Annotated in this window: 47 protein-coding genes, 2 tRNA genes and 1 pseudogene (1 of these 50 running past the window's edge); 48 read left to right on the top strand and 2 right to left on the bottom strand. The window is 69.6% G+C overall.

Annotated features, from left to right (window positions below; translation table 11 throughout):
• The first annotated feature begins 160 nt into the window (after positions 1-160).
• From Q5923_RS00005 to Q5923_RS00100, 21 genes and pseudogenes are all read left to right on the top strand, one after another.
• A complete protein-coding gene (locus tag Q5923_RS00005) occupies positions 161-298 on the top strand; it encodes an LPXTG cell wall anchor domain-containing protein (protein ID WP_303131257.1) in 138 nt (45 codons plus the stop codon).
• Positions 299-505: 207 nt separating this feature from the next.
• On the top strand, positions 506-3,079 hold the full coding sequence (gene leuS, locus Q5923_RS00010) for a leucine--tRNA ligase (protein WP_303131260.1): 2,574 nt from the start codon (positions 506-508) through the stop codon (positions 3,077-3,079).
• 113 nt (positions 3,080-3,192) lie between these two features.
• Positions 3,193-4,341, top strand: coding sequence for an acyltransferase family protein (locus Q5923_RS00015; protein ID WP_303131261.1), 1,149 nt, complete (start codon positions 3,193-3,195; stop codon positions 4,339-4,341).
• A 458-nt stretch (positions 4,342-4,799) separates the two neighbouring features.
• Entirely contained in the window at positions 4,800-5,048 is a 249-nt protein-coding gene (locus tag Q5923_RS00020) for an acyl carrier protein (RefSeq protein ID WP_303131263.1), read from the top strand.
• A gap of 62 nt (positions 5,049-5,110) precedes the next feature.
• Positions 5,111-7,057 (top strand): CocE/NonD family hydrolase, encoded by a 1,947-nt coding sequence (locus tag Q5923_RS00025; protein WP_303131266.1) that lies wholly within the window; start codon positions 5,111-5,113, stop codon positions 7,055-7,057.
• Between the two features lie 85 nt (positions 7,058-7,142).
• Positions 7,143-7,478: pseudogene (locus Q5923_RS09520) on the top strand (MBL fold metallo-hydrolase); the annotation flags it as partial.
• 43 nt (positions 7,479-7,521) lie between these two features.
• Entirely contained in the window at positions 7,522-8,583 is a 1,062-nt protein-coding gene (locus tag Q5923_RS00030; RefSeq protein WP_303131269.1) for a DDE-type integrase/transposase/recombinase, read from the top strand.
• Between the two features lie 286 nt (positions 8,584-8,869).
• Positions 8,870-8,964: transfer RNA gene (locus Q5923_RS00035), tRNA-Sec, on the top strand.
• A gap of 62 nt (positions 8,965-9,026) precedes the next feature.
• Positions 9,027-10,430: an L-seryl-tRNA(Sec) selenium transferase gene (selA, locus tag Q5923_RS00040; protein WP_303131272.1), complete on the top strand. Its 1,404-nt coding sequence runs from the start codon at positions 9,027-9,029 to the stop codon at positions 10,428-10,430.
• A complete protein-coding gene (gene selB, locus Q5923_RS00045; RefSeq protein WP_303131275.1) occupies positions 10,427-12,343 on the top strand; it encodes a selenocysteine-specific translation elongation factor in 1,917 nt (638 codons plus the stop codon). Before selA ends, selB begins: the two co-directional genes overlap by 4 nt.
• A 154-nt stretch (positions 12,344-12,497) precedes the next feature.
• Entirely contained in the window at positions 12,498-13,400 is a 903-nt protein-coding gene (locus tag Q5923_RS00050) for a selenium metabolism-associated LysR family transcriptional regulator (protein ID WP_303131278.1), read from the top strand.
• A 251-nt stretch (positions 13,401-13,651) separates the two neighbouring features.
• Positions 13,652-14,131, top strand: a complete 480-nt coding sequence (rimP, locus tag Q5923_RS00055) for a ribosome maturation factor RimP (RefSeq protein ID WP_303131281.1) — start codon at positions 13,652-13,654, stop codon at positions 14,129-14,131.
• Positions 14,132-14,156: 25 nt separating this feature from the next.
• Positions 14,157-15,407, top strand: a complete 1,251-nt coding sequence (gene nusA / locus Q5923_RS00060; RefSeq protein ID WP_303131284.1) for a transcription termination factor NusA — start codon at positions 14,157-14,159, stop codon at positions 15,405-15,407.
• Positions 15,408-15,455: 48 nt separating this feature from the next.
• The gene (gene infB / locus Q5923_RS00065) at positions 15,456-18,077 is read left to right on the top strand and encodes a translation initiation factor IF-2 (protein WP_303131287.1); all 2,622 of its coding nucleotides are present in this window, start codon (positions 15,456-15,458) and stop codon (positions 18,075-18,077) included.
• Positions 18,078-18,080: 3 nt separating this feature from the next.
• Entirely contained in the window at positions 18,081-18,503 is a 423-nt protein-coding gene (gene rbfA, locus Q5923_RS00070) for a 30S ribosome-binding factor RbfA (protein WP_009279377.1), read from the top strand.
• A gap of 7 nt (positions 18,504-18,510) precedes the next feature.
• A complete protein-coding gene (locus Q5923_RS00075; RefSeq protein WP_303131295.1) occupies positions 18,511-19,545 on the top strand; it encodes a bifunctional oligoribonuclease/PAP phosphatase NrnA in 1,035 nt (344 codons plus the stop codon).
• Positions 19,542-20,471, top strand: coding sequence for a tRNA pseudouridine(55) synthase TruB (gene truB / locus Q5923_RS00080; protein WP_009279375.1), 930 nt, complete (start codon positions 19,542-19,544; stop codon positions 20,469-20,471). Before Q5923_RS00075 ends, truB begins: the two co-directional genes overlap by 4 nt.
• On the top strand, positions 20,468-21,568 hold the full coding sequence (locus tag Q5923_RS00085; protein ID WP_303131301.1) for a riboflavin kinase: 1,101 nt from the start codon (positions 20,468-20,470) through the stop codon (positions 21,566-21,568). The genes truB and Q5923_RS00085 overlap by 4 nt, the downstream gene beginning before the upstream one ends.
• A complete protein-coding gene (dnaG, locus tag Q5923_RS00090) occupies positions 21,565-23,469 on the top strand; it encodes a DNA primase (RefSeq protein WP_303131303.1) in 1,905 nt (634 codons plus the stop codon). The genes Q5923_RS00085 and dnaG overlap by 4 nt, the downstream gene beginning before the upstream one ends.
• 42 nt (positions 23,470-23,511) lie before the next feature.
• Positions 23,512-24,894 carry an RNA polymerase sigma factor RpoD gene (gene rpoD / locus Q5923_RS00095; protein ID WP_303131304.1) on the top strand — a complete coding sequence of 461 codons (1,383 nt, stop codon included), beginning with the start codon at positions 23,512-23,514 and terminating at the stop codon, positions 24,892-24,894.
• Between the two features lie 424 nt (positions 24,895-25,318).
• A complete protein-coding gene (locus Q5923_RS00100) occupies positions 25,319-26,173 on the top strand; it encodes a zinc-binding dehydrogenase (RefSeq protein ID WP_303131306.1) in 855 nt (284 codons plus the stop codon).
• Between the two features lie 202 nt (positions 26,174-26,375).
• Here Q5923_RS00100 and Q5923_RS00105 read toward each other — a convergent pair.
• Positions 26,376-26,451, bottom strand: a tRNA-Ala gene (locus tag Q5923_RS00105).
• A gap of 328 nt (positions 26,452-26,779) precedes the next feature.
• Here Q5923_RS00105 and Q5923_RS00110 point away from each other — a divergent pair.
• The 6 genes from Q5923_RS00110 (at position 26,780) to Q5923_RS00135 (ending at position 32,546) form a co-directional block, all read left to right on the top strand.
• Complete coding sequence (locus tag Q5923_RS00110) at positions 26,780-28,522, top strand: phospho-sugar mutase (RefSeq protein WP_303131308.1); 1,743 nt, start codon at positions 26,780-26,782, stop codon at positions 28,520-28,522.
• Positions 28,523-28,607: 85 nt separating this feature from the next.
• Positions 28,608-29,333, top strand: a complete 726-nt coding sequence (locus tag Q5923_RS00115; RefSeq protein ID WP_303131310.1) for a nucleoside phosphorylase — start codon at positions 28,608-28,610, stop codon at positions 29,331-29,333.
• Between the two features lie 82 nt (positions 29,334-29,415).
• A complete protein-coding gene (locus Q5923_RS00120; RefSeq protein ID WP_009279368.1) occupies positions 29,416-30,015 on the top strand; it encodes an ECF transporter S component in 600 nt (199 codons plus the stop codon).
• A 79-nt stretch (positions 30,016-30,094) separates the two neighbouring features.
• Positions 30,095-30,889, top strand: coding sequence for an energy-coupling factor transporter transmembrane protein EcfT (locus Q5923_RS00125; RefSeq protein ID WP_009279367.1), 795 nt, complete (start codon positions 30,095-30,097; stop codon positions 30,887-30,889).
• Positions 30,877-31,734, top strand: a complete 858-nt coding sequence (locus tag Q5923_RS00130; RefSeq protein WP_009279366.1) for an energy-coupling factor ABC transporter ATP-binding protein — start codon at positions 30,877-30,879, stop codon at positions 31,732-31,734. Before Q5923_RS00125 ends, Q5923_RS00130 begins: the two co-directional genes overlap by 13 nt.
• Complete coding sequence (locus tag Q5923_RS00135) at positions 31,731-32,546, top strand: energy-coupling factor ABC transporter ATP-binding protein (protein WP_009279365.1); 816 nt, start codon at positions 31,731-31,733, stop codon at positions 32,544-32,546. Before Q5923_RS00130 ends, Q5923_RS00135 begins: the two co-directional genes overlap by 4 nt.
• A 168-nt stretch (positions 32,547-32,714) precedes the next feature.
• Here Q5923_RS00135 and Q5923_RS00140 read toward each other — a convergent pair whose 3' ends face one another.
• Entirely contained in the window at positions 32,715-33,680 is a 966-nt protein-coding gene (locus Q5923_RS00140) for a MarR family winged helix-turn-helix transcriptional regulator (RefSeq protein ID WP_303131314.1), read from the bottom strand.
• A 435-nt stretch (positions 33,681-34,115) separates the two neighbouring features.
• On the opposite strand from Q5923_RS00140, the gene Q5923_RS00145 reads away from it, so the two are divergent.
• The 21 genes from Q5923_RS00145 to Q5923_RS00245 all read left to right on the top strand — a co-directional run.
• Positions 34,116-34,541, top strand: a complete 426-nt coding sequence (locus Q5923_RS00145; protein WP_303131316.1) for a VOC family protein — start codon at positions 34,116-34,118, stop codon at positions 34,539-34,541.
• 449 nt (positions 34,542-34,990) lie between these two features.
• Positions 34,991-36,982, top strand: coding sequence for a ribosomal protection-like ABC-F family protein (abc-f, locus tag Q5923_RS00150; RefSeq protein ID WP_303131318.1), 1,992 nt, complete (start codon positions 34,991-34,993; stop codon positions 36,980-36,982).
• The gene (locus Q5923_RS00155) at positions 36,975-37,613 is read left to right on the top strand and encodes a hypothetical protein (protein ID WP_303131320.1); all 639 of its coding nucleotides are present in this window, start codon (positions 36,975-36,977) and stop codon (positions 37,611-37,613) included. Before abc-f ends, Q5923_RS00155 begins: the two co-directional genes overlap by 8 nt.
• A gap of 9 nt (positions 37,614-37,622) precedes the next feature.
• On the top strand, positions 37,623-38,291 hold the full coding sequence (locus Q5923_RS00160) for a site-2 protease family protein (protein ID WP_303131322.1): 669 nt from the start codon (positions 37,623-37,625) through the stop codon (positions 38,289-38,291).
• 1 nt (position 38,292) lies between these two features.
• On the top strand, positions 38,293-39,108 hold the full coding sequence (locus Q5923_RS00165) for a ScpA family protein (RefSeq protein ID WP_062530297.1): 816 nt from the start codon (positions 38,293-38,295) through the stop codon (positions 39,106-39,108).
• The gene (gene scpB, locus Q5923_RS00170; protein ID WP_009279357.1) at positions 39,105-39,911 is read left to right on the top strand and encodes an SMC-Scp complex subunit ScpB; all 807 of its coding nucleotides are present in this window, start codon (positions 39,105-39,107) and stop codon (positions 39,909-39,911) included. Before Q5923_RS00165 ends, scpB begins: the two co-directional genes overlap by 4 nt.
• A gap of 55 nt (positions 39,912-39,966) precedes the next feature.
• Entirely contained in the window at positions 39,967-40,749 is a 783-nt protein-coding gene (locus Q5923_RS00175) for a pseudouridine synthase (RefSeq protein ID WP_303131753.1), read from the top strand.
• Positions 40,736-41,419 carry a histidine phosphatase family protein gene (locus tag Q5923_RS00180; protein WP_303131325.1) on the top strand — a complete coding sequence of 228 codons (684 nt, stop codon included), beginning with the start codon at positions 40,736-40,738 and terminating at the stop codon, positions 41,417-41,419. The genes Q5923_RS00175 and Q5923_RS00180 overlap by 14 nt, the downstream gene beginning before the upstream one ends.
• The gene (gene cmk, locus Q5923_RS00185; RefSeq protein WP_303131326.1) at positions 41,416-43,002 is read left to right on the top strand and encodes a (d)CMP kinase; all 1,587 of its coding nucleotides are present in this window, start codon (positions 41,416-41,418) and stop codon (positions 43,000-43,002) included. The genes Q5923_RS00180 and cmk overlap by 4 nt, the downstream gene beginning before the upstream one ends.
• 10 nt (positions 43,003-43,012) lie before the next feature.
• Positions 43,013-43,858, top strand: coding sequence for a 4-hydroxy-3-methylbut-2-enyl diphosphate reductase (gene ispH, locus Q5923_RS00190; protein ID WP_062530307.1), 846 nt, complete (start codon positions 43,013-43,015; stop codon positions 43,856-43,858).
• Positions 43,858-45,249: a DUF512 domain-containing protein gene (locus Q5923_RS00195; RefSeq protein ID WP_009279351.1), complete on the top strand. Its 1,392-nt coding sequence runs from the start codon at positions 43,858-43,860 to the stop codon at positions 45,247-45,249. The genes ispH and Q5923_RS00195 overlap by 1 nt, the downstream gene beginning before the upstream one ends.
• A 159-nt stretch (positions 45,250-45,408) precedes the next feature.
• Complete coding sequence (gene der / locus Q5923_RS00200) at positions 45,409-46,737, top strand: ribosome biogenesis GTPase Der (RefSeq protein ID WP_062530311.1); 1,329 nt, start codon at positions 45,409-45,411, stop codon at positions 46,735-46,737.
• Positions 46,734-47,429 (top strand): glycerol-3-phosphate acyltransferase, encoded by a 696-nt coding sequence (locus Q5923_RS00205; protein WP_303131330.1) that lies wholly within the window; start codon positions 46,734-46,736, stop codon positions 47,427-47,429. Before der ends, Q5923_RS00205 begins: the two co-directional genes overlap by 4 nt.
• Positions 47,426-48,445: an NAD(P)H-dependent glycerol-3-phosphate dehydrogenase gene (locus tag Q5923_RS00210; protein WP_303131332.1), complete on the top strand. Its 1,020-nt coding sequence runs from the start codon at positions 47,426-47,428 to the stop codon at positions 48,443-48,445. The genes Q5923_RS00205 and Q5923_RS00210 overlap by 4 nt, the downstream gene beginning before the upstream one ends.
• An 11-nt stretch (positions 48,446-48,456) precedes the next feature.
• The gene (gene rpe / locus Q5923_RS00215) at positions 48,457-49,137 is read left to right on the top strand and encodes a ribulose-phosphate 3-epimerase (RefSeq protein ID WP_303131334.1); all 681 of its coding nucleotides are present in this window, start codon (positions 48,457-48,459) and stop codon (positions 49,135-49,137) included.
• Positions 49,137-50,312 carry a cysteine desulfurase family protein gene (locus Q5923_RS00220; protein ID WP_303131336.1) on the top strand — a complete coding sequence of 392 codons (1,176 nt, stop codon included), beginning with the start codon at positions 49,137-49,139 and terminating at the stop codon, positions 50,310-50,312. The genes rpe and Q5923_RS00220 overlap by 1 nt, the downstream gene beginning before the upstream one ends.
• Positions 50,313-50,390: 78 nt before the next feature.
• A complete protein-coding gene (locus Q5923_RS00225) occupies positions 50,391-51,122 on the top strand; it encodes a zinc ribbon domain-containing protein (protein WP_009279345.1) in 732 nt (243 codons plus the stop codon).
• A complete protein-coding gene (coaBC, locus tag Q5923_RS00230; protein WP_303131339.1) occupies positions 51,109-52,314 on the top strand; it encodes a bifunctional phosphopantothenoylcysteine decarboxylase/phosphopantothenate--cysteine ligase CoaBC in 1,206 nt (401 codons plus the stop codon). The genes Q5923_RS00225 and coaBC overlap by 14 nt, the downstream gene beginning before the upstream one ends.
• A gap of 9 nt (positions 52,315-52,323) precedes the next feature.
• Positions 52,324-54,144: an ABC-F family ATP-binding cassette domain-containing protein gene (locus Q5923_RS00235; RefSeq protein ID WP_303131340.1), complete on the top strand. Its 1,821-nt coding sequence runs from the start codon at positions 52,324-52,326 to the stop codon at positions 54,142-54,144.
• A 24-nt stretch (positions 54,145-54,168) separates the two neighbouring features.
• A complete protein-coding gene (locus Q5923_RS00240) occupies positions 54,169-55,905 on the top strand; it encodes an ABC transporter ATP-binding protein (protein WP_303131341.1) in 1,737 nt (578 codons plus the stop codon).
• Positions 55,905-57,671: the 5' portion of an ABC transporter ATP-binding protein gene (locus Q5923_RS00245; RefSeq protein WP_072499951.1), read on the top strand. 78 nt of this gene lie beyond the right edge of the window; 1,767 of the gene's 1,845 nt are visible here — the first part of the coding sequence; its start codon is at positions 55,905-55,907; its stop codon lies beyond the right edge, outside the window. Before Q5923_RS00240 ends, Q5923_RS00245 begins: the two co-directional genes overlap by 1 nt.

Raw genomic sequence — 57,671 nt, forward strand, 5'->3', positions numbered from 1 at the left:
GGCTCCCATGGCGAAAGGGAATGCGGCATAGTCGTGTGCGCCCCCCCACCCCAACCCCAACCCCAAGCCCGATCCGACGCCAGATCCGACCCCCAACCCGACGCCGGACCCGGCTCCGCAGCCCGGACCGGTGCCCGCGCTCCCAGGGCATGTGGGGCACGTGGTCCGCAAGGTCCTCTCCAGGCTCCCCAAGACCGGGGACGACCTCTCTCCCGTCGCGTACGTGGCGGTCACAGGCCTTGCCGCCGCCTCGCTGCTCGTCGCGTTCCGCCTCCGTCGCAGGGACGACAAGGCCTAGGCGCCCCGTCAGGCCTCCTTGCAAGGTGCCGAGTCCGAGGGGTCAGGCTGAGCCTGGCCCCTCTTCCTTGTCGGCTCGCCTGGCAGGCGCCACGGACGTGTGGCAGCGCAGTGACCGCACGTCCGCATCAGCGCCCTGCGCGAGACCGCGACGCGTTTCTCGCTATACTCCCCCATGTATGTCTTTTTGTGCCAAGGAAAGGAACTCATGGCTGAGAACAGCGATGTCAGGCGCGAGACGGGCGACGTTCCCGCCTATGACGCCCAGAGGATAGAGACCAAGTGGCAGGCGCGCTGGGAGGAGGAGTCGCTCTACAAGACCGACGAGAACCCCTCCAAGCCCAAGAGGTATGTGCTCGAGATGTTCCCGTACCCCTCGGGCGACCTGCACATGGGCCACGCGCGCAACTACACCATCGGTGACGCCATGGCGCGCCAGGCCCGCATGCGCGGCTTCGATGTGCTGCACCCCATGGGCTTCGACGCCTTCGGCCTGCCCGCCGAGAACGCCGCCATCAAGCACAACACCCAGGCGAGCGAGTGGACCCACCAGAACATCGCCCAGGCAGTCAAGACCATGAAGCGCATGGGCTTCTCGTATGACTACGACCGCATGTTCAACACCTGCGACCCCGAGTACTACCGCTGGGGCCAGTGGATGTTCATCAAGATGTGGGAGAAGGGCCTGGCGTACCGCGCCACCTCGCCCGTCAACTGGTGTCCCCACTGCAAGACCGTGCTCGCCAACGAGCAGGTCGTGGACGGTCGCTGCTGGAGGTGCGGCTCGATTCCCGAGAAGCGCGAGCTCTCACAGTGGTACCTCAAGATCACCGACTACGCCCAGGAGCTCCTGGACGACCTCGACAAGCTGGAGGGCTGGCCCGAGAACGTCAAGGCCCAGCAGCGCAACTGGATCGGCCGCTCCGAGGGAGCCGAGATCGACTTCGTCCTGGCGGCCGAGGACGGCGTGACCCCCACCGACCGCAAGGTCACCGTCTTCACCACCCGCGCCGACACCCTCTTCGGCGTGAGCTTCTTCCTGCTGCCCCCGGAGTCGCCGCTGGCGGCCGAGCTCGTCGCCGGCAGCGAGCACGAGGCCGAGTTCCTGGAGCTCAAGGCCGCGACCGAGAAGGTCTCGAGCGTTGACCGTCAGGGCTCCGGCAGGGAGAAGCACGGCGTCTTCACCGGGCGCTACGTCATCAACCCCATCAACGGCCGCCCCGCGCCCATCTGGGTCGCCGACTACGTCCTCATGGACTATGGCACCGGCGCCGTCATGGGCGTCCCCTGCGGCGACCAGCGCGACTTCGACTTCGCCAAGAAGTACGGCCTCGAGATAGCCCCGATCATCTGCAAGAAGGACGACCCACTCTACGAGGAGCTCAAGGACGAGCGCGAGCTGCGCGTGCGCAGCGTGGACTGGGAGCACGCCATGGACGCCGAGGGCTACCTGGTGCAGTCCGGCCAGTTCACCGGCCTCAAGGGCGGCAAGCACTCCGAGGCCGTCGACGCCATCATCAAGTGGCTGGGCGAGAGGGGCGTGGGCCGCGAGAAGGTCCAGTTCCGCCTGCGCGACTGGCTCATCAGCCGTCAGCGCTACTGGGGCAACCCTATCCCCATGATCCACTGTGACGACTGCGGCGACGTTCCCGTGCCCGAGGAGGACCTGCCCGTCCTCCTGCCCGACAACCTCGACCTCGGTGCCGGCGAGACCTTGGCCGAGTACGCCCCCTTCTACGAGACGACCTGCCCGCGCTGCGGCAGGCCTGCCCGTCGCATCACCGACACGATGGACACCTTCACCTGCTCGAGCTGGTACTACCTGCGCTACTGCGACCCGCACAACGACCAGGCCCCCTTCTCGAAGGGGTCCGTTGACCGCTGGATGCCCGTCGACAACTACGTGGGCGGCATCGAGCACGCCATCCTGCACCTGCTCTACTCGCGCTTCTGGACCAAGGTCCTGCGCGACCTGGGCATGATAGACGTGGACGAGCCCTTCACCAACCTGCTCTGCCAGGGCATGGTCAAGGACGCCAACGGCGAGACCATGAGCAAGTCCAAGGGCAACGTCGTGCCGCCCTCCAGCGTGATCGAGCCCTACGGTGCCGACACCATGCGCCTGGCCATCCTCTTCGTGGCTCCCCCCGAGAAGGACTTCGACTGGGACGAGGAGGCCGTCGCCGGCGCGAACCGCTTCATCAAGCGCGCCTGGCGCGTGGTGTGGGGCCTCTCCCAGACCGCGGACGCTAGGGCAGGGCTCGACCTTGCGACGACTGACGCCGCCTCGAGGGAGCTCAACCGCTGCCTCAACGAGATGGGCCTGCGCTGCACCTCCGACTTCGACCGCGGGCAGTTCAACACCGCCATCTCGGCCTGCATGGAGCTTGTCAACGCGGCGAGCAAGTACCTGAACGAGACCGAGCCCGCCGGACGCGACGCCGCGGTCTGCTATCGAGCGGCCCATGCCATCGTGACCATGCTGGCTCCCATCTGCCCGCACTGGGCGGAGGAGCTCTTTCACGAGGCACTGGGCAGGGAGGGCTCCGTCTACGACGAGCCCTGGACCGAGTTCGACCCCGACCAGGCGAAGAGCGACAGCGTCGAGATTGTGGTGCAGGTCAAGGGCAAGATCCGCGCCCGCATCATGGTTCCCGCCGCCGCGGGCAAGGACGAGCTCGAGGCAGCGGCGCGCGAGGCGGTCGCCGAGCAGATCGCCGGCAAGGACGTCAAAAAGGTCATCGTCGTCCCCGGCAAGCTCGTGAACATCGTCGCGATCTAGTCGCGCGGCATCGGAAAGGCATGCGAAGTCGTCTGGGCGGGGCTCCGGCCTCGCCCAGACCCGTAAGCGTGGCAGCCCGCCGGGAAGCCACCAGAAGCTACCAAGGAGCTGACATGGAGGGGGAGACGACCGCCAGGAGCGACGCCGCGGGCACCAAGCTGCCCTGGGTGGACGTCGCCAAGGGGCTGGGCATCCTCCTCGTCGCCCTGGGCCACCTCACCAACGGCGACGGCCAGAGCGTCTGGCTGCCGGCCCTGGCCGAGCTCCACTACGACCTCTACCTCTTCCACATGCCGCTCTTCTTCTTCCTGGGCGGGGTGGTCCTGCGTCCCAGGGGACGGGGGTTTGCGGGCTTCGCCCAAAGGCGCGCCCGGGGTCTTCTCGTCCCGTACTACGTCTTCTCGCTCTACTACCTCCTCAAGCCCGTCGCCCTCGCCCTGGCGCCCGCCCTCGGGGATTCGTTCGCGATCGAGGGCACCCAGGACCTCGCGACCTCGGCGTTCGACGTCCTGGTCATGGGAGAGGGCCTCTGGTTCCTCTGGGCGTACTTCTGGGGGCAGCTCCTCGCCTTCCTGGTGCTCCGCGCCCTCGCCGGCCCGGACGACGATGGGGCGGGCGAGGGGGGGCACGTCCCCGCCTGCGCCCTCGTCGGGGTCCTGCTCGTTCTCGCGTCCCAGCTCTGGTGGACCGTGGGACCGGAGGTCAAGCTGCCCCTCTGCCTCCTCAGGGGCGTGGAGGCGGCGGGCTACATCCTCCTGGGCGTCGCGCTCAGGGGGGCGCTGGCCCGCGTGCCGCGCGGTGCGCTCGTGCCCCTTGCCCTGGCACTCGCGGTCGTGCTGGCCCTCGTCGCCCACCGCGTCATGCCCGACCTCTACGTGACCCAGGAGTACGTGGCGCTCTTCCCCGGGGGGGAGAGCCCCTCCCTCGCCCTGGCCGTTCCGCAGGCGGCGCTCATGCTGCTCCTGGCGCTGGCGGGGACCCTTGCCGTGGCGTTCCTCTCGCTTGCCTTGGGAGAGTGCGGCCCCCTGCGGGAGCTGGGCCGCAGGAGCCTCGTGCTCTATGCGCTCTCGGCCCCGTCGATGAACCTCTGCAAGCTGCTGCTCTTCTCGCTTGCCGGCGTCGACCTCCACGACGCGCCGTTCGCAGCGCAGCTCGGTGTGGGTGCCCTCCTCGCCCTGGCCTCCGTTCTCGTCCTCGTTCCCGTGGAGCGGCTGATCCGGCGGCACCTGCCCTTCCTCCTGGGACGACGTCGCGAGCGTTAGGCTGCGCGGACGAACGCCGTAGCGGGCGAATGCCGCCGCGGGCAAACGCCGTCGCTCGAGCTAGCTGCCACGCCGCGCATATGAGCTGCTGCGTGGCCCAGACGCTCCGCAGCCGGTGCGACGTGCGCATTCTAGATTTGAAATGTACACTTCCCTCCGCTGAGCTGGGGTTTTGTGGAGAGGTGCGCATTTCAGATTTAAAATGCGCACCTCGAGTGGGTTCACTCTGCTCGCACCCTGCTTCTACGCGGTCCCACCCCACCCCCTCCCCGTGGCATCGGATGCGCAAACGCTGCACTCAAGCACAAATTGCTACCTTGCCTGCGCCCGTCCATTTGAGTCGGCCCACATTGCCCGTCCCGTGACGCGCGCGGATACTGAGCCTCGAACCAGAAGGCAGGCCCGCGGACGCTCGCGGGCGGGGGCGTGGACGCGTCCCCTCGACGAAGGGAGCAGCAATGGACGAGGATCGCCAGGAGGTCTGGGACGCGCTCACCACCCGTGCCGGCCAGCTCTTTGGCAAGGACCCCTCCGAGTTCACCGAGGACACCAGGTTCGAGGACCTTGGCATCAAGTCCGTGCAGGTGTCGCAGATCACCACATACATCGAGGACGAGCTCGACATCGAGGTGCCCTACATGAAGTTCCGCCGCTGCGCGACCTTTGGCGAGGCCACGGATTTCGTGTGCGAGCTGCTTGACGAGTAGCGCCAGCCGTTTTCCGTGCCGCGCAGCACGGACATTTCGTTCACGTTGAGAAAGAAGTGCCGATGCTTGACTACAAGATTCCCGAGCACTGGAAGGCCGTGACCGACAAGAAGGTCTCCGACCTCGTTCAGGGCAGCGGCGAGGAGTACTCCGACGAGTGGCCCGTCTACTTTGACACGGACCGCGAGCGCTACCTCTACCTGAGGCCCGAGACCTTCAAGGGCGTCGAGATGATGACCGCCTACCTCGTGGCCCGCCAGCCCAACGACAACCAGGCCGAGGTCGACCTCTCCGCCTCCGACGACCCCATGGCGCGCATGGGCCAGGGCTTCTGCCCTCCCTTCAACCAGCGCGTATACCAGGTCGCCCCTGGCGTCATCTGCATGCAGGACCAGGAAGTGGTCATGCGCGACGGCTGCAGGATCTATACGGACATCTTCCGTCCCGGCGATCTGGACGAGGACGGCAACGTGATCGAGGGCGCCAGGGTCCCGGCCATCGTCTCCTGGTCCTGGTTCGGCAAGCGCCCCGGTGACGGCATGAGCGAGTGGCAGATCATGGGCGTGCCTCCCATGACCGTCTCCAAGACCGCAAAGTTCGAGTCGCCCGACCCCCTCTACTGGTGCTACCAGGGCTACGCCGTGGCCAACGTCGACGTGCGCGGTGCCGGCCACTCAGAGGGCTCGGTCCACATGTTCACCCACCAGGACCGCGAGGACGGCTACGACTTCGTCGAGTGGCTTGGCGCCCAGCCCTGGTGCAACGGCAACGTGGGCATGTCCGGCAACTCCGGTGTGGCCATGCACCAGTGGGGCATCGCTGCCGAGTGCCCTCCGCACCTCAAGTGCATCGCTCCCTGGGAGTGCACCACCGACCTCTATCGCGAGAGCTTCTACGAGGGCGGCGTGCCCGCGCTTTCGTTCAACAAGTTCATCGCAGCCCAGGTGACCGGCCCCAACGGCGTCGACGACCAGGTCTCCATGGCGCAGATGTATCCCACCATGAACGAGTACTGGGAGGACAAGCGCGCCGACTTCAAGAAGATCAAGATCCCCGTGTACCAGACCGCCGGCTGGTCCCACTTCCACCTGCCGGGCTCCGTCAACGCCTGGCGCCGCTGCCGCAGCCACCTCAAGTGGCTCCGCGCCCACCGCGACTTCGAGTGGCCTGACACCTACGACCCCGACAACCTCGAGGATCTCAAGCGCTTCTATGATCGCTACCTGAAGGGCATCCACAACGGCTGGGAGATGACCCCGCGCGTGCGTCTGGACGTCATGGACGCCTATGACGTGGACTACCAGGAGAAGCGACCCGAGAAGGCCTGGCCCATCAAGCGCACCGAGTACAGGAACCTCTACCTCGACGCCAGCACGCACGTCGACTCCGCCGACGTCAGCCAGGACGGCGGCACCAAGGAGACCTTCGCCGCCGGCTTTGACAAGCCCGAGGCCGAGGCCGTCGCCACGTACGACGCCAACAGGGGAGAGCTCAACTTCGACTACGTCCTCCCCGAGGACATCGAGGTCACCGGCTACATGGACCTCCACCTGTTCGTGTCCTGCGAGGGCCATGACGACATGGACCTCTTCGTCAACGTGCAGAAGGCTGCCGCCGACGGCACGTGGGTGCCCTGGACGACGCTCGACGAGCCGCACCCCGGCGCCTGGGGCAAGTGCCGCGTCTCCCGTGCCATCGTGGACACCAAGCTCTCCAAGAAGCACAACCCCGTGTACACGATGAGGGACGAGCCGGCCAAGCTTGCCGAGGGCGAGGTCCGCGAGGTCGAGATCGCCATCGTCCCCACCGCCCGCGTCTATCACAAGGGCGAGCGCTTCCGCATCCAGGTCTCTGGCCGCTACATCCGCGAGGGCTGGTTCGAGCCCCTGGCCTGGGACCAGGAGAACCATGGCACGCACTGCGTCCACACCGGTGGCCAGCATGCCTCCTACCTGGAGCTTCCGGTCGTTCCCCCGAGGTACCAGGCGGGCGAGTACATCCATCGCTAGGTCCGGCTGGATGTTGTCACAGGTAGTCTGAACGTGGGGTGCCCGGCCTTTGGGCCGGGCACCCTCCCCTATGAGTGGAGGAATCATGCCGCAGAGGGCGGAGTGGAATGTGGCGCAGGTCAGGCCCTGCGTGTGGAGGCTCACCGACGTGGGAGACAACCGTGCGTTCCTGGTGGTGGGCGACGAGACGACGCTCCTCGTGGACACCGGCGAGGGCTTGGGCGACCTCAGGGCGACCGTCGAGGGCATCTCGCGACTGCCACTCTCCGTCGCCCTCACGCACCACCACCACGACCACGTGGGCTGCGCCTACCAGTTCCCCGAGGTGTGGATTTCCGCGGCCGAGCGCCGTGCGGGGGTGGGCCCACGGCCACCTCCCGCACAGCGTCCTGGGCGGGCCGGGCGGGCGGCGCGGCGCTACGATCGTCGGCGACGCGGGGGCGACGAGGCAGAGGGGGCGCGAGGTGAGGGGCTTCTACGACCCGCCCGACTCCGGGCCGCTGTCCGGGCTCACGCCCGACCAGACAGGGGACCTGCTGCTCAGGGCGGTGTTGGCCGACCCAAAGGCGGGAGGGTGGGACCCGGCTTCGATCTCGGGCAGGAGCAAGCGCGAGCTCGGCGAGAGATCGGGGCGGGAGACAGGCCTGCCCCTCCGCTCGACCACCGGTTTCTCGGGGATATCGAAGAGCCCCTATGAGTGCTGGCGGGGGCTCCTCCTGCGGGGCGACCCCAGGGACCGCAGGGCCGAGGTCGCGGGGCGGGTCGAGGAGGCCTTCCGCGAGGGGGGCCGCTGCGCCCGCGGCTACCGCTTCGTCCGCCGCGAGCTCGCGCCCGGGCTCGGCCGCCCGGTCTCGGAGAAGGTGGTGCGCGGCGTGATGCGCGAGCGGGGCCTCAGGCCCCTCTGCCTGGGGCGCCGGCGCCGGCACGGCTCCTGCGCCGGCGAGGTCGACGAGGCGCCCGCCAACCTCCCGCTGCGGCCCGACGGCACCCACGACTTCTCCGCCTCGCGGCCCAACGAGCCCTGGGTCTCGGACATCACCGAGTTCCGCCTCCCGGGCGACCCCCGCAAGGCGTGCCTCTCGCCCGCCGTCGGCCTCTTCGACTCCAGGCCCGTGGCCTGGTCGGTGGGCACCAGCCCGAGCGCGTGGCTCGCCGAGTCGTCGCCGCGCGCCGCCCGCGCGACCCTCTCCCCGGGGGAGGCGCCGGTGGTCCACACGGACCGGGGCTGCCACTACCGGTGGCCGGGCCGGAAGTCCGCCTGCGCCGAGCACGGGCCGGCCCGCTCGATGTCCCGCAAGGGGAGGAGCCCCGGCAACGCCCCCGCCGAGGGCTTCTTCGGCCTGTCGAGGGACGGGTTCTTCCGCGGCAGGGACTGGGGCGGGGTCACGGCGGAGGAGCCCGTGGGGAGGCCCGACGGCTGGCTGCGACACTATCGGGAGGGGCGGGCGAGGCGCTGCCGCGAGGGCGGGCGCTGGGTCTGGGAGACGCCGGACGAGCGTCGGAGGCGTCTGGGGCTGACAGTCTAGGCGGTCCAGGAAATCGTCCGCACACCCGTTTTGCCACAAGGTGCGCATTTCAAATCTGAAATGCGCACCTTCCTCCGTTGACCTGCGATTTTGCGGCGAGACGCGCATTTCAGATTTAGAATGCGCGCCCCGCCGTAATAGAATGCGTGCCCTGCCGTGCGAAATGCGCACTCCGCGGCGCGACCGGCACCCCGCTTCTGCGCTAAGGTTCTGGAGGCGGCCTTCCGCTGCGGCGGGAGCCCCTTTCGCCGGCCGTGCCGCCGACTCGGCCCATCTCGGGCCAGAGGGGAGCAGATGGGCGACTGGTGCGCCCTCTGGTCTTCAAAACCAGTTCGGGCAGGCAACTGCTCGGGTGGGTTCGATTCCCACCTGCTCCCGCCAAGCCAACCCCGGCGCCGGGCCCGCGCCCGGCGCCCCACACGACCCCCACGAGGGAGGGCCCCATGGCCGACAAGAGCCTCTTGCGCAGCATCCCGCGGGTGGACGCAATCCTGGGAAGCCCCCGCATGGCGGCGCTCAGGGGCCAGGTCCCGGCAGGCCAGCTCACGGACTTCGTCCGCGCCTCGCTCGCACGCCTCAGGGAGGAGGTGCTCTCGGGCGAGCGGGACCACGTCGCGGGAGAGGACGAGCTTGCCCGCGACATCGCCGACGACTACCTCGCCCGCGGGCCCCACCAGCTGAGGCGCACCATCAACGCCACGGGCGTCGTCCTCCACACCAACCTGGGGCGCGCTCCCCTGGGCCCCGAGGTCGCGGCCCACGTCGCCGAGGTGGCGCAGGGCTACTCCAACCTCGAGTACGAGCTCGGGGATGGCGCGCGGGGAGGGCGCGGCTCCTGCGTCGAGGGGCTGCTCCGCGAGCTCTGCGGCGCGGAGGACGCCCTCGTCGTGAACAACAACGCGGCGGCAGCCCTCCTCATGCTCGACACGATCTGCCGCGGGAGGGACGTCGCCATCTCGCGCGGGGAGCTGGTGGAGATAGGCGGCTCCTTCCGCGTGCCGGACATCCTCGCGCGCGGCGGTGCGCGCCTCGTGGAGGTCGGGACCACCAACAAGACGCACCCGGCCGACTACGAGCGCGCCGTGGCCGAGGGGGCCGGCGCCATCCTCAAGGTGCACCGGAGCAACTTCTACATGGGCGGCTTCACCGAGGAGGTGGGCCTGCCCGGGCTCTCCGCGATCGCCCGCCAGGCGGGGATCCCCCTCCTCTTCGACCTGGGTGCGGGCCTCCTGATGCCCGGAGAGGCCCTGGGGCTGCCCGGGGTGCCCTCCCCCCGCGCGGCCATAAGGGACGGTGCGGACCTCGTCTGCTTCTCGGGAGACAAGCTGGTCGGCTCGGCCCAGGCGGGCATCGTCGTGGGCAGGGCCGAGCTCGTGGCCCGGCTCAGGCAAAACCCCCTGGCCCGCGCCCTGCGCATAGACAAGCTCTCGCTCGTTGCCCTCGAGGCCACGCTCAGGCTCAGCCGCAGCCAGACCGACGCGCTGGGTCACGTCCCCACGCTGCGCATGCTGTCCCTCGGGCGAGAGGAGCTCCTCGCCAGGGCCGAGGCGCTGGCGGCACGGGTCGCGGGCGAGCTGCCCGCCTTCGCCTGCAGGGTGGTGGAGCTCGAGGACGAGGCCGGGGGCGGCTCTCTGCCGAGCACGCTCCTCCCGGGGGCGGGGGTGGAGCTCGAGCTCGCGGGAACGCCCTCCGCACGCCTCGAGGCACTCCTCAGGGCGGCCCCCGTCCCCGTCGTCTGCCTCTTGAGGGACGACCGCGTCGTGCTCTCCGTGCGTACCCTCCAGGAGGGCGACGAAGACGAGGTGGTGCGCGCCCTCGGGCGCATCGCGGGCGGAGGCGCCCGATGAGCGAGCTGGTCATAGGCACGGCCGGCCACGTCGACCACGGCAAGACCTGGCTGACGCGCGCCCTCACGGGGATCGACACCGACCGGCTCAAGGAGGAGCGCGAACGGGGCATCACCGTGGACCTCGGCTTCGCGCGCCTCGAGCTGCCCGACGGGCAGGTGGCGAGCGTCGTCGACGTCCCCGGCCACGAGCGCCTGGTGCGCAACATGATCGCCGGGGCCACGGGCATGGACCTGGTGCTCATGGTGGTCGCCGCGGACGAGGGCTTCATGCCCCAGACCCAGGAGCACCTCCAGATCCTGCAGCTCCTGGGCGTGAGGCGGGGTGTCCTCGTGCTCAGCAAGTGCGACGCCGTGGACGCGGGTTGGGCGGACGCCGTCGAGGCCGACCTCCGCGAGCGCGTGAGGGGGAGCTTCCTGGAGGGGGCTCCCTGCGTGCGCTGCTCGGCCGTCACGGGGGAGGGCCTGGACGAGCTGAGGGACGTCATCTCAAGGCTCGCGGAGGGTCCGGGGTCCCGCGGTTCGATTCGCCGCGACCCGGACCGTGCCTGCAGGCTCCCCATAGACCGGTCCTTCACGAAGGCGGGGTTCGGCACCGTGGTCACGGGGAGCCTGGTGGACGGGCGCATCCGCGTGGGAGAGGAGCTCGAGCTGTATCCCGGCCATGCGCGGGTGCGCGTGCGGGGCCTCCAGAGCAACGGCGCGGCGGTGGGCGAGGCCGTGGCCGGCATGCGGGTCGCGGCCAACCTGGCGGGCGTCGAGCGCTCCGAGGTCGGGCGCGGCGACGTCCTGGCGCTTCCGGGCACGGTCGAGCTGGCGGACCGCGTCACGGTGGAGCTCGAGGTCACGGGCGACGCGCGCTTCTCGCTCAGGAACTCCTCCTCGCTCCACCTCTTCTGCGGCACCCAGGAGCTGGTGGGCAGGCTCCGCCTCCTCGATGCCGACGAGCTCCTCCCCGGCGAGCGTGGCTTCGCGCAGCTGAGCCTCCAGGGGACGCTCGCGGCCAGGGCGAATGACCGCTTCGTCGTGCGTTTCTTCTCTCCCATGGTGACGGTGGGCGGCGGGCGCATCCTCGAGCTCGGCTCGAGGCGCCTGAAGCGCCACCGTCCCGAGGTCCTCGCGCGCCTCGCCCGCCTCGCCGACACGCCCGAGGAGGCCCTGGCCCAGCGCGTCGACGACGCGGGGCTCGCGCTCCCGGGGGAGGGCCGGCTCGCCGTGGCGCAGAACCTCTCGCCCCGGGAGGCGGGGCGGATCGCCGGCCGGCTGGTGGATTCCGGCGCCTGCGTCCGCATGGGGGGCGGGCTCGCCTCTGCCGCCCGCGCCCGTGCGCTCGCCGACGAGGTCAGGGAACTGCTGGGGGAGCACCAGGACGGCCATCCCCTGGAGCGCGGCATGGGGCTGGGGGAGCTGCGCGAGCGCGTCCTTGCCTCCTGTTCCTCCGTCGCGGACGCCTGGCTCTGCTGGCTCGCGGGCGAGGGCGTCCTCGAGCTGGGGGAGGGCCGTGCCTGGCTTCCCGGCTTCGAGCCCCATCTGGATGGCCGCCAGCTTGCGCTTCGGGGGCGCCTGCTCGAGGTCCTGGGCGAGAGGGGCCTCAGGGCGACGTCGCGCGACAAGCTCGCCGAGGAGACCGGCGCTCCCGAGCCGGAGCTCGCGGCCCTTCTCGCCCACATGGAGGGGGAGGGTGCGCTGGTCGAGCTGCCCGGCGGCTGGCTGGTCCTGGCCAGCGCGTACGAGGAGGCCCGCGCCGCTCTCGGGGAGCTCTTCGCCTCTGGCGCCCCCGTGACGCTGGCGCAGTTCCGGGACCGCCTGGGCATCTCGCGTAGGTACGCGCAGATGCTGCTCGAGGCCTTCGACCACGCGGGGGTGTCCCGCCTGGCGGGCGAGGCGCACGTGCCGGTCGGGGGACGGGGCTAGATGCCCCCTCGTCGCGGCGGGCGGCTCGCGGCGCGTCGCTGCGGCCGGGACGCCCCGGCGATGCTAGAATCTTGCCCCGATGGGCATCGACCCTTCCGATGGGGCAGGCGAGGGGCGCCGCCCCGCCGCCCCCGTCACGATTGGTGGACCTGGCATGGACCTGAGGCAGCTGCAGTCCTTCGTGAGCGTCGTGCGCTGCGAGAGCTTCACGAGGGCGGCGGAGGTCCTGGGCGTGTCCCAGCCCACGATCTCGACCCACCTGAGGGCGCTCGAGGAGGAGCTGGGAACCACGCTCGTGCTGAGGGGCGCCCGTCGCGTCGAGCTCACGCCCCAGGGGGCCAGGGTCTTCGAGCAGGCGAGCTCGATGCTCGCCCTGCGCGACCGCCTGCTCGAGGACGCGCGCAGCCGCGAGCGCAATGCCATCTACCTGGGAAGCTCCTCCGTCCCCTCGGCCTACGTCCTGCCCGACGCGCTGTCCGCCTTCACCAGTGCCTGGCCTGGCGCGCGCTTCAGGATTTTCCAGCACGACAGCCGCGAGGTCGTCTCGGGTCTCGCCGAGGGCAGCTTCGACCTGGGACTCACGGGGCTTCCCGCAGACGAGCCCTCGCTCGAGTGCGTGCCTCTCTGTGCCGATGACATGGTGCTCGTCACCCCCGCCGAGGACCGCTTCCGCGCGCTCGCGGGGGCTGGGGCCGAGGCCGTGCGCGAGCTGCTGCTGCGCGAGCGGACCGTCCTGAGGGGCGAGGGCAGCGGGAGCCGCTCCACCATGGACAGGATCCTGGAGGAGCTGGGGCTTGCGGGCGAGGGGCTCGACGTCGTCGCGCGCACCAACGACCAGGAGACCATCCGCCAGCTCGTCGAGGCGGGCCTCGGCGTGACGGTGATGTCGTCCCGCGCGGCCAGGGCGGGGGTGGAGGCGGGCAGGCTCCTGCAGTTCGAGCTGCCCTGCCAGGCCTCGCGACGCTCCCTCTACGTCGCCTGGCGCAGGAACTCCGCGCTCGACGAGCCAACCCGGGCGTTCAGGGACTTCCTGCGGCAGCGCCTCGCGGGGGAATGACGCGCCCGTGCCCCCCGGCGGGCTCCCGGTGGTCCTCGGGCGGTCATTGGGCGTCCGGCTGACTTCGCAAATCAACCTCGGGCGCTCACCAAAGTGCAGCAAACGTGTGGGTCCGCCTCGTCGCTCCCGTCCCGTCGCCGGCGTGCTATAGTGTGCAGAGCTTAATCGTGAACGTTCGAGGAAGTGGGGCAGCGTCTTTGCCCCGCTTCCTTTTGGTATGCAGGGACGCCGCAGGGCGGGAAGGAGACAGGGTGGCATCGACTGACCTTGAGAAGCGGCTGGTCGCCGCGTTGGAGGAGGCCGCGGCCCCCCATGGCATCGACGTCGTGGACGTGGAGGTCGTGGGGTCCGCCAAGGCTCCCACGGTCCGCGTGCGCATCGACCATGCGGACGAGGGGCTCCCCACGATCTCGCTCGACGAAGTGGCGGCCCAGAGCGGCTGGATCAACGAGGCCCTCGACGCCTTCGACCCCATCGAGGGCTCCTACACCCTCGAGGTCTCGTCCCCCGGCCTCTCGCGCCCCCTGCGCCGCGCGCGCGACTTCGAGCGCTTCGCGGGCCAGGACGTCTCGCTGACCACCACGGCCACGGAGGGGAGGCGCCGCTTCGCCGGGCGCCTCCTGGGCATCGAGGGCCAGCTCGTTCGCATCGAGTGCGAGGGAGAGGAGCTCGCCTTCGAGCTCGGCCAGATCAAGTCCTGCAAGATCAAGCCAAACTTCGACCGGGCGTAGCACCGGGGCAAGGAGAGGAAGCAGCATGGCATCCGAGATGATGGAAGCGCTGATGGCGCTCTGCCAGGAGAAGCACATCGACGAGCTCTACCTGATCGACCGCCTCGAGCAGTCGCTGGCCAAGAGCTACACCGAGGTCCTGCACCTCGACTGGGGCGCGCGCGTCACCATCGACCGCGCGACCGGCAAGGTCTACGTCTACAAGCTCATCCCCCGCGACGACTCCATGGACGAGGAGACGGGCGAGTACACCGAGTTCGACGAGGAGGACGTGACCCCCAAGGACGCCTCCCGCATCGCCGCCCAGCACGCCAAGAGCGAGATCATGGACATCGTGCGCAACTCCGCGCGCCAGCAGATCTTCGAGGAGTTCTCGCACCGTATCGGCGACATCATCACCGGCACGGTGCTGCAGACCACGCCCGACTTCGCCTTCATCAAGATTCGCGAGGGCGTCGAGGCGGAGCTGCCCTACTTCGACCAGCGCCGCTTCCCCGACGAGCGCAACGAGCGCCCGCAGGGGGAGCGCTACAGCCACAACCAGCGCATCCGCGCCATCATCGTGGACGTGCGCGACCCCAACAGCTCGCAGCCCCCGATCCGCTCCGAGCGCCAGCGCCCCTCCATCGTGGTCTCGCGCACGCACCCGGACCTCCTGCGCCGCCTCTTCGAGCTCGAGGTGCCCGAGGTCTATGACGGCATCGTCGAGGTGCGCTCCGTCGCGCGCGAGCCGGGCGTGAGGTCCAAGGTGGCCGTCTCGTCCATGGACGACCGCCTCGACCCCGTCGGTGCCTGCGTCGGCCCCAAGGGCAGTCGCGTGCGCACCGTGGTCTCGGAGCTGCGCGGCGAGCGCGTGGACGTCGTTCTCTGGAGCGACGACCCCGCCAAGTGCGTCGCCAATGCCCTCTCGCCCGCCCGCGTCTCGCGCGTGATCGTGGACGACGACAACAACTACGCCACCGTCATCGTGCCCGACGACCAGCTCTCGCTTGCGATCGGCAAGGAGGGCCAGAACGCCCGCCTGGCCGCCCGCCTCACCGGCATGCACATCGACATCAAGAACGAGTCGCTTGCCGCCGACGTCATGCGCGAGCTGCCCCACGACGACGTCGACATCCTGGCGGAGGAGGGGAGCCACCGCTGCGAGTACGTGGGACCCACGGGCATCCAGTGCCGCAACATGGCCCGTCCCGGCTCCCGCTTCTGCGGCATCCACGAGAAGCTCCAGGAGCTCTCGGACGTCTCGGTCTCTGACGACCCGGACTCCCTGATCTAAGAGGTCACCCACCCCGTCCGCCCAAACGTACGTAAGAAGGTTGGTTACATGGCAAAGACCCGCGTGCATGACCTGGCAAAGGAATACGGCATGTCGAGCAAGGAGATGCTCGGTCACCTCCAGGACATGAAGATCCCCGCAAAGTCCCCCTCGTCGACGCTCGAGGACGCCTACGTCTCGATCGTCCGCAAGAAGCTCAAGCCCATCCTCGAGGCCCGCGCCGCCGAGATCGAGGCGCAGCGCAAGGCCGAGGAGGAGGCCAAGGCGGAGCAGGAGCGCATCGAGGCCGAGAAGGCCGAGAGGGAGCGCCTGGAGGCGGAGGCCCGTCGCGAGCGCGAGCGCGCCGAGGAGGAGCGCAAGCGCGCCGCCGCCGAGGCAGCCCGCAAGAAGGCCGAGGAGGAGCGTGCCGAGGAGGAGCGCAGGAAGGCCGAGGAGGCCGAGCGCAACCGCGTGAAGGACACCGCGCCCAAGATGGCGCCCTCCTTCACCAGCCTCCTTGACCAGATCGCCCAGCAGGAGCAGGTGCTCAAGCAGCAGGCCGAGGAGGCCGCCAAGAAGAAGGAGGAGTCGCGCGGGCAGAGGCGCGAGTCCGCTGCCCGCCCGGGTCGCCGTGGCCCCGCCCCGCAGCGAGACGGGGCGCCGGCCACTGCCGCCGACTCCGCCGACTCCCGCGGTCGTGGCAAGGGCCGCAAGGGCGGGCGCAGGGGCCAGGAGGAGGACCGCTACAGCCGCATGGCCCGCGAGGCCGAGGAGTTCACGCGCTCGAGCCACGTCATCGTCGAGGCCCGCGAGGCCATCGAGGAGGCCCGCCAGTCCACCGGCAGGCGCAAGAAGCGCAAGGAGCGCAGGAAGCAGCAGCAGCAGGCCGCGGCCGAGGAGCAGCGCATACAGGAGGCCATCGAGAACGACCAGGACCTCTCGCAGCTCGACACGGTCAAGGTGCCCCAGGGCTCCACGGTGGCCGAGCTCGCCGAGCTCCTGGGCATCGCCGCCAACGACATCATCAAGAGGCTCTTCCTCCTGGGCACCCCCCTCACCGTCACCGAGTCCATGTCGGACGAGCTCATCGAGCTGGTCGCCGACGACCTGGGCCGCGACGTCAAGGTCATGAGCAAGGAGGAGGAGAACTCCTTCACCTTCTACGACGACCCGTCCACCCTCAAGGGCAGGCCGCCCGTGGTAACCGTCATGGGCCACGTCGACCACGGCAAGACGTCGCTGCTCGACGCGATCCGCCACACCGGCGTCGCCGAGGGCGAGGCGGGTGGCATCACCCAGGCCATCGGCGCGTCGCAGGTCAGGATCAACGACCGCGTGATCACCTTCATCGACACCCCCGGCCACGAGACCTTCACGGCAATGCGCGCCCGCGGCGCCAAGGTGACGGACATCGTCATCCTGATCGTCGCCGCCGATGACGGCGTCATGCCCCAGACCATCGAGTCGATCAACCACGCCAAGGCCGCCAACGTGCCCATCATCGTGGCCGTCAACAAGATCGACAAGCCGGGCGCCGACCCCACCCGCGTGCGCCAGGAGCTCACCGAGTACGGCGTCATTCCCGAGGAGTGGGGCGGGCAGAACATGTTCGTCGACATCTCGGCCAAGAAGAAGCAGGGCATAGACACCCTCCTGGAGTCCGTCCTGCTCGAGGCCGACGTGCTCGAGCTCAAGGCCAACCCCGACACCTTCGCCTCGGGCAACGTCCTCGAGGCCAAGCTGGACCGCGGTCGCGGCTCGGTCGCCACGCTGCTCATCAGCCGCGGCACCCTCCACGTGGGCGACGCCATCGTCGCGGGCATGTCCTTCGGCAAGATTCGCGCCATGGTCGACCCTCGCGGCAACAGCGTCACCGAGGCCCGTCCCTCCGACCCCGTCGAGGTGCTCGGCCTCCAGAGCGTGCCCATGGCGGGCGACGAGTTCCGCGTCTTCCAGGACGAGCGCGACGCGCGGGCCCTGGCCGACGAGCGCTCGCTGAAGGCCCGCATCGAGGAGCAGAACAAGGTCAAGCACGTGACGCTCGAGAACCTCTTCTCCACCATGGAGGACTCCGAGGTCAAGGAGCTCAACCTCATCATCAAGGCCGACGTCCAGGGCTCCATCGAAGCGCTCGTCGACTCGCTGGGCAAGATGGACCAGAGCGAGGTTCGTATCAACGTGATCCACTCTGCCGTCGGTGCCATCACCGAGACCGACGTCACCCTGGCAGACGCCTCCAACGCCATCATCATCGGCTTCGGCGTTCGTCCCGAGGCGAAGGCCAGGGTTGCCGCCGAGCAGCAGGGCGTCGAGATCCGCACCTACAGCGTCATCTACAAGGCCATCGAAGAGATCGACGCCGCGCGCATCGGCATGCTCAAGCCCACCGAGCATGAGGTCCAGACCGCCTCGATCGAGGTCCGCAACACCTTCAAGGTCCCCAAGGTCGGCATCGCCGCCGGCTGCATGGTCCAGGAGGGCGAGGTCTCGCGCGACGACAAGTGCCGCCTCGTCCGCGACGGCATCGTGGTCTACGAGGGCAAGCTCGCGTCCCTGCGCCGCTACAAGGACGACGTCAAGTCGGTCAAGGCCGGCTTCGAGTGCGGCGTGGGCCTCGAGAACTTCCAGGACATCCACGTCGGCGACATCATCGAGACCTACCGCATCGAAGAAGTCGCCCGTACGGAGTAGAAGATGAAGCAGAACCAGAATTCGCGTCGCGTCAACAAGATCGCGCGCGAGAAGCTCGCGAGCATCCTCCTCTTCGAGGTCTCCGACCCCGATCTCGCGCTGGTGACCCTCACCAGCGTGGAGGTCTCGGTCGACAAGTCGGTGCTCAAGGCCTACGTGAGCTGCGACAAGGAGAGCTACGACAAGGTGCTCGCCGCGCTCGGGCGGGCCAGGGGCCGCGTTCGCAGCCTCCTGGGCCATGCCCTGGGCTGGCGCGTCACCCCCGAGCTCATCTTCCAGATCGACACGACCGCCGACGAGGCCGAGCTCATCGCACGCGCCCTCGAGAACGTGCCCAGCACGCTCTCGGTGGAGAAGGACGAGGAGGGCTATCCCGTGGGGTCTTCCGCGGGCGACGCGCCCTCCGGGGACGGCGAGGGGGAGTAGCCAGCCCGTGGACATCAGACCCAATCCCGAACAAGAGGAGAGGTTCGCCTCCATCGCCGAGGCGATGGAGGCGGCTGGCTCCATCGCCATCTGTGCGCACACCAACCCGGACGGCGACGCCCTGGGCTCAGGCCTGGCGCTTGCCGCGGCCCTGAGGGCGAAGTGGCCCGAGAAGGAGGTCGTCTCCCTCCTGGCGGACCCCGAGCCCATTCCCAGGCTCTATGACTTCCTGCCCTTCGTGGACACGCTCGTCCATGCGGCGGACTACGACGGGGTGCCTGACCTCTTCGTGAGCGTGGACCTCTCTGACGTCGCGCGCCTGCACGACGGCGAGGCGGTCATGAGGCGGGCCCGCCGGAGCGCGATAATGGACCACCATCCCTGCGAGGAGCCGTACACCGACCTCGCCCTGATTCGCCCCGACGCTGCCGCGGCGGGCGTCATCGTCGCCGAGTTCGCCCTCCACCTGGGGGTCCGGATCACACCGCAGATGGCCCAGTGCCTCTTCTGCGCCCTCTCCACCGACACCGGTCGCTTCCAATACCAGAACGCTGACGCCGAGGCATTCTCGGTGGCGTCGCTCCTGGTGGACGCAGGGGCCTCCCCCTCGGAGGTCTCCCTCAACGTGTACCAGAACTACAGCCTGCCCTTCCTACACCTCAAGTCCGCGGTGATGGGGCGCATTACCACCTTTGCCGAGGGCAAGGTGGCCTACAGCTACGCCACCGCGGCCGACCTCGAGCGCACGGGGGCCAGCCCGGACGAGTGCGACGGCCTCATCGACGTCGTCCGCAGCGTCGCGGGGTCCGAGGTGGCGCTCTTCCTCAAGGAGCTCCCCGACGGCAGGGTGAGGGGCAACCTTCGCAGCAAGTCCGACCTCGACATCTCGGGCATCGCCCGCGAGCTGGGCGGCGGGGGGCATCGCGCGGCCGCGGGCTTCACCATCGAGTCGGACCTCGACGAGGTCCTCTCTGCCGCTCTTCCCCGCCTGGTCGCCCTCTTCTCGCCTGTCGCGAGCGAAGGCGGGCGTGGGGTCCAGTGAGGCGCGGCCAGAGCGGGATCAACTGCCTCGTGGCCGTCGACAAGCCCCAGGGGCTCTCGAGCCATGACGTGGTGGGCAGGGTGCGTCGCGCGGTGGGCGAGAGGCGCGTGGGCCATGCCGGCACGTTGGACCCCGCGGCGACGGGCGTCCTCGTCGTGGGCATCGGGCAGGCGACGCGCCTCCTCGGCCTCCTCTCGGCCGACTCCAAGTCATACGAGGCATGGGTCGAGTTTGGCAGCCAGACCGACACCGACGACGCCGAGGGCCGGGTCGTGCGCGTGGCGGAGGTCCCCGACCGGCTGCGCGACCCCGATGGGGCGGCGCGTGCCCTCGCGTCCCTGGTGGGGGAGCACGACCAGCTCCCCCCGGCCTTCTCCGCCATCTCGGTGGGGGGCAGGCGCGCCTACGAGGCGGCCCGGGCCGGGAGCCCCCTCGAGCTCGAGGCGCGCCACGTCCGCATCATGCGCGCCGAGCTCCTTGGCATCGGCTCCGAGGGTCCGCTCACCTGGCACTGCCTCTTCGAGGTGTCCAAGGGCACCTACATCAGGAGCATCGCGCGCGACCTCGGCGCCGCGCTCGGGAGCGCCGCGCACCTCTCGGGCCTGCGCCGCACGAGCGCGGGCAACGTGGGCCTCGTCGATTGCGCGGGCCTGGAGCTCCTCGAGGAGCTTGGCTCTGCCGGCCTCGCCGACCTGCGGCTCGACCCCTGCCGCGCGCTGGGCCTGCCCGTGCGCGAGCTTGCCGCGGACGAGCTCGACGTCGTCGTCTGCGGCCGCCGCCTCCGTGCCTCCGGCGGCGACGTGGCTGACGGCCAGTCCTGCTGCCTCGTGCACGACGGCAGGCTCCTGGGAGTCTGGGAGCGGTCGGGCGGATGGCTCCGCTGCGGGAGCAACTTCCCCCAGGGCATAGACGGGGTGGCACGATGAGCGCCCCAAGCCTGCTCGGGTATCCGCTGCCCCTCGCCGGGGACGACGCCGCGACGCTCGTCAGGGACTCCCTCCTCCTGGACGGACGTCCTGCCCCGACCGTGCGCGCGGTCCCGGGCGGCAGGCTCTTCCTACGCGCCGGGATGGACGTCGGGACCCCCCTCCCCTGCGTGGCCTGCATCGGCGCCTTCGACGGCGTCCACCGAGGTCACCGGGAGCTCCTCTCGCATGCCTGCCGCGAGGCCGACGAGCTCGGGCTCGCCTGCGTGGCCGTCGCATTCGACCCCGACCCGGCCGAGCTCCTTGCGGGGCCTCGCCCCTCGTCTCGGCTCCTGGAACCCATGGACCGCGTGCGTGGCCTGCTCCTCGTGGGGGCGGACGCCGTGCTCCTGCTCGACTTCACCCCCAGGCTCGCCGCGACGCCGTACGACGCGTTCCTCTCCGCCGCGCTCGAAGGACCCCTGCGTTCCGTCTCCATGCACGTGGGGAGCAACTTCCGCTTTGGCAGGGGGGCCAAGGGCGGCCCTGCGGAGCTCGCCGCCGTCGCCGCCCCGCTCGGCATGCGCGCCCACTGCCACGAGCTCGCCCGCTCGGGTGGCGAGCACATCTCGGCCACGCGCGTGCGCGGGCTCGTCCGAGGGGGTCGCGTCGAGGACGCCGCAGGGCTCCTGGGCCGGCTGCACTTCGTGTCCGGCGTGGTGGTCCACGGGAGGGGAGAGGGGACCGCTTTCGGCTTCCCCACGGCAAACGTCAGCTTCCCCCTGGAGGCCTGCGCGCCCGACCAGGGCGTCTATGCGGGCTTCGTGAGCGCGCGGGGACGCTCGTGGCCCGCCGCGATCAACGTGGGGGCGCCTCCGAGCTTCTCCGAGGCGGACCGTCCCTTCCTGGAGGCGAACCTCCTGGGCTTCTCCGGCGACCTCTATGGCCGGAGGGTCCACGTCTCGTTCGGCCGCTGGCTCAGGGACTCCCGCCCCTTCGACTCCCTCGAGGAGCTCGAGCGGGTCGTCATGGGCAACATAGCTTGGGTGCGCGCCAACTTTGGCGATCGCGCCGTGACGCTGGGAGGGGCCGCCGACCTCGAGGGGGTGGGGGCGTGATCACCGACGAGGACAAGGAGCGCGTGCGCCAGGCGACCGACATCCTGCAGCTGGTGGGAGAGACGGTGGAGCTCCGCCGCCGCGGCGCCGACTTCTGGGGCTGCTGCCCCTTCCATCACGAGAAGAGCCCGTCCTTCCACGTGAACCCCTCCACGGGCCTCTGGAAGTGCTTCGGCTGCGGCGAGGGCGGCGACCTCTTCGCCTACGTGATGAAGCGCGAGAGCCTGGACTTCCCGGACTCCATCCGCTACCTTGCCGACCGCGCCGGCATCGAGCTCAGCGAGGAGAGGACCGCCGGTCCCAGTGGCCCCAAGCGCAACCGGCTCATCGACTGCCTCGCCGCCGCCGAGGGCTTCTACTCGACCCTGCTCATGAGGGGCAGGGGAGAGGGGCCGGCCGCCGGTCGCGCCTACCTCGCGGGGCGCGGCTTCGGATCGGCCGTCTGCCGGCGCTGGGGGCTGGGGTACGCCCCCGGGCACGGCCAGCTCGTCTCCCATCTGCGCTCCAAGGGCTTCTCCCCCCAGGAGATGCTCGCCTGCGACCTCGCGCTGGACGGGAGGGGCGGCCCGCGCGACCGCTTCTTCGACCGCGTGATGTTTCCCATCCACGACGAGCAGGGGCGCACCATCGGATTCGGCGGCCGGGTGCTCACGGACGCCAAGCCCAAGTACCTCAACACCAAGGAGACCCGCGTCTTCCACAAGGGCAAGCACCTCTTCGCCTTCCACCGCGCCAAGGAGGCCATGGTGGCGAGCGGCGAGGCGATCGTCTGCGAGGGCTACACCGACGTCATCGCCATGCACGAGGCGGGGATCACCAACGCCGTCGCCGCCCTGGGCACCGCCCTCACCCTCGACCACGTGCGCATGATCGAGCGCTTTGCCAAGTCCCGGGTCGTCTGCATGTTCGACGGCGACGAGGCCGGGCAGCGCGCGGCCGAGAGGGCGATCCAGTACATCGACAAGACGTCGGTGGAGCTGAGGTGCGTGGTGCTTCCCGGCGGGCAGGACCCTGCGGAGTACCTGGGCGCGCATGGGGCCGACGAGCTTCGCGCGCGCATCGCCGAGTCGCGTCCCCTCATGGACTTCGTGTTCGAGAAGCGCCTCGCCGGCGTGGACCTGAGCGTGCCGGGCCGGCGCGTGGCGGCGCTCGACCAGATGGCGGCGCTTCTCGCCCCGCTGGACGGCTCCATCCTCCTCGACGGCTATGCGACCCAGCTGGCCGACCTCCTGGGGACGAGCGTGGACGAGACGAAGCGCCACGTCCATCGCCAGGCGCAGCGCAAGCGCAACCAGGACGCGGGCGGCGCCGGCACGCGCGTCCCCACGACGGCGGGCGCTGCCCCGTCCCCGGCAGGCGGGTACCTGCCCGCGGAGGCGTACGCCGGCTACGACGGGCCTTCCGAGGTCGGCGCGCCCATCGCGCTCGCGGCGCTCTCGAGCGACGAGCGCATGCAGGCCACGGCCGAACGGGAGCTCCTCTCGCTCATGGCGAAGGACATCGAGGCGATACGGCCCGACGCCGACCGCATCGCCTCCTTCTCGTGGGTCGATGCCCGCCACGAGTCCATGGCCTGGGCCATGCTCGCCACGCCCGAGGGCGCGACGCCCGCCGAGGTGGTGGCGGCCGCGAGCTCCATGGTCGCCGACGCCCCACGGCTCCTGGCGGGAGGCAGGCTCCAGCTGGTGTCTGGCATGAGCGCCTCCGACCAGGCGTCCTTCCTCCTGGACGTGGTCGAGCTCTGGAGCTGCAGGCGGGCCGTCAGGTCCATGAAGGCGCGCCTCAGGAGCGCCTCCTCGCTGCCCGACGAGTCCTCACAGGAGCTCTTCAGGCGGGCGACCGACGTGCAAAAGCGCATCGGCGAGCTAGGAAGGCGCATCTCGTCGTTAGTGAGTTCGTAAATTGGGTACCATTCCCTACGCCCTTGCGTGGAAAGGAAACCAGTGGCAAACAAGAAGAACAGCACCGCTCCCAACCTCACCGACGAGCTCCAGGGGGTCGTCGAGAGGCTCGTCAAGCAGGCCTCTGGCTCCAAGTCGGTGACCGAGGACGACGTCCAGGTGGCCATCGGGGAGCTCGACGTGGACGACGACGACGAGCTCTCGGACCTCTATGACGCGGTGCGCGCCAAGGGCGTCCAAATCACGAGCGACGGCGATGCCGCCAGGCCCAAGGGCGACTCCGACGACGAGGAGGACCTGGACGAGCTCGAGGAGGACGACGAGCTCGAGGAGGACGACGAGCTCGAGGAGGACGAGGAGGAGGACGAGGACAGCGGCATCAAGGAGGCTCGCGCTGAGGCCCGCGCTGCCAACGAGGTCCTGCGCTCCGCCCCCAAGAGCAAGCCCCGCAAGCGCTCGTCCCGCGCCCGCGCCCGCCGCACGGACAGCTCGACAGTCATGCTCACGGGCGACCCCGTGCGCATGTACCTCAAGGAGATCGGCAAGGTCGACCTGCTGACCGCCTCGGAGGAGGTCAACCTCGCCATGAAGATTGAGGCTGGCACCGAGGCCTCGCAGAAGCTCGAGGCTGCGGACAACGGGGAGATAGAGCTCACCCGCGCCGAGATGCGCCGCCTCATGCGCATCGAGCAGGTGGGCCTCGAGGCCAAGCAGGCGCTCATCAGCGCCAACCTGCGCCTGACCGTCTCCATCGCCAAGCGCTACGTGGGTCGCGGCATGCTGTTCCTCGACCTGATCCAGGAAGGCAACCTGGGCCTCATCCGCGCGGTGGAGAAGTTCGACTACACCAAGGGCTTCAAGTTCTCCACCTATGCCACCTGGTGGATTCGCCAGGCCATCACCCGTGCCATCGCCGACCAAGCACGCACCATCCGCATCCCCGTGCACATGGTCGAGACCATCAACAAGCTCGTTCGCGTGCAGAGGCAGCTGCTCCAGGACCTCGGTCGCGACCCGACTCCCGAGGAGATCGGCGAGGAGATGGGCATCACCGCCGACCGCGTGAGGGAGATCCAGAAGATCAGCCAGGAGCCCGTCTCGCTAGAGACGCCCATCGGCGAGGAGGAGGACTCCCAGCTGGGCGACTTCATCGAGGACTCCAGCGCCGTGGCGCCCCCCGAGGCGGCAAGCGACTCGATGCTCCGCGAGCAGCTCGAGCAGGTGCTGGACAGCCTGGCCGACCGCGAGCGCAAGGTCATCAAGTTCCGCTTCGGCCTCGAGGACGGGCATCCCCGCACCCTCGAGGAGGTGGGCCGCGAGTTTGGCGTCACGCGCGAGAGGATCCGCCAGATAGAGAGCAAGACCCTGGCGAAGCTCCGGCATCCCTCCCGTTCGGGCAGGCTCAAGGACTACATGGAGGACTGAGGCTCCTCTCGCCCATGGAGAACGACCTGGCCCCCGCCGAGTGCGGGGGCCTTTTTCTGGCGTCTCCGCTCCCGCGTTCTCTATGCACCCTGCCTCCGCTTCGCCCTCTGCCCTTCTCCCACCCTTCCCCCGCGTTCTCGTTCTCTATGCAACTTGCTGAATCGATAGCCTCGCCAACTGGGCGTTTGCACGGCCGACTTCAGAGAACGGCATAGAGAACGACGGCGGAACGGCATAGAGAACGATGGTGGAATGCCGGCAGGGCGGCGGCGCAACGCCGGCGGGACGCCAGGGGGTCGATGACGGGGGAGAGGGGCGCCAGGGGAGCACGGGGGCTGCGTTCGCTCATAATGGGTGACGGGCACCGCGCGCGGGCGTACGGATGCGCCTGCGGCATCGTGCCGACCCTTAGCCCGGCGACCACGTGGGCATCACCTACGCCTTCGACAACAGCTGCGACGCCTGCAAGCACGGGGAGCCCTACTATTGCGAGAACTTCAACCCCATCAACTTCGGTGGCGTGGCGGCGACCGACGGCACCACCCGCCTGCACCAGGACGGCAGGGACGTGAGCATGTTCTTCGGCCAGTCCTCCTTTGCCACCCACTCTGTGGCCGCTGCTGCGTCGGTGGCCAAGGTGGACGATGACATTGACCTGGGGCTCGTCGCACCCTTGGGGTGTGGCGTCCAGACGGGCGCCGGCGCGGTCATCAACGCCGGGCAGGCCGATCCCAGCTCGCAGGTCGCGGTCTTTGGCTGTGGCGCCGTAGGCATGAGCGCCATCATGGGAGCTGCCGTCGTGGGCTGCAAGACCATCATCGCCGTGGGAGGCAATCCAAAGAGCCTCGAGCTCGCTCGCGAACTGGGAGCCACGCACACCATCAACCGTCGCGAGGTGGAGGACATCGCGGGAGAGATCCGTCGCATCACCGGTCGTGGCGCCGACATCAGCGTGGACACCTCCGGAAACGGCAACATGATGCTCAATGCCATCCGGGGCCTCAAGTTCCATGGCACCTTCCTGCCCGTGGCGGCCGCGGGCTCCCTCGAGCACTTCGAGGTCGGCGCTGACATCATGATGCCCATGCGCACCATGAGGGGTACCTGCGAGGGGGAGTCCAACCCCAAGCAGTTCATCCCCCAGATGGTCAAGTGGTACAAGGAGGGTCGCTTCCCGATCGACCGCATCCTCTCGTTCTACGACTTCAAGGACATAGACCAGGCCCTGCGGGACTCGCACGACGGCAAGATCATCAAGGCGGTGCTCAGAATCTCGTAGTCTTGCCACGAGGTCATGGCTCCAGGCTGTGATGCCGATAACGACGTGGGGCTCGGGACTCGTCCGTTCGGGGGTTCCGGGCCCCTTCCTGTAATAGGGGGGCATGTGCGGCAGGCAGCCTGCGGTGGGGCGGGTCCGCATGCGCGCCTGGGCGCAGAGATAGCAAAAGAGCCAGGACCTGAGTCCTGGCTCCGAGTCTACATGGTGGAGAATAGGGGGTTCGAACCCCTGACCTCGTGACTGCCAGTCACGCGCTCTCCCAACTGAGCTAATTCCCCGTTCGCGTTGGTGCAGTAGCTATATTAGCAAAGGGAAAAGGTCGGTCAAGGACTTTTTTGACAAATTTTGTTGAACCCCGAAAAAGCGTCTGGATGACAATCGCACCGATGGGCGCTCTGATGGCTGACGTGGCGGAGGCCGTGGTGGCGTTCGCCACGTCCCGGTGCCGCTCATGCAGGCCAACGCTACCGTCGACACATTTTTTCCTCGTCACAACACGAGGACACTACTATGTTTCATGAGTTGCCGGATTTTATGCACAGACGCAACAGTATGTCATGGCGATTGCTCGGTTGGTCGCCGTGGGGCAGGGGGATGAGGGGCGACATGCTCAGCGACGAGCTCATGAGACGGGTGCTCGACTGGGAGGCGAGGGAGCGCGACCCAGAGCTGCTGGGGGAACTACGCGCGCTTCTCGCGCCAGGCCATGAGGACGAGCTCTTCGATGCCTTCTATCGATACCTCTCCTTTGGCACCGCAGGTATTCGCGGCGTCATGGGCGTGGGGACCAACCGCATGAACGTGCACGTGGTCGCGCAGGCGATGCAGGGCCTCGCCGACTGGGTCAATGCCAACGCGGAGCCCGGGAAGCGTCCGCGCGTCGCCCTCTGCCGCGACACGCGCAACAACTCGGAGCGATTCGAGCGCGTCGCCGCAGAGGTCTTCGCCGCGAATGGCATCGAGGCACTCATGTACCCCAGGGTCGAGCCCGTGCCCACCCTCTCCTTTGCCATACCGCGCCTGGGCTGCTCCGCCGGAGTGATGGTCACCTCGAGCCATAACCCGCGCCAGTACAACGGCTGCAAGGTATTCGCGTCGGACGGCTGCCAGATCTCCGGCGAGGTCGCAGAGGAGGTCGCCACTGCCATAGGGAGGATTGACGTGCTGGACGGGCCCAGGAGGCTGCCCTTCGAGGACTGCCTTGCCCAGGGGCTCGTCAGCTGGATCGACGACTCGGTCCTCGACGACTTCCTAGCGTGCGTGCATGCGCTCCATGTCCCTGGCTCGATCGACCCGGCTCGTCCGCCGAGGGTCGTCTACACCCCACTCAATGGCACTGGGCTCGAGTTGGTGAGACGCTCGCTCGCGAGTATCGGCGTGAGCGACGTGTCCGTCGTGCCCGAGCAGGCGGAACCCGATGGCGACTTCACGACCTGCCCCTATCCCAACCCGGAGTTCCGCGAGGCCCTGGAGCTCGCGCTCTCCCTTGCGGACGAGCTGCATCCCGACCTCGTCGTGGCGACCGACCCCGATGCGGACCGCCTGGGCAGCGCCGTCCTCCACGATGGCAGGTACGTCCTGCTCACGGGGGACGAGGTGGGCATCCTCCTCATGGACTGGATGGCACGGACGCGTGCGGAGGCGGGAGACGACCTCTCACGCAAGGTGGCCGTCTCGTCCATCGTGTCATCCGACATGTTGGACGACGTCGCGCGCGAGCACGGCTTCCAGCTGCGTCGCACGCTCACCGGCTTCAAGAACATCGGCGGCCAGATTGCCGTCCTCGAGCGGCAGGGCGGAGCCGAGCGCTGGCTCATGGGATACGAGGAGAGCTACGGATACCTGCCGGGCCCCTACGTGCGGGACAAGGACGGCGTCACGGCGCTCACCCTCCTCGTCGAGATGGCGGGCTGGTACGCCAAGAGGGGCCTCGACCTCGTCGAGGCCATGGACGTCCTGTACGAGCGGCACGGCTTCCGCCTGAACCGCACGCTCAACCTCCAGTACCCCGGCGCCGAGGGGGCCACGCTCATGGCGTCCAAGATGCGGGCCCTACGCGAGGGCGCGCCTCGGGACATCGCCGGGCGCGGGGTGACTCGCACCGTCGACTACCTCCACCCCCAACCCCTTCCGCAGCTGGGAGGTCCGGGGGACGACCGATCGCAGACGCTGCCTGCATCCGACGTCCTCGAATGGAGGCTCGACGACGGGTGCAAGGTCATGGTGAGGCCATCTGGGACCGAGCCGAAGCTCAAGTGCTATCTCTTCGGGATCGCTGGCAGCCGGGATGAGTCGACCCGAGCCCTCGACGAGCTCGAGGCGGCGGCGCGCCAGCTCCTTGGCGCCTAGGGAAGGGGACGAGGTCATGGGAGACGAACTGCAGCCACGAGAGGGGCAGTGCCCACAGGGGCAGCCGCAGCCGCACGTGAGGTGCATGAGGAAGGACGCGGCCCGCTACGCGATCCTGCCCGGAGACTGGGCGCGCGTTGACCGCATGCGCGAGTTCCTCGACGACGTGCAGGACATTGCGTTCAACCGGGAGATGAAGAGCATCGTGGGCAGCTATCGGGGCGTACGCGTCATGTGCGTCTCGACTGGTATGGGCGGCGCCTCCACGGGGATAGCCGTCGAGGAGCTCCACAACGTCGGCGTCGAATGCATGATCCGCATCGGATCCTGCGGCGCCCTCCAGCCCGAGGTGGGCATGGGCGACCTCGTCGTGCTGAGCGGCGTGGTGCGCGACGACGGCGCCTCGAGGGCGTACGTGGGCGAGAACTACCCTGCCGTCCCCGACACCGATGTACTCATGGCTGAGGTCCAGACGGCCCGCGAACTCGGCCTCCCGTTCCACGTCGGGCTGGGGAGGAGCCACGACAGCTTCTACACCGACCGCGAGGAGGACATAGACCGCTACTGGCACGACCGTGGCGTGCTCGGAGCCGACATGGAGACCTCGGCGCTCTTCACCATCGGACGCCTGCGCAGGGTTCGGTGCGGCTCCATCCTGAACGTCGTCTCGCTCTACGAGGGCGACCTCGCGAGCGAGATCAACGCCTACACCGGCGCGGAGGACAAGGCGGCCCAAGGCGAGAGGAACGAGATTACGCTCGCGCTCGAGACGGTCGTGCGCCTCGAGCACTACCGCAAGGCGGGGGAGTAGCGGCCGCATCGGGCAATCGGCTCATTCGGAGGGGCGCCTCGCCCCGTCCGACAGAATCTGGCATACGAAAGGAGCAAGTTCCATGTCAAGCAAGAGAGAGGGAAGTCCCTGGTCGCTCAAGCTGAACACCGCGTCGCTCGTGCTCATCCCCGCGGCCATCGGCATCAATTACGTCGGAAAGCTCTTCGCGAGCATGCTCAAGCTGCCGCTGTGGCTCGACTCGATCGGCACCTGCCTTTCGGCCTGCATGGCCGGGCCCGTGGTGGGGGCGCTCTCGGGCTTCCTGACCAACGTGATCTATGGCCTCACCATGGACCCGATCTCTACAGTGTACGGGCTCACCCAGGCGGGTATCGGCATCGCCGTGGGCCTCATGGCCTGGTACGGTCACATGCGCAAGGCGCCCGGCATCCTCGTCGCCGGCCTCGTCGCCGGCCTCGTAGCGGTCTGCATCTCGACGCCGCTCAACATGGCCTTCTGGGGAGGCTCCACGGGCAACGTCTGGGGCGACGCGGCATTCGCAGCCATGGGCTCGCAGGGCTTCCTCGCCTCCGCCGTCGACGAGATCATCGTTGACCTGCCCGACAAGATCGTGGTGCTCTTCATCACCGCCGGCATCTACAAGGTGCTGCCCAAGAGCCTCATCTCGCTCTACCAGGCGAAGGACGAGTCCCTGGACTAACGCCTCCCGTTCCCCGGGAACCCCCGGGGAGCCCCCGTTCCCTTGGTTCCCAGCCGGGACCCCTATCGAAACCGTGACCATGAAAAGCATCAGCCTGTTCGAGGAGAAGCACTCCTTCCTCAATGGACTCTCGCCCGAGACGAAGCTTCTCTACGTGGTCGTCGCCATCGCATTTCCTGCCCTCGTGGGCGGGACGGTGCCACAGCTGGCGATCATGCTCCTGAGCATTGCGCTCCTGGCGGGCTCCAAGATCCTGACGAAGTCAAGGCCCATCATCGCGGTGTCGGGCTTCGTCCTCCTCACTGTCGTGATCGTCCAGACCTTCTTCCGCGGCGGCGCCTACACCGAGCTCTTCCGCATCGGGCCCCTGGTGGCACGCCGGGAGGGATTCGACTACTCCCTGGGAATCGTCCTCAACGTCTTCAACATTATCTTCGCCTTCTGCGTTTTCGTGCTCGCCACGAAACCCTCCGACATGATGCAGTCCATGGTGAGACGGGGCATCTCGCCACGCCTGGGCTACGTCTTCGTCTCGCTCTTCCAGATAATCCCGCAGATGACGGAGCACACGTCGACCATCACGGACGCCCAGCGCAGCCGGGGCATGCAAACCGAGGGAAGCCTGGGGACGAGGGTGAGGGCGTTTCTCCCCCTCATCTCTCCCGTGATCATGAGCTCGTTCACCGACACGCGCGAGCGGTCCATCGCCCTCGAGGTGCGCGGCTTCAACTCGCACGAGCGCAAGACCTTCCTGGACGAGTTCGTACCAAGCTCTGCCGACCGTCCGGTGCGGATCGCCCTCCTGGCCCTCCTCACGCTCGGCGTCGCATTCTTCGTCCTGAGAATCGCGGGGGTGGTCTCGTGGCCCAGATAGAGGTGCGAAACCTGAAGTATCGCTACCCTGACGCGAAGAGACTCGCGCTGGACGATGTGAGCTGCCAGATAGAGCGCGGCGAGTTCGTGGGCGTCATCGGCAGAAACGGCGCGGGAAAGTCGACGTTCACGCAAGCGTTGCTCGGGCTGGTCCCCAACTTCTACCACGGCGCCTACGGAGGCTCCGTGACCATCGACGGCCAGAACGTGCGGGAGTCGAGCGTGGACGAGCTCTGCCGCAAGGTGGGCCTCGTGTTCCAGAACCCCTTCAACCAGGTGACGGGATCGAAGCTCACCGTGTACGAGGAGATCGCCTTCGGGCTCGAGAACTTCGGGGTTCCTCCCAAGGAGATGCGCCGCCGCATCGACGCGGCCATGGAGCTGCTGGACATCGCCCAGTACAAGGACCGTGCTCCCTTCGACCTCTCGGGTGGCCAGATGCAGCGCATGGCCCTTGCGGGGATCATCGTCATGGAACCCGAGGTCATCGTGATGGACGAGCCCACCTCGCAGCTCGACCCCCAGGGATCTGAGGACGTGTTCCGCGCGGTGGACGTCCTGCGCGCCCAGGGCAAGACCATCGTCATGGTCGAGCACAAGATTGAGAAGATTGCGGCGTACAGCGACCGAGTGATGCTCTTGGACGAGGGCAGACTCGTGGCGATGGACACGCCCCGCGCTATCTTCTCGCGCGACGACCTCGCGGAGCACGGCGTCGTCGCGCCGACCTACACCCAGATCTGCCGGCAGCTCGGCGTGCGTTCCGCAGACGGGCTCTACCCGGTCACGCTCGAGGAGACGCGCAGCCTGCTTGGTGCAGGCGGAAGGGGCGGTGAGGTCCGATGAGCAAGATCGACGTCAGGGACCTGCACTTCTCCTATGCCAAGGGTCCCGAGGTCCTGAAGGGCCTCGACTTCTCGCTCGACGGGCGCTCCTGCGCCCTGGTGGGTCAGAACGGCGCCGGGAAGACGACCTTCGTGAAGCTCCTGAAGGGCCTGCTCAGGCCTAGCTCGGGGAGCATACTGCTTGACGGCCGCGACATCGCCGGATCCTCCGTCCCGGAGCTCGCGCGCCACGTCGGCCTTGTCTTCCAGAATCCTAACGACCAGATCTTCAAGAACAACGTGCTGGACGAGGTCATGTTCGGGCCGCTCCAGATCGGCATGGGCGAGGGCGAGGCGCGGGCCTCAGCGCTCGCCGCTCTCGAGCTGGTCGGGCTCTCTGGCCACGAGGCTGTGAACCCCTACGACTTGGGGCTCTCGGATCGCAAGATGGTGTCCATCGCGGCCATCCTCGCCATGGACACCGACGTGGTCATCTTCGACGAGCCGACCATTGCGCAGGACCATGACGGCAAGGAGCGTCTCGCCCGGATCGTGCGAGACCTGTCGTGCCAGGGGAAGGTCGTCATATCGATCCTCCACGACATGGACTTCGCGGCGCAGACCTTCGAGCGCGTCATCGCCATGGCGCACGGCGAGGTCCTCCTCGACGCGGACCCACGCTCCGTGTTCTCGCAGCGGGACGTCCTCGAGCGCGCGCGGCTGGAGCAGCCCACCACGGCGCAGCTCTGCCATGCCCTGGGCTACGAGGAGCTGTTCCTCTCGCCACAGGAATTCGTTGACTTCTACAGATCCCAGCACGGGTCCCACGCCTAGAGGAGACGCGCGACAGGGGAGAGGTTGCTGCGTCTGGGTCATGCGCGCCATGCCCGATGGCGCGCGAACAACAGGAGGCCCCTCCATGGCTTGGTTGCCTTGGAGGGGTCTCGTCTTGCCTGTCCGGACACCAGGGCGTCAGGGACGTTTGACTTGCGGGCTGGGGACCTAGTCGCGGTCGCGTCCCTTGCCGTAGCCGCCGCGGCGGTCGTCCCGGCCCCCGCGGTCGAAGCCCCCGCGCCCTCCGCGCTCGTCGCGGCCGTGGCCGTAGCCGCCCTTGCGGTCGGAGCTCTGATAGCCGTAGCCTCGGCTCGTGTTCTGGGGGCCGAAGCCCTTGGGCCCGCGGCTGGGGCGCTCGTCCCTGCTGCCGCGTTCGTCTCGCCCGCGTCCAAAGCCGCCGCGGCGGTCGTCGTGGCGCTCGCGGTCGAAGCCCCCACGCCCCCCGCGCTCGTCGCGGCCGTGGCCGTAGCCGCCCCGACGCTCGTCGCGCCCTCCGCGCTCGAAGCCGCCACGACCATAGCCGCCGTGCCCTCCGCGCTCGTCTCGCCCGCGCCCAAAGCCGCCGCGGCGGTCGTCGTGGCGCTCGCGCCTGGCGTTGGGGTCGAAGCCCAATGCACGGAGCTTCTCCTCCAAGGAGGCGATCACGGTGTCAACGTGGGCTTCGAACTGGGCGCGCTCCTCGGCGGAGAGGCAGGAGAAGACGTCCTCGTCGGGGTCCATGTCGTCCTCGGCGGGGGCGGCGGACGCGCCCTCCTCAGTCAGGCGCACCATGGTGACGCGCCCGTCCTCCTCGGACTTGGCACGGGTGACGAAGCCCTTCTCCTCCAGCTTGGCGAGCAGCTCCGAGAGCGACTGCTGGCGCATGTCGAGCAGGAACGAGAGCTCCTTCTGGCTGGTCTCGGGCTTGGCCTTGAGCAGCGCGAGCACGCGTCCCTGGCCGCGCAGCGGGTCGCCGAAGCCGCCGTGGGCCTCGGTCTGGAGCTTGGTGTAGCGATAGAGCAGGTTGCCCATGCGTCCGGCCTTGTGGGCGAGCGAGATCTCCTCGTGGGCCTTGGGGCTCGTGGCCTCGGCCTTCTCGCCCGCGACCTCCTCGGTCTGGTCTGCCTGGGTCTGGGTGTCGTTCTCTTCGGTCATGCGAATCCCTCCGTCGGCGCCTGGCGTCCCGCACGGTCCTTCCGTGCGTCTTTCGAATGTCAGGTACCTGTGTAACTGTCTACGACGATAGCAGTGCGGAGTTGGATTGCGACGCTCGACCTCGTTGGGAGGCGCATCTACACCGCTCCTCCACATAAGACAGGTACCTGTGTAATTTGTTCGCTTTCCTGTGGATGCGCCGACCGCCGGAGCCGCGCGCCCCTTGATTCACCACCCTCGTCCCACCTCCCCCTCGCGAGTGCGCAAACTTAAAGCACTCAATTGCGCACTCGACAGCCGCACCACGATGTCTGCGCAGGAAGGAGAGAGAAACCGTCTCACGAGTGCGCAAGTTGAAACCTTCAGCTTGTACACTCGAGCGAAAAGGGGGAAGAGGGGAGAGGGTCCTCCTACGACGAGGAAGGGGAGCTTGTCATGGCAGACGAGGTGAAGGACACGAGCGTGCAGGACACGAGCGTGCAGGACACGAGCGTGCAGGACGATCCGGTGGCACTCTTCGGGCTCAGCATCGCCCACGTGGGCGTGAACGCGGCTACGGACGAGGAGGCGGAGCAGATCGCGGGCCTCTTCCAGACCCTCATGGGGCTGCCGCGCAACGTCCAGGCCCCCATCTCGCTCTTCTCGGGCAGCCTGGTCGAGATAATGCGCCCCCAGGCCCCGCGCGGGGAGAAGGGCCACATCGGCTTCCATGTCGACGACCTGCCTGCGGCGGAGCGCTGGTTCGAGGCGCGCGGGTTCAGGCTTAACCAGGCGTCGCGCGTGCTCAGGCCTGATGGCAGCACCCAGCTGATCTACTTCGAGCGGCAGATCGCGGGCTTCGCCATCCACCTCTGCTCGTAGGCGCGGCACTCGCGGCGTCACCGCGCCTGACATACGTGTTGTTCGCCGTCGAGCTGCGCTGTGCGTGCGGGGCTGCGCATGAGTCGAACGAGCACGTCGAACGCGTGCGTAAAATCCACGAATACGTCGAACGCGTCTGAAGCGTTCGCGTTTGCCCAGTTGCCGACTGCGCCAAAGACGCGTCGGACGCTATCAAGAAGATTACGCGCGTATCGGGCGTTGTCGAGACGAGCCTCCGAGCGCGTCGGACGCTGCGGACGAACCCGGGCGCGCATTGGACGCAGTGGGCGAACCCGGGCGCGCGTCGGATGTAGTGGGCGCGCCTGGCCTGCAGTCGTCGGCGAGCCATTCTGTTCCTGCGATGTGCGCGTCGGCAGGAGACGTCGCCCCTGTCAGGCCATCTCGTATACTGGGAGGTCACGTATAGGCGGGCATCCGGAGGAACGCGCTTGATCGCACTCGCTGACAAGATCTCGAAGTCATTCGGCGGCCGGGTCCTGTACTCGGCCGCTACGCTGCAGCTCAATGCCGGCGAGCGTTGGGGCCTGGTGGGTCCCAACGGCGCCGGGAAGACCACGCTGCTCAAGATAATCATGGGCCAGGAGTCCGCCGACGAGGGCACGGTGAGCTTCGCGCGCGACTGCAGCATCGGCTACTTGGAGCAGGAGACCCATCTGGCGGGCGAGAAGAGCGCCCTCGCCGAGGTCGTCGACTCCGCCCACGAGCTCAAGGAGCTCGAGCGCCGCATATCCCAGATGGAGCACCAGATCTCGTCCATGCCCACCGGGCCCGAGCAGGACGGCCTCCTCGAGCGCTACGGCGCGGCGCAGGACCGCTTCGAGCGGCTGGGCGGCTACGAGCTCGAGGCGCGCGCCCGGCAGATCCTGGGCGGCCTGGGGTTTCCCATCGAGGACTTCGACAAGCCTTCGCGCGACTTCTCGGGCGGCTGGCAGATGCGCATCGCCCTCTCAAAGCTCCTCCTCCGCCATCCCGACCTCCTGCTCCTGGACGAGCCCACCAACCACCTCGACCTCGAGAGCGTCAAGTGGCTTGAGTCCTTCCTGAGCTCCTATGACGGCGCCGTGCTCCTGGTGAGCCACGACCGTGCCTTCATGGACTCCTGCGTGAGCCACGTCGCCGCGCTCGAGAACAAGCGCCTGGTCACCTACGTGGGCAACTACTCCGGCTACCTGCGCCAGCGCGAGGACAACCTGGAGCAGCTCCGCGCCAAGCGCGCCGCCCAGGAGCGCGACATCAACCACATGCAGGTCTTCGTGGACAAGTTCCGCTACAAGCCCACCAAGGCCAAGCAGGTCCAGGAGCGCATCCGGCGCATCGAGCAGATCCAGTCCGAGCTCGTGGTGCTGCCCGAGTCGTCGAAGAAGGTCCGCTTCCGCTTCCCGGAGCCCCCGCGCACGGGCGACATGGTGATCAGCCTCGAGGGCGTGGCGAAGAGCTACGGGGAGAACCACGTCTACGAGGGCATCGACCTCAAGCTCTACCGCGGCGACCATGCGGTCCTCGTGGGCCCCAACGGTGCGGGCAAGTCCACGCTCATGAAGATCGTCAACGGCCACGAGGAGCCCAGTCGTGGCACGGTCGAGCTGGGGCAGAACGTGACCCAGACCTACTACGCCCAGCACCAGCTCGAGACCCTGCACGAGGGCCTGACCGTCATGCAGGAGATGGACGAGGCTGCCCCCGGCTGGACGAGCTCGGAGGAGCGCCGGCTCCTGGGCGCCTTCCTCTTCCATGGCGACGACGTGGACAAGCGCGTCGGCGTGCTCTCGGGCGGGGAGCGGGCGCGCCTCGCGCTGGCCAGGATGCTCGTCTCGCCGGACCCCCTGCTCTGCCTGGACGAGCCCACCAACCACCTGGACATCGACTCGGTGGACGTGCTCGAGCAGGCGCTCGTCGACTTCCCGGGCACCATCATGCTCATCAGCCACGACGAGCACCTCGTGCGCGCCGTGGCGAACAAGGTCATCGAGGTGCGCGACCACAAGGTGACCCTCTATGACGGGGACTACGACTACTACCTCTTCAAGCGCGCCGAGCTCGAGGCCCGGGAGGCCGAGGCGTCCGGACAGCAGGCGCCACAGCCCGCCCGTGCGACGGCGAGCCAGGAGGAGCCCGTGACCCAGGGCCGTAACGTGAAGACCAAGGAGCAGCGCCGCGCGGAGGCGGAGGCGCGCAACGCCGCGAACCGCGCCCTCAAGGGTGAGAGGCGCCGCCTGAGGCAGGTCGAGTCCGCCCTCGAGCCCGCGCGCAAGCGCTATGCGGAGCTGATGGAGCTCATGGCCTCGGAGGAGCTCTATGCCGACGCAGACCGCTTCGACACGTGCATGGCGGAGTACAACGCGCTCTCGAAGAAGATCCCCTCGCTCGAGGAGGAGTGGCTCGAGCTCACGGAGAAGATAGAGGAGGCCCTCAATGCCTAGCGACGTCCCGGGTGGTGGCTGGGAGGGGCGCACGGCAGCCTCTCCCCGGCAGGAGTTTTCACAGGCGGGCGCCCACGTGCCTTCCGACGCCTACGTGGCGGCCGACGAGCCGCGCCCCTGGCAAGCGGCGGAGCCTGCGACCAGGCGCCTTGACCGTTCCGCGCGTCAGGCAGGCGAGAGTCCCGAGCGCACGTTGCTGAGGCCCGTGGCCCAGGTGCCGCGCGCACAGCCGGCCCCGGCGCAGAGGCCCTACGTGCCAGCGCCTCGTGCCGCGGTGCCGAGCCCTCGCCGCGAGGCCTTCTCGCCCGAGCCCGCCCGCCGCCATGGGGGCTTCCTGTCCTCGCTGGGAGGGCTCCTCGCCCGTCTCGCCCTGTGGCTCCTCGCCCTCGCCTGCAGGCTCGCGGCGCTTGGCCTCTCGGCCCTCGTGGTCGCGGACGCCGTGGTCGTGGGATCGCACCGCGTCCAGCTCCTCGAGCTCACGGCACGCGTCTCGCAGCTCCTGCCCCGTGCCCTCTCGGGCGCCCTGCTCTTCGAGACGCCGCTCGGCGGGGTCCTGAGGCTCGACTTCGCCATCGCGGCCCTCGCGCTCTTCGTGCTCGACTGGCTCCTGTCCCGGGCATCCCGGCGCTAGGGGGCGGACGTGGACCTCAGCCTCATGAGCGTCGTCGGGACGCTCGTCAGCGTCGGCGTGGCCGTCCTCTCGCTCGTCCTGCACGAGCTCGCTCACGCCTGGGCCGCACTCATGCTGGGCGACCCCACGGCGAAGGAGCAGGGACGGCTCACCCTCAACCCCGCGGCGCACCTCGACCCCTTCGGGTCGGTCCTCCTGCCCGTCCTCATGGCGCTCGCCCAGGGGCCGGTCTTTGGCTACGCCCGTCCCGTGCCCTTCGACCCGCGCCGCCTGCGCCATCCCGCCCGTGACGAGGCGCTGGTCGCCCTCGCGGGCCCGGTCTGCAACCTCCTCCAGGCGGTCGTGGCCGGCCTCGCCTTCCAGGCCTTTGCGGGCTTCTGGGACGGAGGGTACGGCCTGGCGTACTGGCTGTTGCGCGTCACCTCGTCCTGGTGCTACGTCAACTGCTCCCTTGCCTTCTTCAACCTCATCCCCCTGCCGCCCCTCGACGGCTCCAAGCTCCTCTCGCCCTTCCTCAGGGGAGAGGGACGCCGCATATACCAGCAGGTGCAGGCCTACTCCATGCCCATCCTGCTCGTCGTCCTCTACGTCCTGCCGGGCCTGCTGGGCTTCGACCCCCTGAGCTCCTACCTCAGGGCCACCGCCATCCGCCTGGCCGGCCACCTCCTGGGGGCCTAGCATGTCGTACCGCGTGAGGACCCAGGCCTACTCGGGGCCCTTCGACCTGCTCCTCCAGCTCGTGAGCAGGCAGAAGGTGGCCATCGGCTCCATATCCATCGCCGAGGTGGCCGACCAGTACCTCGAGGAGGTCCGCTCCATGGGGGAGCTGGACCTGGACGTGGCGAGCGACTTCGTTCTCGTGGCGTCGACCCTCCTCGACATGAAGGCCGCGTCTCTGGTGCCCGACCACTCCGTGCCGTCGCGGCGGGACGACGATGCGGACGACGACGAGTTCGCGGACCTCTCGCCCGAGGAGGTGCGCGAGGTCCTCATCGCCCGACTCATCGCCTACAAGCAGTTCAGGAACGCCGGCATGGCCCTGGGGAGCCGCATGGAGGCGGAGGGCCTCATGCTCGCGCGCACGGCCGGCCCCGACCCGGAGTTCATGGGCCTCATGCCCGACTACCTCAAGGGCATCACCCTGCGCTCGCTCGCCGTGATCTGCGCCGACCTCGACAGCAGGCGCGAGGGCTTCCTGCTCGAGGCGGAGCACGTCGCCCCCAAGCGCCTGCCCATCGCCCTCACCGTGGCGTCGGTCGACCGCCTCACCCGCGCCCGTCCGCTCGTGACCTTCTCCGAGCTCGTGGACGGTGACTGGAGGCCCGAGGCGGTCGTCGCGACCTTCCTGGCCATCCTCGAGCTCAGCAAGCGCGGCGCCGTGACGCTCAGCCAGTCGCGGACCTTCGGGGAGATCGACGTGGCACGCGTGGAGGGCGCACCGGCCTTCGAGCTGGACGAGTCCGAACTGACCAGCATTGAGGAGGAACTCCAATGAGCGAGCTCGAACGACTTTCCACCGGCTCCCTCAGGGGCCAGCTCGAGGCGCTGCTCCTGGTCTCGACCGACGCCGTCCCGGCGACCGACCTCGCGAAGGCGCTGGGGGTCGCCCCGGGCGAGGCGGCGTCCGCCCTCGCTGAGCTCGCGGCGGAGTACTCCGACGCCAACCGCGGCTTCCAGCTGCGCGAGGTCGCGGGCGGCTGGAGGCTCTTCACCCACCCCGCCTACCACGAGCAGGTGGAGGGCTACGTGCTCTCGTGGGACATGCGTCGTCTCTCGCAGGCGGCCCTCGAGACCCTCGCCGTGATCGCGTACCACCAGCCCGTCACGCGCGAGGGCGTGAAGGCCGTGCGCGGCGTCAACTCGGACGGCGTCATCGGCTCCCTCAAGGAGAAGGGCCTCGTCCGCGAGGTGGGGCACGAGTCGGGTCGCTCCGGCGCCCTCCTCTACGGCACGACCCGCCGCTTCCTGGAGCAGTTCGGCCTCAGGTCCCTGCGCGACCTGCCGCCGCTCGAGGACTTCGCGCCCGACGAGGAGTCGCGCCAGTTCATCCGTGAGCGCCTGAGCGGCCGGGCCATCTCGTCCACCCTGGAGGAGACCTCGGAGGACATGGAGCAGGAGCGGGAGCTCCTGGGTGACGGCTACGACGGGGACGCCCCGGAGGTCCTCGTTGCCCTCGCGGACGGGGGAGAGGCCCCCCTCGCCCAGGCCGGCGGCGTGGCCGCCGCGACGGTCGTCCCGAGCGGCGAGGCGGAAGCCGCGGGCACAGTGGTCGGGGAGGCGTCCTGTGATGTCGAATAGGGGCGAGGGGGACGCGCGCGCCAAGCGGGCCTTTCCCGAGGGCGCGCCGCACACCATGCGCCTGCAGCGCTTCCTCGCCCGTGCGGGCGTCGCGAGTCGGCGCGGCTCCGAGGACCTCATGTGCGCCGGGCGCGTGAGCGTGAACGGCCAGGTGGTGAGCGAGCTGGGCAGCAAGGTCGACGTCGACGCGGACGAGGTGCGCGTGGACGGCCGCCTCGTGCGCCTGGCCGACGGGCACGCCTACGTTATGCTCTACAAGCCCGCGGGCTACCTCACCACCATGAGGGACCCTCAGGGCCGTCCCTGCGTGGCGAGTCTCGTGCCCACGGACCGCCATCCCGGTCTCTTCCCGGTGGGCCGGCTCGACGGTGACACCACGGGCCTCCTGCTCTTCACCACCAACGGCGACGTGGCGAACGGCATGCTCCACCCCTCCCGCCACGTCTGGAAGCACTACGTTGCCTTGGTCCGAGGCGTCCCGGACAAAGACGCCCTCCGGGCCCTGCGCGAGGGCGTCGAGCTGCGGGGTGGCGCCGCGGCGCCCGCGGAGGCGCGGCTGCTGCGCGCAGGCGACCCGCACACCCTGCCCGTGGCGCCCGAGGGCGTTCCCTATGGGACGAGCGTCGTCTCGCTCAGGATCCACGAGGGTCGCAAGCACCAGGTCAAGCGCATGCTCAAGGCCGTGGGGCACGAGGTGCTGCGCCTGCACCGCGACGAGTTCGGGCCCCTCGCCCTCACGGGCCTCATGCCCGGCCAGTGGAGGCCCCTCGACGCCCGCGAGCGCGCGGCGGTCGAGGCCCTGGCCACGGGGGAGGTGCCCTCGCATGCCAGGGGATAGGCAGCGCATCCTCCTGATGCGACACCCCGAGACCACGGCGAACCTCGCCGGCACGCTCTCGGGCAGGAGCGACGTGGACCTGAGCCCGGAGGGGGAGCGCCAGATGGCGCGCGCCGTCGAGGCGCTGGTGGCCTGGGAGCCCGACCGCGTCTGGTCGTCGCCCCTCTCGCGCTGCCTCGCCATCGCGCGCGAGGCGGCCTGGAGGCTCGGCGTGCCGCTCGAGGTCAGGCAGGAGCTGGCCGAGATCGAGTTCGGTCCCGCGCAGGGCCTCACGGTGGGTGAGCTCAGGGCCATGGGGTACGATTTCCCCTGGGCCCTGGGTCCCGACGGACGCTCGCGGGCGCCCGAGGGGGCAGAGTGCTTCGAGGAGCTCTTCGCGCGCGCCCACGGCCTGCTCGAGGCGCTGAGGCCTCTCGGGGGCCGCACGGCCTGCGTCACCCACGGGGGGCTCACCAGGGCGGTCCTGGCCTCGGCACTCCAGATTCCGCTCACGAGCTTCTGGAGGCTGCGCCTGCCCAACGTGAGCTCGCAGGTCCTCGCCTGCGACGGCACGAGCTACACCCTCGTCGCCATCGGGCTCGCACCCGAGGAGGTGCGGCGCAGGGCGGAGGATCCCTCCCTCCTGGGCAGGGACACGACCGAGAACATCGCGGAAGGTAGTGTGAAGTGATCGTTGCAATCGACGGGCCTGCCGGCTCCGGAAAGTCAACCATAGCGAGGGCGCTCGCGCGCGAGCGGGGCCTCACCTATCTCGACACCGGCGCCATGTACCGCTGCGCCACGCTGCGCTGCCTGCAGAGGGGGGTCGACCTGGCGGACCGCGAGGCCGTGGCGAGGGTCGCCGAGGCCTGCGGCATCGGCTTCGGCACGGCCGAGGACGGCTCCCAGACGGTCTTCGAGTCCGGCGAGGACGTCAGCGCCCAGATCCGCTCCGCCGAGGTGGACCACAACGTGTCAGCGGTGGCGGCCGTCCCCGCCGTGCGGGCCGCCATGGTGGCGCGCCAGCGGGAGCTGGGGCGCTCCGGCAACGTCGTGGCCGAGGGCCGCGACATCGGCACCGTGGTGTTTCCCCAGGCCGACGTGAAGGTCTTCCTCACCGCCGACCCCGCGGCCCGCGCCCACCGCAGGGCGGTCCAGCGCGCCGGCGGCAACAGCACCACCGACGCCTCGGCGCAGGCGGACGGCGAGGAGGAGCGCAAGATTCTGGAGGACATCGTCCGTCGCGACCGCCTCGACTCCTCCCGCGAGGAGTCCCCCCTGAGGCCCGCCGAGGACGCCGTGCACATCGACTCGTCGAGCCTGAGCGTGGAGGAGGAGGTCGCGCTGATCTCGGCCCTCATGGACCGGGTCGCCTCGGGTGAGAGGGACTCCGGCGACGGCGTCCCGGCGGCGTCCCAGGCGGTCTCCGGAGGCGAGGCGGGGACGGTCGGCGTGCCCGCCGCCGACTCCATGCCCGCCGGCACGCCCGTCCCGAATCCCGAGCCCGACGCCGCCGCGCGCAGGCCCGCCGTCGAGCCGGGCGAGGGCAGGATGCGCGCCTTCGCGGGAAACTCCTTCGACGACTACTACGACCACCGCATGGCGGACTTCCCGCTTCCGGCGCGAGCGCTTCTCGCCCTCGCGGTCTGCCTGGTCGGGGCCCTCACCAAGCTCGTCTGGCCCTGGAGGATGGTGGACGGCCGCAAGCTCTGGGACGAGAGGCGCGGGCGCGTCATAGTCATGAACCACGTCTCCATGCTCGACCCGATCCCCGTCGTGGTCTCGCTCTGGGCCCACGGCCAGCGCGTGCGTCCCGTCTACAAGAGCGAGTTCGACGGCAACAGGTTCGTGACCTGGCTCTTCTCGCGCATCGGCGGCATCCCCGTGGAGAGGGGCACGGCCGACATGAGCTTCGTGCGCCGCTGCGTCCGCTCGCTCAGGAGGGGTGAGTGCATCCTCATCTTCCCGGAGGGGACGCGCGTCAGGTCGCAGGACCAGCCCGTCGAGCTCCACGCGGGCTTCGCCCTGGTGGCCCAGCTCGCCAAGGCGCCCGTGCAGCCCCTCTCCATTGTTGGCGCCCTCAACATCACGCCCGAGGGCACGCACTGGAAGAGGCCGGGCAGGGTCTGGTGCAAGGTCGGAGACTGCCTCGAGTTCGGCGACCTGGGCGTGAGGGGCCGCAAGGCCCAGGCGAAGGCGATGGAGTCCCTGGCGATGGATCGCGTCTATGCCATGCGCGACGAGCTCCGTCGGGAGCACCCGGGCAAGCTGTAGGGGAGAAGAGATGCCAAAGATCCTGGTCGCCGACGAGGCGGGCGCCTGCTACGGCGTGAACCGCGCGCTCCAGATGGTGAGGGACGCGACCCGCGACGCCAGGGGTCCCATCCACACCCTGGGCCCCCTCATCCACAACCCCAGCGTGGTGGGCGAGCTCGAGAGCCGCGGCGTCGGCGTCGTCGCCTCCGCGGCGGACGCGCCCGGCGGCACGCTGGTGCTGCGCACGCACGGCGTCACCCCCGAGGAGGAGGACGCCGCCCGCGCCTCCCACGACGAGGTCCTGGACGCCACCTGTCCCTTCGTCATCCGGGCGCACAACGCCGCGGAGAGGCTCGCAAGAGAGGGCTACCAGGTCCTCATCCTGGGCGAGGAGGGGCATCCCGAGGTCGAGGGGACCTTGGGGCACGCCCCCCAGGCGCTCATCGTGGGCGGGCCCGAGGACCTCGAGGGCGTCAGGCTCGCGCGGCGCGTGGGACTCGTGGTGCAGACCACCCAGTCGCGCTCCCGCCTGCGCGCGCTCGTGGGGGCCCTCATAGGCAGGGTGGACGAGCTGCGTGTCGTCGACACCATCTGCGAGGCCACGACCCTGCGCCAGGCATCCGCGGCGAAGCTCGCCGCCCAGGCGGACGCCATGGTGGTCGTGGGCGGCCGCATGTCCGCCAACACCCGCAGGCTCGCCCAGATTTGCGAGGCCTCCTGCCCGCGCACGCACCACATCGAGGGCGCGTCCGAGCTCGAGGCGCCCTGGTTCGACGGGGCCGAGCTCATCGGCGTGACCGCCGGCGCCTCCACGCCCCAGTCCCAGATCGACGAGGTCGTCGAGCGTATCGGCGAGCTCGTGGGGGAGGGCTGATGGAGGCGGGAGAGGGCAGGCTCAAGCGTGCGGACTACGCCTCCACCCGACCGCAGGCGGACGGGGCTTGGATCCAGGCCGTCGAGGACGGGAGCCCCGCCTGGGAGGCAGGCCTCGAGCCGGGCATGCGCGTGGACGCCATCAACGGGCACCCCCTGCGCGACCTCATCGATTGGCGCTGGGAGGGGGCCGACGCCTACTGCGAGCTCGAGGTCTTCGACCCCGATGACGGCCAGTCCTACTCCTGCGAGCTCGAGCGCGAGCCCGGGCAGGACTGGGGCGTCGAGTTCACCGACGTGCTCTTCGACGGCATCCGCACCTGCGTCAACGCCTGCCAGTTCTGCTTCATGAGGATGCTCCCCGAGGACGCGCGCGCGTCCCTCTCGCTCAGGGACGACGACTACCGGCTGTCGTTCCTCCAGGGCAACTTCGTGACGCTCACCAACGTGGGGGACGACGACCTGGAGCGAATCGTCCGGTGCCGCCTCGAGCCCATGAACGTCTCGATCCATGCCATATCGCCCGAGGTCAGGAGGTCGCTCATCGGCCCGCGCGCCATGAGGGGCGTCGAGGTGCTGGAGCGGCTCTGCGAGGCGGGGCTCGAGGTGCACGGGCAGATCGTGCTCTGTGCCGGCATCAACGACGGCGACGAGCTCAGGCGGACCCTCGACTGGGTGGAGGAGAGGCCCAACATCAGCTCCATGGCGCTCGTCCCCATGGGCTACACCAAGTACTCCAAGCAGTTCTCGGAGTCCTTCTCGGAGGACGTCGAGGCGTCGCGGGCCGTGGTGAGGCTCATCGAGCCCTACCAGGAGCGGGCCAGGCGGGAGCTGGGGCGCACCCGCTTCCAGCTCTCGGACGAGTTCTACGTGGACGCCGAGCTGCCCGTCCCGCCGGCCGAGACCTACGACGGCTACCCGCAGTTCTATGACGGCATCGGCATGCTGAGGAGCTTCCTGGACGAGGCGGACGAGCTCTGCCGCACGCAGGGCGGGCTCCTCAGTGGCCTGAGGTCGCGCCTCGAGGAGCGGGGCATGCGCGCGCTCGTCGTCTGCGGCGAGGCTGCGGAGCCCACCATCTCGAGCTTCTTCGAGCGGTGGTCGGCGGGTCGTGCCGGCTGCGTCGCGATTCGCAACGACTACTACGGCGGGGACGTCAACGTGACCGGGCTCATCGTGTCCTGCGACCTGCTCGCGCAGCTGCCCCAGGACCTCTCGTTTACGGTGGTCGTGCTGCCCGAGGTCATGTTCAACTTCGACAAGGTCACCCTGGACGGGGACAGCCAGGCACACATCCTGGACGAGATCCGCTCCCGCGGGGGGCTCCCGCTGGTGAGCCAGTCCTCGCCCGGAACTATGGTCGCAGCCCTCGCCGGGACCTTCGGGCTCTAGGGCCTCGTCGGGCGAGGGCCACGTGCCTCGACGCCTCCCGGCAGGGGAGGGACGACCCTGCCGTGGCTTTGCTGTGCGCGGACCCCGCCGCCCGGGGCTCCCAGGGCGCGCATGCTAGACTTTTCCCAGGAATCTGCAGCAGGAACAGCAAGGAGCATCATGTCCAAGCCCATAGTCGCCGTGGTCGGCAGGCCCAACGTGGGGAAGTCGACCCTCGTCAACCGCCTGGCGGTGAACCGCGACGCCATAGTCCACGAGTCGCGCGGCGTGACCCGCGACCGCTCGTACCACACGACCGACTGGAACGGCCGCGAGTTCGTCCTCATCGACACCGGCGGCATCGAGTCCGCCAAGAGCAAGGACGTCTTCGCCCCGCGCATCCGCGAGCAGGCGCTCGCCGCCTGCGACGAGGCGGACGCCATCATCTTCGTGGTGGACGGCACCGTCGGCGTGACCGACGAGGACGAGGAGGTCGCCCGCGTGGTCAGGAAGTCGGGCAAGCCGGTCTTCCTGGTGGTCAACAAGATCGACGACCCCGCCCGCGAGCTCGAGTCCTGGAACTACTACTCCCTGGGCGTGGGGGAGCCGCGTCCCATCTCGGCCGGGCACGGTCACGGCACGGGAGACCTCCTCGACGAGGTCGTCGCCGTGCTCCCGGACGAGGAGGACGAGGAGGGGCCGGCGGACGACGCCCTCAACGTGGCCATCATCGGCCGTCCCAACGTGGGCAAGTCCTCGCTCGCGAACCGTCTGACCAAGAGGAACCGCTCCATCGTCTCGGACGTCGCGGGCACCACGCGCGATGCCATCGACAGCATGATCGAGTGGAAGGGCACGCGCATCCGCCTCGTCGACACCGCGGGCATGCGCAAGAAGAACCTGGTGCACGAGGACGTCGAGTACTACAGCCTGGTCCGCGGCCTCGAGGCCATGGACCGCGCCGACGTCTGCATCCTGGTGGTGGACGCCTCGGTGGGCGTCACCGAGCAGGACCAGAAGCTCGTGGGCATGGCGGTGGACCGCGGCTGCGCCCTCGTGGTGGCCCTCAACAAGTGGGACCTCGTCACCACCGAGAAGCAGCGCGACGACGTGGCGGCCACCCTCGCCCAGCGCCTCTCGTTCGCCCCCTGGGCGCCCTCGGTCAACATGAGCGCCCTCACCGGGCGCGCCACCGACAAGATCCTCGAGGCTGCGGTCAAGGCGGCGGCGAATCATGCCTGCCAGCTCAAGACCTCGCAGCTCAACGCCCTCCTCACCCAGATCCGCGAGGGTGGGCACACCGTCACCGACAAGGGCCGCCGCCTCAAGGTCCACTATGGCGTGCAGACCGGCCAGAGGCCTCCCGTGCTCACCTTCTGGTGCAACGCGCCGGACCTCGTGGACGACAACTACGAGCGCTTCATGGAGAACCGCCTGCGCCAGGCCTTCGACCTCACGGGAACCCCCGTCAGGCTCAAGTTCCGCCTGAGGGAGGAGGGGCGCAGATGAGCCCGCTCGCCCTGGCGACCGCCGCCTGCATGCTCGCGTCCTTCCTCGTCTGTGGCATACCCTTCGGCCTGCTCATCGCCAAGGGCTCGCGCGAGCACGTGGACGTGCGCACGGTGGGCTCGGGCAACATCGGCATGACCAACGTCGCGCGCTCCGCGGGTGCCGCTGCGGCGGCGCTCACCCTCGTCTGCGACGCGGGCAAGGGCATGGCGTGCATGCTCCTCTCGCACCTCGCGCTCTCCGATTTCGTGTTTGGGGGAGACTGGGCCGCCGCGGGCGTGGAAACCCCCTTCGGCTGGGCCCTCGCCCTGGTCTACCTCAGCTGCGTCATGGGACACGTCTTCTCCCCCTACCTGGGCTTCAGGGGAGGCAAGGGCATATCGGTCGGCTTCGGCGCGGCCCTGGGGCTCCACTGGCCCCTGGCGCTTGCCATCCTCGCCGTGTTCTTCGTCCTCGCCATACCCTCGCGCTACGTCTCGCTTGGCTCCGTCGCCGCCGCTGCCGCCCTTCCCGTGGTGGGGGCCCTCATGGGCTTCGGGCCCTGGGTGGAGCTGCCCTTGGCCGTCACCGCGGTCGTCGTCATCTGGTCGCACCGCACCAACCTGAGGAAGCTCGCCAGGGGAGAGGAGCGTCGCTTCAGCGTGCATCGCGGCTCGTCCGACAAGCGCGACGAGGAGGGGGGGTCGCGATGAGCGGGAGGGTCGCCGTCATCGGCACGGGGTCCTGGGGCACGGCGGCGGCCGGCCTCGTTGCGGGGCATGCGGACGAGGTCTGCATGCTCGCCCGCTCCGATGAGGTTGCCCGCTCCATCAGCGAGCTCCACCGCAACCCGCGCCACCTCAGCTCCTACGAGCTGCCCGCGAACGTCCGTGCCACCACGAACGCCGCAGAGGCGCTCGCCGGGGCGGGCCAGGCCCTCGTGGCGGTGCCCTCCTCCTTCCTGAGGGCCACCCTCGCGTCCTGCGCGGCCGCGGTCCCCGACCCCGCCGGGCTCCTGGTGCTCACCAAGGGCATCGAGCCGGGCAGCCACCTGCTCATGACCGAGGTCGTGGCCCAGGAGCTGGGGCATCCCCGCCGCATCGCCGCGCTCTCGGGCCCCAACCACGCCGAGGAGATCTCGCGCGGGATGGTGTCCGCCGGCGTCGTCGCGGCGGAGGACGAGGCCCTCGCCCGCGACTTCCAGCGGCTCCTCCACTCGACCAGCTTCAGGGCCTACCGCTCCCGGGACGTGCGGGGCGTCGAGGTCTGCGCCGCCGTCAAGAACGTCATCGCCATCGCCTGCGGGGTCTGCGCCGGCCTGGGCATGGGCGACAACGCGCTCGCCGTCCTCATGACCCGCGGCCTCGCCGAGGTGGGGCGCATCGTGAGCGCCCTGGGCGGCGACACCCTCACCTGCATGGGGCTCGCCGGCATGGGCGACCTCGTCGCCACCTGCACCTCGCGCCACTCGCGCAACCGCAGCTTCGGCGAGGCGTTCGCCGCGGGCGAGACGCTCGAGTCGTACGAGGGCCGCACCCGCATGGTGGTCGAGGGTGCCCGCGCGGCGGTGAGCGTCTGGGAGCTTGCGTGCGAGATGGGCATAGAGACCCCCGTGACCCATGCCGTACACGCTATCCTGTACGAGGGAGTCAGACTCGAGGAGGCGGCCGGGCTCCTCTTGGACCGCGGGCCCAACGAGGAGTTCTACGGTCTCCGCACAAACGAATAGGGGATGTGCTGATGCTTGACCATGACGTGAGGGTGGCGCCGTCGCTGCTCTCGGCAGACTTCACCAGGCTTGCGGACGAGCTCGACGACATAGCCACGGCGGACCTCCTCCACTTCGACGTCATGGACGGTCACTTCGTGCCCAACCTCTCGTTTGGCGTGGGGGTCCTCTCGCAGGTCAAGCGTGCCACGGGCCTTCCCGTCGACGTGCACCTCATGGTCTCGAACCCCGAGGAGTGCGTTCCCTGGTACCTCGACGCCGGCGCCGACGTGGTGAGCTTCCACTGGGAGGCCCAGACGCACGCCCGGAGGCTCGTCTCGCTCATCCACGAGGCGGGGGCCAAGGCGGCCGTGGCGCTCAACCCCGCGACCCCCGTGTCCTGCCTCGAGGAGCTCGTCGACGAGCTCGACATGGTGCTGGTCATGACGGTCAACCCCGGCTTCGGGGGCCAGGGCTTCATCGAGGGCTCCCTCGCCAAGCTCCGCCGCCTCAAGGCCCTCTGCTCCGCCCATGGCGTGAGCCCCAGGGTCGAGGTCGACGGGGGCATCTCGGCCGGGAACGCCGCCGCCGTGGCGGCGGCGGGAGCCGACGTGCTCGTGGCGGGAAGCGCCGTCTTCGGCGCGCAGGACCGCGCCCAGGCCATCCGGTCCATCAGGGACGCGGCCCTAGGCGGACTCGCGAGGCGCGCCTGATGCCGTCCGATGCCCCCCTCTACCTCGACTACGCCGCCTCGGCCCCGCTCTGCGACGCGGCGCGCGAGGCCGAGCTCGACTACGAGTCCTCCCGCATCGCGGGGGCGAACCCCAACTCCCTGCACAGCCTGGGCCGCGAGGCCGCCCGCGCCCTCGACGGCGCCCGTCGCGACCTCGCCCGCTGCCTGGGCGGCGGCTTCAGGCCCATGGACGTCACCTTCACCTCGGGCGGCACCGAGTCCAACAACCTCGCCCTCCTCGGCATGGCCGAGGCGGCACGCGAGAGGGACCGCAGGCGAACCAGGGTCCTGGTCTCCGCCATCGAGCACGACTCGGTCCTGGACGTCCTGCCCCCGCTGAGGGGCCGCGGCTTCGAGGTCGGGCTCGTGAGTCCCGACCGCCATGGCGTCGTCACCCCCGAGGCGGTGGGCGAGCTCCTGGGCCCGGACGTGGCCCTCGTCTCGGTCATGTGCGCCAACAACGAGACGGGCGTGGTGCAGCCCGTGGCCGCCATCGCGCGGAGGGCGCACGCGGCCGGCGCCCTCATGCACACGGACGCCGTCCAGGCCTTCGCCAGGATCCCGCTCGAGCTCGGGGACGTGGACGCGGTCTCCCTCGCCGCCCACAAGATCGGCGGCCCGGTGGGCGTGGGGGCGCTCGCCCTGCGCAGCCGCTGCCCGCTCAGGCCGCAGTCCTTCGGAGGCGGCCAGGAGCAGGGGAGGCGCGCGGGCACGCAGGACGTGCGCGGCGCGCTCGCCTTCGCCGCCGCCGCCCGCTCCTGCTCGGACGGGCTCTCCGAGCGCCGTCGCCTCGTCGCCTCCCGCGCCCAGGGCCTCTACGACCGCCTCTGCGCCCCCGGAACCGGCATCGAGGCGAGCGTCTCCCCCCAGATGGACGAGGGGCGTCTGCCCGGCATGGTCTCGCTGCTGGTGCCGGGCGTCGACTCCGAGACCCTGGTCCTCTCGCTCGACGAGGCGGGGTTCGAGGTCTCGGCCGGGTCTGCCTGCTCGTCGGGATCGCTGGACCCGAGCCACGTGCTCTCGGCCATGCGGATACCCCGCGAGCTCGCCCTCTGCTCCCTGCGCGTGTCCTTCGACGAGCGCGTAGGGGAGGACGACCTGTCGCGCTTCGCGGACGCCCTGCTCGCCCTCGTGCGCAAGAAGGCCGGGGCGTAGCGGACCGCCTCGCGCGACAGCAAGCCCGCCGGCACGAACCACCTGCGACCAAGCACCATGCCCCCAAGGAGGCGGCACATGAAGGAATCCCAGGCACTGCTCAGGCTCCAGGAGATCGACCTCCAGCTCCTCAGGCTCAAGCGCCAGCTCTCGGCCATGCCCCAGCAGAAGAAGCTCCAGGCCATCGCCCAGGCCAAGCGCAAGCTCCAGGGCGAGCTCGCCAGCATAGTGGGCCAGCGCAAGGACAGCGAGATGGACGTCGAGGACTCGGAGGCCGCGCACGACAAGTTCGTCGTCCTCATGGACGAGGTCAAGGCCCAGGCGGCGGAGCGCCAGGCGGACTACCGCCAGCTCACCGACCTCGAGGCGCAGCTCACCTCCCTTGCCAAGAGGCTCGAGAAGATCGAGTTCACGCATGGCGAGAAGGTCGAGCTCCGCGACCGCCTGCGCAAGGCGGAACGCAACGCCCGTGGCGTCATGGCGCGCCTGGACGAGGAGGCGGCCTCCCAGCAGGAGGCCTTCGAGCGGGCGTCCGCGGACCTCATGGCCGAGGTGCGCAAGCTCGCGGCCGAGCGCAAGTCCGTCGTCGCAGACCTCTCGGGCGAGGTGCTCGCGCGCTACGAGGCCGCCTCGAGGCGCTTCGGGGGCCTCGCCGTGGAGAGGCTCGCGGGCAACCTCCCCTCGGTCTGCCGCGTCAAGCTCCAGCCCAGCCAGTTCTCGGACCTCAGGCGCGCAGGCGCAGAGGTGACCGAATGCCCCTACTGCCACCGCATGCTGGTGTTCGAGGGGGCCTTCGATGAGGTCGAGTAGGGTCCTTCTCGCCGTGTGCGGCGGGATTGCCGCGTACAAGGCGGTCGAGCTCATGCGGGGCCTCCAGAAGGCGGGCTGCGACGTGCGCGTCGTCATGAGCGAGGACGCGACGCGCTTCGTGGGCCCCACGACCTTCGAGGCCCTCTCGGGACATCCCGTCACGACGAACCTCTACGGCTCAGGAGAGGGTCCGATCCCCCACGTCGAGCTCGCCGACCTCGCCGAGCTCGCGGTGGTGGTCCCCGCCACGGCCAACGTGATGGCCAAGATGGCCGCGGGGATGGCGGACGACGCGCTCTCCACCACGCTCCTCGCGTTGGGCTGCCCCGTGCTGGTCGCCCCTGCCATGAACCTGCGCATGTGGCAGGCCCCGGCCACCCAGGCCAACCTCGCCACCCTGCGCTCGCGCGGGGTGCGCTTCGTCATGCCCGACTCCGGCAGGCTCGCCTGCGGCGCCGTGGGCACGGGCAAGCTCGCGCCCGTCGGGCAGGTCCTCGCGGCCGCCCTCGACCTCCTGGGCGGGGAGGCGCGTGACCTCGAGGGCCTTTCCCTCGTGGTCACGGCGGGGCCCACGCACGAGGCCATCGACCCGGTGCGCTACATCGCCAACGCATCGAGCGGGAAGATGGGCTTCGCCCTCGCGCGCGAGGCGGCGAGGAGGGGCGCCTCCGTCACGCTGGTGGCAGGGCCCGTCTCGCTCCCCACGCCCGAGGGGGTGAGGCGCGTGGACGTGGTTTCCGCCGCCCAGATGCACGATGCCGCCCTCGCTGCCTTCGACGGTGCGGACGTGGCGGTGTGCGCCGCCGCCGTGGCGGACTACGCCCCTGCCGAGCCCGCGGACCACAAGCTCAAGAAGGCAAGGGAGCCGCTCGACTCCATCCGCCTGGTGCGCACGGCGGACGTCCTGGCCGAGCTCTGCGCCCGCAAGGGACGACGCGTCGTGGTGGGCTTCGCCGCCGAGACCGACGAGCTCGTCCCCAACGCCCGCGCGAAGCTCCGCGCCAAGGGAGCCGACCTCATCGTGGCCAACGACGTCTCGCGCGCGGACTCGACCTTCGGCTCCGAGACGGACGCCGTGACGCTGGTCGACGCCTCCGGCGAGCTCGAGCTTCCCTGCCTGCCCAAGGACGAGGTGGCGCGCCGCGTCATGGACCGCGTGCGCGAGCTTGCCCTTCCCCGGGACCAGGGCTAGGGGGCGCGCATGGGAATCCTCATCGGGCTCGAGCGCGTCGACATGGAGTGGCCCAACAAGCGCGTGCTCGAGGGCCAGACCATCGGCATAGACGAGGGCGACCGCATAGGCATCGTGGGCAGGAACGGAGACGGCAAGTCAACCTTGCTCGAGCTCATCGCACGCGAGGTGGAGCCAAACGCCGGCGCCGTCACCTGGAGGAACGGCATCAGCGTGGGCGTCCTGGGCCAGTCGGACGCTCTCACGGACGACGAGACGGTCGAGCATGCCGTGGTGGGGGAGCAGCCCGAGTACGTCTGGGCCTCCGACCCCCGCGTGCGCGGCGTCATCGACGAGCTCCTGGGGGACATCGACTGGCACGCCCGCGTGGGCGAGCTCTCGGGCGGGCAGCGTCGCCGCTGCGACCTTGCGCGCGTGCTCGTGGGGCGCTGGGACGTCCTCCTCATGGACGAGCCGACCAACCACCTGGACATGCAGGCGATTGGCTGGCTGGCCGACCACCTCAAGGGGCGCTGGCCCCAGGGGCAGGGGGCGCTCCTCCTGGTGACGCACGACCGCTGGTTCCTCGACGAGGTCTGCGACCACATGTGGGAGGTCCACGACGGCGCCATCGACCCCTTCGAGGGCGGCTACTCGGCCTACGTGCAGCAGCGCTTCGAGCGCCAGAGGCAGGCGGCCGTCATGGAGGAGAGGCGCCAGAACGTCCTGCGCAAGGAGCTCAACTGGCTCGCCCACGGCGCCAAGGCGCGCTCGAGCAAGCCCAAGTTCCGCATCGACGCGGCCATGGAGCTCCTCGCCGGCGACCCGCCCCTGCGCGACACCGTGGAGCTCAGGCGCATGGCGGTGAGCCGTCTGGGCAAGCAGGTCATAGAGATGAGGGGAGCGTCCTTCTCGTATCCCGGCTCGGACGCCCCCGTCGTCTCGGGCGTCGACTGGATCGTGGGACCGGGAGACCGCTTTGGCATCCTGGGAGAGAACGGCGCCGGGAAGTCGACGCTCCTCTCGCTCATGACGGGCAGGCTCCGTCCCAGCTCGGGGAGCGTGAGGATCGGTGCCTCAGTGCGCTTCGGCATCCTCTCGCAGAACCTCGGGAGACTCTCCGAGAGGGACGGCTGGCGGGTCCAGGAGCTCCTCTCGAGCTACAAGAGCTACTACGTGGTGGACGGCAGGCAGCAGAGCCCCGAGCAGCTGCTCGAGCGCCTGGGCTTCGACCGTCGCGAGTTCGCGAGCTTCGTGGGCGAGCTCTCGGGTGGCCAGCGCCGCCGCCTCGCCATCATGTGCGTCCTCATGGAGGAGCCCAACGTCCTCGTCCTGGACGAGCCCGGCAACGACCTCGACACCGACATGCTGGCCGTGCTCGAGGACCTTCTGGACGGGTGGCCCGGCACGCTCCTGCTCGTGAGCCACGACCGCTACCTCATGGAGCGCGTGACCGACGACCAGTTCGCCCTCCTTGACGGACGGGTCCGCCACGTGCCCGGCGGCGTGGACGAGTACCTGAGGCTCCTCGGCGAGCATGAGCCCGCCGACGACGGCGCACGGGCCCGCGTGGCGACGGCGCCCCCACCCGCTCCCGCCGAGGAGGGGGGAGAGGCGCGCCTCTCCAACGCCGAGCGTCGCGAGCTCAAGAAGCGCTACGATGCCGTGAGCCGCCGACTCGAGCGGCTCGAGGGGGAGCCGGAGCGCCTCGAGGCCGCGATGGCGCAGGTCGACGCCTCGAACTACGAGGCTCTCATGGAGGCGCAGGCGGCGGTGGACGCCGCGCGCGCCGAGCAGTCCTCGCTGGAGGACGAGTGGCTCGAGCTCGGCGAGAGGCTGGGCATCGGGTAGGAGGCAGCGGGAGGGAGGTTCCACGTGCTGGAACTCCTCAGGAGGTATCTGGGGCCGTACCGCGGCAAGGCGGCCTTCGGGATGTTCGCCAAGATCATCGAGGTGGCCTTTGAGCTCCTCGTGCCGGTCATCGTGGCGTCGATGGTGGACGTGGGCGTCGCGGGCCACGACGTGGGCGCAATCGCGCTCAGGGGGGCGCTCCTCATAGGCCTCGCCCTCGTGGGCTTCTGCTTCACGGCGGTCTGCCAGAAGATGGCGGCGCTGGTTTCGCAGGGCATGGGTACGGACCTGCGCGAGGCGAGCTTCGCCAAGGCCGTCGAGCTCTCGGCCGTCGACGTGGACAGGATCGGGCCTGCGTCGCTGGTCACGCGCATCACGAGCGACGTCAACCAGGTCCAGCTCGCCGTCGCGCTGGGGATTCGCCAGCTCATCCGCTGGCCCTTCCTGGGCGTGGGCTCGATCGTGGCCGCCCTGCTCATCGACTGGAGGCTGGGCCTGGTCTTCCTGGTCTGCACCCCGGTCATCGCCCTGGTGTTCTGGCTCGTGCTCTCGCATTGCGTGCCCTACTTCCGCAGCATGCAGGAGAAGCTCGACCACATCTCGCTCCTGGTGAGGGAGGCGCTGGGCGGCGCCCGCGTGGTGCGCGCCTTCCGTCGCGAGGAACACGAGCGCGAGCGCTTCCGCGAGGCGGCTGCCTCGCAGGCTGCGGACGCCATCGCCTCGGGCAGGCTCTCGTCGCTCCTCAACCCCACGACGCTCCTGGTCATGGACCTGGGCGTGGTGGTCATCCTCTGGCTCGGCGGCGTGCGCGTCGACTCCGGTGCCCTCACCCAGGGCAAGGTCATCGCCTTCGTCAACTACATGACCCAGACACTCCTCTCCATCGTCTACATCGCCAACCTCGTGGTGGTCTTCACCCGCGGAGCCGCCTCGGCCCAGAGGCTCGTCGAGGTGCTCGACTGCGAGCCCAGCGTGCGAGACGACGCAGTGGACCCCATCGAGCCCCGGGAGGGCGCCCCTGCCCTCGAGCTCGACGGGGTCTCGTTCGCCTATCCGGGCGTTGCCGTGCCCGCCCTCGACGGCGTGACCCTCTCGCTCGCACGCGGGGGCAGCCTCGGCGTCATCGGCGGCACGGGCTCCGGCAAGTCCACGCTTGCCTCCCTCATCCCCAGGCTGTACGACGCGAGCGCCGGGAGCGTGAGGGTGCTGGGGCGAGACGTGCGCGCCTACCCCGCGGTGCAGCTGCGCTCGCACGTTGGCCTCGTCCCACAGAAGGCCTCGCTCGTCTCGGGCACGGTACGCTCCAACCTCCTCTGGAGGAAGGACGACGCGAGCGACGACGAGCTCTGGGCCGCCCTCGCCACCGCTCAGGCCGAGGACTTCGTCCGTGCGAAGGAGGGCGGGCTCGACGCCGTCGTCGAGGCGGGCGGGAAGAACTTCTCGGGCGGCCAGCTCCAGAGGCTGACCATCGCCCGCGCCCTGGTGGGCGCCCCCGCCCTCGTGGTCCTGGACGACTCCGCGTCCGCCCTCGACCTCGCCACGGACGCGCGCCTGCGCTCCGCCCTCGCCCGCGACCTCTCCGGCAGCGCCCGAGTCATCGTGTCCCAGCGCGTCGCCAGCGTGCGCGGCTGCGACCAGATCCTCGTGCTCGACCACGGGCGCCCTGCCGGCCTGGGCACGCACCGCGAGCTCGTGGGGGGCTGCCCCCTCTACAAGGAGATCTGCCTCTCGCAGCTTTCCGAGAAGGAGGTGCTCGACTGATGGCCAACCCATACCAGGCCGGTGGCTCCGGCGCGAACCTGGTCTCGTCCGTCCGTGGCGGGGGCGCGTCCCTCTCGCCCGAGGGCGCGGAGGCGGCCTCCCTTCCCATGAGAACCGTCCTGCGCAGGCTCGGGCGCTACGTGGCGCCCCACGCCGCGTCACTCGTCCTCTCGTTCGTGGCGTCCCTCTGCTCGGTGGCGCTTCAGCTCTACGTGCCCATCCTCATCGGCCGCGCCATCGACGCGATGGCCTACGGCGCGGGCGTCGCGGCACTCGTCCCCGTGCTGAGGTCGCTCGCCCTGGTCGTGGTCGTCGCCGCGTCCTGTCAGTGGCTCTCGGGCTACTTCGTGAGCCGCCTCGCCTTCGAGACCGTGCGTGACCTGCGCGACGACGCCTACGACCACCTCTCGGACCTTCCGCTCGCCACCATCGACGCGCACCCCCACGGAGACCTCCTCGCCCGCGTGGTGGCGGATGCCGACGCGGTGGGCGACGGGCTCCTGCAGGGGCTCAACCAGCTCATGGGCGGCGTCGTCACCATCGCGGGGACCATTGCCTTCATGTGCTCCATCTCGGTTCCCGTGGCTCTGGTCGTGGTCCTTCTCACCCCCGTCCTCGCGCTCGTCGCCTCGCTCATCGCGCGCCGCTCGTCCTCGAGCTTTGCCTCGCAGCAGGGCATCCAGGGCGAGCTGGGCGGGTACGTGGAGGAGGTCATGGGCAACCAGCGCCTGTTCACGGCCTTCGCCCGCACGGGCAGCGCCCGCGAGCGCTTCGCGGGCATCAACGCCAGGCTCTATGACTCGGGGGAAAGGGCCCAGTTCGTCAGCTCGCTCACCAACCCGGCGACACGCGTGGTCAACAACTCGATCTATGCCATCGTCGCAGTCGTGGGCTGCCTCTGCGTCGTCGGGGCCGGCCCCAGCCTGCTCACCGTGGGGCAGGTGCAGAGCTTCCTCTCGTATGCCAACCAGTACATGAAGCCCTTCAACGAGGTGTCAGCCGTCGTCGGCCAGGTCCAGGGCGCCTTCGCCTCCGCGCGCCGGCTCATCGAGCTCATGGACAGCGAGCCTCAGACCCAGGACACGCCCGGCGCGGTCGAGCTGGTCGATCCCAAGGGCGCGCTCGAGCTCGAGGACCTGCACTTCTCGTACGAGCCCGGTCACGAGATCATCCGTGGCTTCAGCCTCTCCGTCCCGGCAGGCGGGCGCTTCGCGCTCGTGGGGCCGACGGGCTGCGGCAAGACCACCCTCATCAGCCTCCTCCTGCGCTTCTTCGACCTCGACTCCGGTCGCATCCTGGTCGACGGACAGGACGTCTCGGGACTCAGCGCCAGCAGCCTGCGCGCTGCCTTCGGCATGGTGCTGCAGGAGACCTGGCTCTTCGAGGGGAGCGTGCGGGACAACATCGCCTACGGCCGGCCCGACGCCACGGACGCCGAGGTGGAGGAGGCCGCCCGCAGGGCCCACGCCCACAAGTTCGTCATGCAGCTTCCCCAGGGATACGACACCCCGGTGGGGGAGGGCGGCGGCAGCCTCTCGCAGGGGCAGCGCCAGCTCCTCTGCATCGCCCGCGTCATGCTAGCCGATCCCCCGGTGCTCCTGCTGGACGAGGCGACGAGCTCCATCGACACCCGCACCGAGCTGCAGGTGCAGGACGCCTTCGATCGCATGATGGTGGGACGCACCTCGCTGGTCGTGGCGCACCGCCTCTCCACCGTCCGCAACGCCGACTGCATCGTGGTCATGGACGCGGGCAAGATCGTGGAG

It is taken from the genome of uncultured Olsenella sp., assembly GCF_959602185.1.
In the GTDB taxonomy this organism is placed as follows: Bacteria; Actinomycetota; Coriobacteriia; order Coriobacteriales; family Atopobiaceae; genus Olsenella_I; species Olsenella_I phocaeensis.

Excerpts from the sequence above, each read along its gene's own strand:
- leuS (WP_303131260.1), top strand. The coding sequence starts at position 506 with ATGGCTGAGAACAGCGATGTCAGGCGCGAGACGGGCGACGTTCCCGCC.
- Q5923_RS00015 (WP_303131261.1), top strand. The coding sequence starts at position 3,193 with ATGGAGGGGGAGACGACCGCCAGGAGCGACGCCGCGGGCACCAAGCTG.
- Q5923_RS00020 (WP_303131263.1), top strand. The coding sequence starts at position 4,800 with ATGGACGAGGATCGCCAGGAGGTCTGGGACGCGCTCACCACCCGTGCC.
- Q5923_RS00025 (WP_303131266.1), top strand. The coding sequence starts at position 5,111 with ATGCTTGACTACAAGATTCCCGAGCACTGGAAGGCCGTGACCGACAAG.
- selA (WP_303131272.1), top strand. The coding sequence starts at position 9,027 with ATGGCCGACAAGAGCCTCTTGCGCAGCATCCCGCGGGTGGACGCAATC.
- selB (WP_303131275.1), top strand. The coding sequence starts at position 10,427 with ATGAGCGAGCTGGTCATAGGCACGGCCGGCCACGTCGACCACGGCAAG.
- Q5923_RS00050 (WP_303131278.1), top strand. The coding sequence starts at position 12,498 with ATGGACCTGAGGCAGCTGCAGTCCTTCGTGAGCGTCGTGCGCTGCGAG.
- nusA (WP_303131284.1), top strand. The coding sequence starts at position 14,157 with ATGGCATCCGAGATGATGGAAGCGCTGATGGCGCTCTGCCAGGAGAAG.
- infB (WP_303131287.1), top strand. The coding sequence starts at position 15,456 with ATGGCAAAGACCCGCGTGCATGACCTGGCAAAGGAATACGGCATGTCG.
- rbfA (WP_009279377.1), top strand. The coding sequence starts at position 18,081 with ATGAAGCAGAACCAGAATTCGCGTCGCGTCAACAAGATCGCGCGCGAG.
- Q5923_RS00085 (WP_303131301.1), top strand. The coding sequence starts at position 20,468 with ATGAGCGCCCCAAGCCTGCTCGGGTATCCGCTGCCCCTCGCCGGGGAC.
- Q5923_RS00110 (WP_303131308.1), top strand. The coding sequence starts at position 26,780 with ATGCTCAGCGACGAGCTCATGAGACGGGTGCTCGACTGGGAGGCGAGG.
- Q5923_RS00115 (WP_303131310.1), top strand. The coding sequence starts at position 28,608 with ATGAGGAAGGACGCGGCCCGCTACGCGATCCTGCCCGGAGACTGGGCG.
- Q5923_RS00120 (WP_009279368.1), top strand. The coding sequence starts at position 29,416 with ATGTCAAGCAAGAGAGAGGGAAGTCCCTGGTCGCTCAAGCTGAACACC.
- Q5923_RS00125 (WP_009279367.1), top strand. The coding sequence starts at position 30,095 with ATGAAAAGCATCAGCCTGTTCGAGGAGAAGCACTCCTTCCTCAATGGA.
- Q5923_RS00135 (WP_009279365.1), top strand. The coding sequence starts at position 31,731 with ATGAGCAAGATCGACGTCAGGGACCTGCACTTCTCCTATGCCAAGGGT.
- Q5923_RS00140 (WP_303131314.1), bottom strand. The coding sequence starts at position 33,680 with ATGACCGAAGAGAACGACACCCAGACCCAGGCAGACCAGACCGAGGAG.
- Q5923_RS00145 (WP_303131316.1), top strand. The coding sequence starts at position 34,116 with ATGGCAGACGAGGTGAAGGACACGAGCGTGCAGGACACGAGCGTGCAG.
- Q5923_RS00155 (WP_303131320.1), top strand. The coding sequence starts at position 36,975 with ATGCCTAGCGACGTCCCGGGTGGTGGCTGGGAGGGGCGCACGGCAGCC.
- Q5923_RS00165 (WP_062530297.1), top strand. The coding sequence starts at position 38,293 with ATGTCGTACCGCGTGAGGACCCAGGCCTACTCGGGGCCCTTCGACCTG.
- scpB (WP_009279357.1), top strand. The coding sequence starts at position 39,105 with ATGAGCGAGCTCGAACGACTTTCCACCGGCTCCCTCAGGGGCCAGCTC.
- Q5923_RS00175 (WP_303131753.1), top strand. The coding sequence starts at position 39,967 with ATGCGCCTGCAGCGCTTCCTCGCCCGTGCGGGCGTCGCGAGTCGGCGC.
- Q5923_RS00180 (WP_303131325.1), top strand. The coding sequence starts at position 40,736 with ATGCCAGGGGATAGGCAGCGCATCCTCCTGATGCGACACCCCGAGACC.
- ispH (WP_062530307.1), top strand. The coding sequence starts at position 43,013 with ATGCCAAAGATCCTGGTCGCCGACGAGGCGGGCGCCTGCTACGGCGTG.
- Q5923_RS00195 (WP_009279351.1), top strand. The coding sequence starts at position 43,858 with ATGGAGGCGGGAGAGGGCAGGCTCAAGCGTGCGGACTACGCCTCCACC.
- der (WP_062530311.1), top strand. The coding sequence starts at position 45,409 with ATGTCCAAGCCCATAGTCGCCGTGGTCGGCAGGCCCAACGTGGGGAAG.
- Q5923_RS00205 (WP_303131330.1), top strand. The coding sequence starts at position 46,734 with ATGAGCCCGCTCGCCCTGGCGACCGCCGCCTGCATGCTCGCGTCCTTC.
- Q5923_RS00210 (WP_303131332.1), top strand. The coding sequence starts at position 47,426 with ATGAGCGGGAGGGTCGCCGTCATCGGCACGGGGTCCTGGGGCACGGCG.
- rpe (WP_303131334.1), top strand. The coding sequence starts at position 48,457 with ATGCTTGACCATGACGTGAGGGTGGCGCCGTCGCTGCTCTCGGCAGAC.
- Q5923_RS00220 (WP_303131336.1), top strand. The coding sequence starts at position 49,137 with ATGCCGTCCGATGCCCCCCTCTACCTCGACTACGCCGCCTCGGCCCCG.
- Q5923_RS00225 (WP_009279345.1), top strand. The coding sequence starts at position 50,391 with ATGAAGGAATCCCAGGCACTGCTCAGGCTCCAGGAGATCGACCTCCAG.
- coaBC (WP_303131339.1), top strand. The coding sequence starts at position 51,109 with ATGAGGTCGAGTAGGGTCCTTCTCGCCGTGTGCGGCGGGATTGCCGCG.
- Q5923_RS00235 (WP_303131340.1), top strand. The coding sequence starts at position 52,324 with ATGGGAATCCTCATCGGGCTCGAGCGCGTCGACATGGAGTGGCCCAAC.